Origin of the sequence: Campylobacter sp. CFSAN093224 (assembly GCF_012897395.1) — a bacterium.
Taxonomy (GTDB): domain Bacteria; phylum Campylobacterota; class Campylobacteria; order Campylobacterales; family Campylobacteraceae; genus Campylobacter_D; species Campylobacter_D jejuni.
In genome coordinates this window covers 115344-171569 of record NZ_CP040607.1, presented here as the reverse complement: position 1 = coordinate 171569, position 56226 = coordinate 115344, and the positions used below count along the sequence as shown (strand labels likewise).

General features: G+C 29.8%; 66 protein-coding genes, 1 tRNA gene and 1 pseudogene (2 of these 68 running past the window's edge). 34 read left to right on the top strand and 34 right to left on the bottom strand.

The window, feature by feature from the left end:
- The 3 genes in view from FBF11_RS00860 to FBF11_RS00850 are tightly spaced (at most 41 nt apart) and all read left to right on the top strand, a layout consistent with a single transcriptional unit that may run on beyond the window.
- Positions 1–1564, top strand: partial view of an iron ABC transporter permease gene (locus FBF11_RS00860; RefSeq protein WP_002852018.1) — the 3' portion only. It extends 53 nt beyond the left edge of the window; the window shows 1564 of its 1617 coding nt (coding positions 54–1617); the start codon falls outside the window, past its left edge; the stop codon is at positions 1562–1564.
- On the top strand, positions 1548–2456 hold the full coding sequence (locus FBF11_RS00855) for an ABC transporter ATP-binding protein (protein WP_010891842.1): 909 nt from the start codon (positions 1548–1550) through the stop codon (positions 2454–2456). Before FBF11_RS00860 ends, FBF11_RS00855 begins: the two co-directional genes overlap by 17 nt.
- 41 nt (positions 2457–2497) lie before the next feature.
- Entirely contained in the window at positions 2498–3703 is a 1206-nt protein-coding gene (locus tag FBF11_RS00850) for a saccharopine dehydrogenase family protein (RefSeq protein ID WP_002852026.1), read from the top strand.
- 12 nt (positions 3704–3715) lie between these two features.
- Here FBF11_RS00850 and FBF11_RS08420 read toward each other — a convergent pair whose 3' ends face one another.
- The 3 genes from FBF11_RS08420 to sodB form a co-directional block, all read right to left on the bottom strand.
- Positions 3716–4078 carry a hypothetical protein gene (locus FBF11_RS08420; protein ID WP_002851711.1) on the bottom strand — a complete coding sequence of 121 codons (363 nt, stop codon included), beginning with the start codon at positions 4076–4078 and terminating at the stop codon, positions 3716–3718.
- Positions 4079–4187: 109 nt separating this feature from the next.
- Complete coding sequence (locus FBF11_RS08415) at positions 4188–4406, bottom strand: hypothetical protein (protein ID WP_002857297.1); 219 nt, start codon at positions 4404–4406, stop codon at positions 4188–4190.
- Between the two features lie 68 nt (positions 4407–4474).
- Positions 4475–5137, bottom strand: a complete 663-nt coding sequence (gene sodB, locus FBF11_RS00840) for a superoxide dismutase [Fe] (protein ID WP_002851662.1) — start codon at positions 5135–5137, stop codon at positions 4475–4477.
- Positions 5138–5404: 267 nt separating this feature from the next.
- Here sodB and FBF11_RS00835 point away from each other — a divergent pair, with 267 nt between their 5' ends.
- A complete protein-coding gene (locus FBF11_RS00835; RefSeq protein ID WP_002851904.1) occupies positions 5405–5587 on the top strand; it encodes a hypothetical protein in 183 nt (60 codons plus the stop codon).
- A 135-nt stretch (positions 5588–5722) separates the two neighbouring features.
- Here the strand turns inward: FBF11_RS00835 and FBF11_RS00830 are convergent.
- Positions 5723–5797 (bottom strand) — tRNA-Glu (locus FBF11_RS00830).
- A 147-nt stretch (positions 5798–5944) separates the two neighbouring features.
- Here FBF11_RS00830 and FBF11_RS00825 point away from each other — a divergent pair.
- Positions 5945–6508, top strand: coding sequence for a manganese efflux pump MntP family protein (locus FBF11_RS00825; RefSeq protein ID WP_002851996.1), 564 nt, complete (start codon positions 5945–5947; stop codon positions 6506–6508).
- On the opposite strand, the gene miaA is transcribed toward FBF11_RS00825, so the two are convergent.
- Entirely contained in the window at positions 6494–7363 is an 870-nt protein-coding gene (miaA, locus tag FBF11_RS00820; protein WP_002851982.1) for a tRNA (adenosine(37)-N6)-dimethylallyltransferase MiaA, read from the bottom strand. The two genes, FBF11_RS00825 and miaA, sit on opposite strands and share 15 nt — an antisense overlap.
- A gap of 70 nt (positions 7364–7433) precedes the next feature.
- Here miaA and mqnP point away from each other — a divergent pair, with 70 nt between their 5' ends.
- From mqnP to trxB, 19 genes are all read left to right on the top strand, one after another.
- The gene (gene mqnP / locus FBF11_RS00815; RefSeq protein ID WP_002851905.1) at positions 7434–8318 is read left to right on the top strand and encodes a menaquinone biosynthesis prenyltransferase MqnP; all 885 of its coding nucleotides are present in this window, start codon (positions 7434–7436) and stop codon (positions 8316–8318) included.
- Positions 8309–8806: a hypothetical protein gene (locus tag FBF11_RS00810; RefSeq protein ID WP_002851641.1), complete on the top strand. Its 498-nt coding sequence runs from the start codon at positions 8309–8311 to the stop codon at positions 8804–8806. Before mqnP ends, FBF11_RS00810 begins: the two co-directional genes overlap by 10 nt.
- Positions 8803–9318 (top strand): hypothetical protein, encoded by a 516-nt coding sequence (locus FBF11_RS00805; RefSeq protein WP_002851715.1) that lies wholly within the window; start codon positions 8803–8805, stop codon positions 9316–9318. Before FBF11_RS00810 ends, FBF11_RS00805 begins: the two co-directional genes overlap by 4 nt.
- A gap of 12 nt (positions 9319–9330) precedes the next feature.
- A complete protein-coding gene (moaA, locus tag FBF11_RS00800; protein ID WP_002868437.1) occupies positions 9331–10293 on the top strand; it encodes a GTP 3',8-cyclase MoaA in 963 nt (320 codons plus the stop codon).
- Positions 10294–10295: 2 nt separating this feature from the next.
- Positions 10296–11039 carry a 7-carboxy-7-deazaguanine synthase QueE gene (locus FBF11_RS00795; protein ID WP_057096845.1) on the top strand — a complete coding sequence of 248 codons (744 nt, stop codon included), beginning with the start codon at positions 10296–10298 and terminating at the stop codon, positions 11037–11039.
- Positions 11036–11617 carry a 6-carboxytetrahydropterin synthase gene (locus FBF11_RS00790; protein WP_002858675.1) on the top strand — a complete coding sequence of 194 codons (582 nt, stop codon included), beginning with the start codon at positions 11036–11038 and terminating at the stop codon, positions 11615–11617. Before FBF11_RS00795 ends, FBF11_RS00790 begins: the two co-directional genes overlap by 4 nt.
- Complete coding sequence (locus FBF11_RS00785; RefSeq protein WP_002851842.1) at positions 11617–12042, top strand: cytochrome c; 426 nt, start codon at positions 11617–11619, stop codon at positions 12040–12042. Before FBF11_RS00790 ends, FBF11_RS00785 begins: the two co-directional genes overlap by 1 nt.
- Positions 12042–12449, top strand: a complete 408-nt coding sequence (locus FBF11_RS00780; RefSeq protein ID WP_002851635.1) for a membrane protein — start codon at positions 12042–12044, stop codon at positions 12447–12449. Before FBF11_RS00785 ends, FBF11_RS00780 begins: the two co-directional genes overlap by 1 nt.
- Before the next feature lies 1 nt (position 12450).
- Positions 12451–13107 (top strand): 16S rRNA (uracil(1498)-N(3))-methyltransferase, encoded by a 657-nt coding sequence (locus FBF11_RS00775; protein WP_002851903.1) that lies wholly within the window; start codon positions 12451–12453, stop codon positions 13105–13107.
- Between the two features lie 78 nt (positions 13108–13185).
- Positions 13186–13386 carry a 50S ribosomal protein L31 gene (rpmE, locus tag FBF11_RS00770; RefSeq protein WP_002851603.1) on the top strand — a complete coding sequence of 67 codons (201 nt, stop codon included), beginning with the start codon at positions 13186–13188 and terminating at the stop codon, positions 13384–13386.
- Positions 13387–13388: 2 nt separating this feature from the next.
- Entirely contained in the window at positions 13389–14213 is an 825-nt protein-coding gene (gene rsmI / locus FBF11_RS00765) for a 16S rRNA (cytidine(1402)-2'-O)-methyltransferase (RefSeq protein ID WP_002869759.1), read from the top strand.
- Between the two features lie 13 nt (positions 14214–14226).
- Positions 14227–14910 carry a 23S rRNA (guanosine(2251)-2'-O)-methyltransferase RlmB gene (rlmB, locus tag FBF11_RS00760; RefSeq protein ID WP_002851944.1) on the top strand — a complete coding sequence of 228 codons (684 nt, stop codon included), beginning with the start codon at positions 14227–14229 and terminating at the stop codon, positions 14908–14910.
- Complete coding sequence (locus FBF11_RS00755; RefSeq protein WP_002868439.1) at positions 14903–15841, top strand: membrane protein; 939 nt, start codon at positions 14903–14905, stop codon at positions 15839–15841. Before rlmB ends, FBF11_RS00755 begins: the two co-directional genes overlap by 8 nt.
- Positions 15835–16641, top strand: a complete 807-nt coding sequence (locus FBF11_RS00750) for a hypothetical protein (protein WP_057042232.1) — start codon at positions 15835–15837, stop codon at positions 16639–16641. The genes FBF11_RS00755 and FBF11_RS00750 overlap by 7 nt, the downstream gene beginning before the upstream one ends.
- Before the next feature lie 11 nt (positions 16642–16652).
- Complete coding sequence (locus FBF11_RS00745) at positions 16653–17855, top strand: LL-diaminopimelate aminotransferase (protein ID WP_002851675.1); 1203 nt, start codon at positions 16653–16655, stop codon at positions 17853–17855.
- Between the two features lie 3 nt (positions 17856–17858).
- Positions 17859–19106 carry a homoserine dehydrogenase gene (locus FBF11_RS00740; RefSeq protein WP_002851705.1) on the top strand — a complete coding sequence of 416 codons (1248 nt, stop codon included), beginning with the start codon at positions 17859–17861 and terminating at the stop codon, positions 19104–19106.
- Positions 19106–19444 carry a YraN family protein gene (locus FBF11_RS00735; protein WP_002851874.1) on the top strand — a complete coding sequence of 113 codons (339 nt, stop codon included), beginning with the start codon at positions 19106–19108 and terminating at the stop codon, positions 19442–19444. The genes FBF11_RS00740 and FBF11_RS00735 overlap by 1 nt, the downstream gene beginning before the upstream one ends.
- A gap of 56 nt (positions 19445–19500) precedes the next feature.
- Positions 19501–19815 (top strand): thioredoxin, encoded by a 315-nt coding sequence (gene trxA, locus FBF11_RS00730; RefSeq protein WP_002851800.1) that lies wholly within the window; start codon positions 19501–19503, stop codon positions 19813–19815.
- Between the two features lie 133 nt (positions 19816–19948).
- Complete coding sequence (gene trxB, locus FBF11_RS00725) at positions 19949–20887, top strand: thioredoxin-disulfide reductase (RefSeq protein ID WP_002851648.1); 939 nt, start codon at positions 19949–19951, stop codon at positions 20885–20887.
- A 37-nt stretch (positions 20888–20924) separates the two neighbouring features.
- Here trxB and FBF11_RS00720 read toward each other — a convergent pair whose 3' ends face one another.
- Positions 20925–22706: a PhoX family phosphatase gene (locus FBF11_RS00720; RefSeq protein WP_002851929.1), complete on the bottom strand. Its 1782-nt coding sequence runs from the start codon at positions 22704–22706 to the stop codon at positions 20925–20927.
- A gap of 134 nt (positions 22707–22840) precedes the next feature.
- Positions 22841–24820, bottom strand: coding sequence for a methyl-accepting chemotaxis protein (locus FBF11_RS00715; RefSeq protein WP_002851724.1), 1980 nt, complete (start codon positions 24818–24820; stop codon positions 22841–22843).
- Between the two features lie 198 nt (positions 24821–25018).
- On the opposite strand from FBF11_RS00715, the gene FBF11_RS00710 reads away from it, so the two are divergent.
- Genes FBF11_RS00710 through FBF11_RS00700 form a run of 3 tightly spaced genes read left to right on the top strand, consistent with a single transcriptional unit; the run spans position 25019 to position 27572 of the window.
- A complete protein-coding gene (locus FBF11_RS00710) occupies positions 25019–25909 on the top strand; it encodes a zinc ABC transporter substrate-binding protein (protein ID WP_002868389.1) in 891 nt (296 codons plus the stop codon).
- A 12-nt stretch (positions 25910–25921) separates the two neighbouring features.
- Positions 25922–26776, top strand: a complete 855-nt coding sequence (locus FBF11_RS00705; RefSeq protein ID WP_002865867.1) for a metal ABC transporter ATP-binding protein — start codon at positions 25922–25924, stop codon at positions 26774–26776.
- Positions 26769–27572, top strand: a complete 804-nt coding sequence (locus tag FBF11_RS00700; protein WP_002857348.1) for a metal ABC transporter permease — start codon at positions 26769–26771, stop codon at positions 27570–27572. Before FBF11_RS00705 ends, FBF11_RS00700 begins: the two co-directional genes overlap by 8 nt.
- Here the strand turns inward: FBF11_RS00700 and FBF11_RS00695 are convergent.
- The 11 genes from FBF11_RS00695 to FBF11_RS00645 all read right to left on the bottom strand — a co-directional run bounded on the left by FBF11_RS00695 (position 27561) and on the right by FBF11_RS00645 (position 38863).
- The gene (locus tag FBF11_RS00695) at positions 27561–28892 is read right to left on the bottom strand and encodes an McrC family protein (RefSeq protein WP_002858668.1); all 1332 of its coding nucleotides are present in this window, start codon (positions 28890–28892) and stop codon (positions 27561–27563) included. The genes FBF11_RS00700 and FBF11_RS00695 overlap by 12 nt on opposite strands.
- Positions 28885–30660 (bottom strand): AAA family ATPase, encoded by a 1776-nt coding sequence (locus tag FBF11_RS00690; protein WP_002874272.1) that lies wholly within the window; start codon positions 30658–30660, stop codon positions 28885–28887. Before FBF11_RS00690 ends, FBF11_RS00695 begins: the two co-directional genes overlap by 8 nt.
- 56 nt (positions 30661–30716) lie before the next feature.
- Complete coding sequence (gene rimP / locus FBF11_RS00685; RefSeq protein ID WP_002851969.1) at positions 30717–31139, bottom strand: ribosome maturation factor RimP; 423 nt, start codon at positions 31137–31139, stop codon at positions 30717–30719.
- Positions 31129–31491: a 30S ribosome-binding factor RbfA gene (gene rbfA, locus FBF11_RS00680; protein WP_002778650.1), complete on the bottom strand. Its 363-nt coding sequence runs from the start codon at positions 31489–31491 to the stop codon at positions 31129–31131. Before rbfA ends, rimP begins: the two co-directional genes overlap by 11 nt.
- Positions 31488–34103 carry a translation initiation factor IF-2 gene (infB, locus tag FBF11_RS00675; protein WP_002851655.1) on the bottom strand — a complete coding sequence of 872 codons (2616 nt, stop codon included), beginning with the start codon at positions 34101–34103 and terminating at the stop codon, positions 31488–31490. Before infB ends, rbfA begins: the two co-directional genes overlap by 4 nt.
- Positions 34090–34347, bottom strand: a complete 258-nt coding sequence (locus tag FBF11_RS00670) for a YlxR family protein (RefSeq protein ID WP_002859353.1) — start codon at positions 34345–34347, stop codon at positions 34090–34092. The genes infB and FBF11_RS00670 overlap by 14 nt, the downstream gene beginning before the upstream one ends.
- 24 nt (positions 34348–34371) lie before the next feature.
- Positions 34372–35250, bottom strand: coding sequence for a homoserine kinase (thrB, locus tag FBF11_RS00665; RefSeq protein ID WP_002851909.1), 879 nt, complete (start codon positions 35248–35250; stop codon positions 34372–34374).
- Positions 35251–35258: 8 nt separating this feature from the next.
- Positions 35259–35660: a tRNA (adenosine(37)-N6)-threonylcarbamoyltransferase complex dimerization subunit type 1 TsaB gene (locus FBF11_RS00660; protein ID WP_002851789.1), complete on the bottom strand. Its 402-nt coding sequence runs from the start codon at positions 35658–35660 to the stop codon at positions 35259–35261.
- Positions 35661–35698: 38 nt separating this feature from the next.
- Entirely contained in the window at positions 35699–36583 is an 885-nt protein-coding gene (gene lpxC / locus FBF11_RS00655; RefSeq protein ID WP_002851689.1) for a UDP-3-O-acyl-N-acetylglucosamine deacetylase, read from the bottom strand.
- Complete coding sequence (locus tag FBF11_RS00650; RefSeq protein ID WP_002858680.1) at positions 36583–37956, bottom strand: M23 family metallopeptidase; 1374 nt, start codon at positions 37954–37956, stop codon at positions 36583–36585. The genes lpxC and FBF11_RS00650 overlap by 1 nt, the downstream gene beginning before the upstream one ends.
- A gap of 79 nt (positions 37957–38035) precedes the next feature.
- Entirely contained in the window at positions 38036–38863 is an 828-nt protein-coding gene (locus tag FBF11_RS00645) for a prephenate dehydrogenase (RefSeq protein WP_002851653.1), read from the bottom strand.
- A 76-nt stretch (positions 38864–38939) separates the two neighbouring features.
- Between FBF11_RS00645 and bamA the strand changes: the two genes are divergently transcribed.
- From bamA to FBF11_RS00610, 7 genes are read left to right on the top strand one after another with little or no spacing between them, the layout of a single operon-like run.
- The gene (bamA, locus tag FBF11_RS00640) at positions 38940–41159 is read left to right on the top strand and encodes an outer membrane protein assembly factor BamA (protein WP_002851708.1); all 2220 of its coding nucleotides are present in this window, start codon (positions 38940–38942) and stop codon (positions 41157–41159) included.
- Complete coding sequence (locus FBF11_RS00635; RefSeq protein WP_002851687.1) at positions 41159–41881, top strand: inositol monophosphatase family protein; 723 nt, start codon at positions 41159–41161, stop codon at positions 41879–41881. The genes bamA and FBF11_RS00635 overlap by 1 nt, the downstream gene beginning before the upstream one ends.
- 8 nt (positions 41882–41889) lie before the next feature.
- Positions 41890–42732, top strand: a complete 843-nt coding sequence (accD, locus tag FBF11_RS00630; RefSeq protein ID WP_002851791.1) for an acetyl-CoA carboxylase, carboxyltransferase subunit beta — start codon at positions 41890–41892, stop codon at positions 42730–42732.
- 1 nt (position 42733) lies between these two features.
- Positions 42734–43183 (top strand): 23S rRNA (pseudouridine(1915)-N(3))-methyltransferase RlmH, encoded by a 450-nt coding sequence (locus FBF11_RS00625; protein WP_002851666.1) that lies wholly within the window; start codon positions 42734–42736, stop codon positions 43181–43183.
- Between the two features lie 11 nt (positions 43184–43194).
- Complete coding sequence (gene dksA / locus FBF11_RS00620; protein ID WP_002851949.1) at positions 43195–43557, top strand: molecular chaperone DnaK suppressor DksA; 363 nt, start codon at positions 43195–43197, stop codon at positions 43555–43557.
- Positions 43547–44533 (top strand): hypothetical protein, encoded by a 987-nt coding sequence (locus FBF11_RS00615; protein WP_002851806.1) that lies wholly within the window; start codon positions 43547–43549, stop codon positions 44531–44533. Before dksA ends, FBF11_RS00615 begins: the two co-directional genes overlap by 11 nt.
- Entirely contained in the window at positions 44530–45456 is a 927-nt protein-coding gene (locus tag FBF11_RS00610; RefSeq protein WP_002854309.1) for a tRNA-dihydrouridine synthase, read from the top strand. The genes FBF11_RS00615 and FBF11_RS00610 overlap by 4 nt, the downstream gene beginning before the upstream one ends.
- 24 nt (positions 45457–45480) lie before the next feature.
- On the opposite strand, the pseudogene FBF11_RS00605 reads toward FBF11_RS00610, so the two are convergent.
- The 16 genes and pseudogenes from FBF11_RS00605 to atpD form a co-directional block, all read right to left on the bottom strand.
- A pseudogene (locus FBF11_RS00605) lies at positions 45481–46169 on the bottom strand (hypothetical protein).
- 123 nt (positions 46170–46292) lie between these two features.
- On the bottom strand, positions 46293–46700 hold the full coding sequence (gene ybeY / locus FBF11_RS00600; protein WP_002851664.1) for an rRNA maturation RNase YbeY: 408 nt from the start codon (positions 46698–46700) through the stop codon (positions 46293–46295).
- Positions 46697–47311 carry a recombination protein RecO gene (gene recO, locus FBF11_RS00595; RefSeq protein ID WP_002854216.1) on the bottom strand — a complete coding sequence of 205 codons (615 nt, stop codon included), beginning with the start codon at positions 47309–47311 and terminating at the stop codon, positions 46697–46699. Before recO ends, ybeY begins: the two co-directional genes overlap by 4 nt.
- Positions 47311–47832, bottom strand: coding sequence for a cysteine hydrolase family protein (locus tag FBF11_RS00590; protein WP_002785057.1), 522 nt, complete (start codon positions 47830–47832; stop codon positions 47311–47313). The genes recO and FBF11_RS00590 overlap by 1 nt, the downstream gene beginning before the upstream one ends.
- A complete protein-coding gene (locus tag FBF11_RS00585) occupies positions 47829–48590 on the bottom strand; it encodes a tRNA 2-thiocytidine(32) synthetase TtcA (RefSeq protein ID WP_002854431.1) in 762 nt (253 codons plus the stop codon). Before FBF11_RS00585 ends, FBF11_RS00590 begins: the two co-directional genes overlap by 4 nt.
- Positions 48587–49276, bottom strand: coding sequence for an aminodeoxyfutalosine nucleosidase (gene pfs, locus FBF11_RS00580; RefSeq protein WP_002859787.1), 690 nt, complete (start codon positions 49274–49276; stop codon positions 48587–48589). The genes FBF11_RS00585 and pfs overlap by 4 nt, the downstream gene beginning before the upstream one ends.
- On the bottom strand, positions 49273–50145 hold the full coding sequence (locus tag FBF11_RS00575; RefSeq protein ID WP_229251105.1) for an ACP S-malonyltransferase: 873 nt from the start codon (positions 50143–50145) through the stop codon (positions 49273–49275). Before FBF11_RS00575 ends, pfs begins: the two co-directional genes overlap by 4 nt.
- Positions 50146–50192: 47 nt before the next feature.
- Entirely contained in the window at positions 50193–50762 is a 570-nt protein-coding gene (locus FBF11_RS00570; RefSeq protein ID WP_002851661.1) for a peptidylprolyl isomerase, read from the bottom strand.
- Positions 50763–50776: 14 nt separating this feature from the next.
- Entirely contained in the window at positions 50777–51724 is a 948-nt protein-coding gene (locus tag FBF11_RS00565) for a tetratricopeptide repeat protein (RefSeq protein WP_057097008.1), read from the bottom strand.
- A 3-nt stretch (positions 51725–51727) separates the two neighbouring features.
- Positions 51728–52225 (bottom strand): peptidoglycan-associated lipoprotein Pal, encoded by a 498-nt coding sequence (gene pal, locus FBF11_RS00560; RefSeq protein WP_002851617.1) that lies wholly within the window; start codon positions 52223–52225, stop codon positions 51728–51730.
- Positions 52226–52301: 76 nt separating this feature from the next.
- On the bottom strand, positions 52302–53510 hold the full coding sequence (gene tolB, locus FBF11_RS00555) for a Tol-Pal system protein TolB (protein ID WP_002858647.1): 1209 nt from the start codon (positions 53508–53510) through the stop codon (positions 52302–52304).
- A gap of 9 nt (positions 53511–53519) precedes the next feature.
- A complete protein-coding gene (locus FBF11_RS00550) occupies positions 53520–54299 on the bottom strand; it encodes a TonB C-terminal domain-containing protein (RefSeq protein ID WP_002859784.1) in 780 nt (259 codons plus the stop codon).
- Positions 54300–54301: 2 nt separating this feature from the next.
- Positions 54302–54691: an ExbD/TolR family protein gene (locus tag FBF11_RS00545; protein ID WP_002858790.1), complete on the bottom strand. Its 390-nt coding sequence runs from the start codon at positions 54689–54691 to the stop codon at positions 54302–54304.
- Positions 54692–54699: 8 nt separating this feature from the next.
- The gene (locus FBF11_RS00540) at positions 54700–55254 is read right to left on the bottom strand and encodes a MotA/TolQ/ExbB proton channel family protein (protein ID WP_002854361.1); all 555 of its coding nucleotides are present in this window, start codon (positions 55252–55254) and stop codon (positions 54700–54702) included.
- Complete coding sequence (atpC, locus tag FBF11_RS00535; protein ID WP_002851752.1) at positions 55254–55643, bottom strand: ATP synthase F1 subunit epsilon; 390 nt, start codon at positions 55641–55643, stop codon at positions 55254–55256. The genes FBF11_RS00540 and atpC overlap by 1 nt, the downstream gene beginning before the upstream one ends.
- Positions 55644–55646: 3 nt before the next feature.
- Positions 55647–56226: the end of a F0F1 ATP synthase subunit beta gene (gene atpD, locus FBF11_RS00530; protein WP_002852005.1), read on the bottom strand. It continues 818 nt past the right edge of the window; 580 of the gene's 1398 nt are visible here — the last part of the coding sequence; the start codon falls outside the window, past its right edge; it ends in the stop codon at positions 55647–55649.

The following is a 56226-nucleotide window of genomic DNA, read 5'->3' as shown; positions in this document are numbered from 1 at the left end:
TCTTGCTTTACCTATTTTTGGTATTTTTGCTGAACTTTTTTATATTTTATTTCAAAATTTTAATACAAGTGATTTAACCCAATTTTCATCTATTAAAGAAAATTTGAGTCATTTTTTTGATTATTTATTTTTAAAATTCATCAAAGATACTTTTATAATTAGCATGGGAGTATTGTGTTTAAGCTTGATTTTGGGTGTGAGTTCTGCTTATTTGATTGCAAATTATGATTTTTATTTCTGTAAAATTTTAGAAAAATTACTCATTTTACCCTTAGCCATACCTGCTTATATTTTAGCCTTTGTTTATGTGGGAATTATGGATTTTCAAGGATTTTTTCACGAAAATTTTGGCTTTAGGATAGATTTTTTCAATCATTATGGTGTTATTTTTGTTTTGGCTATTTCTTTATATCCTTATATTTATTTATTTGCTAAAACAGCTTTTAAAAGTGAAGCTAAAGAGGCTTATGAAGTAGCTAAAATCATGAAATATTCTGAATTTAGAATTTTTACACGCGTGGCACTTTTGAGTGCAAGACCTGCCATTTTTTCTGGAGCTTTATTGGTTTTAATGGAAACTTTGAGTGATTATGGTGCAAGTGCTTATTTGGGAGTGGATACTTTTTCGGCTGGAATTTTTAAACTCTGGTATGATTTGAATGATTCTTATTCTTCTAGTGTTTTATCGGGTATTTTAATGCTTTTTGTATTTTTGATTATGTATGTGGATTATTATTATAAAAATAAACATCATTATAGTTTTAATCAAAATTTAGCTCTTTTTATCAAAAAAAGAAAATTAAATCCTATTAAACAAATTCTATCCTGTATTTATTGTTTTATGATTGCTTTTGTAGGTTTTATTTTACCTTTTATTTGGCTAGTTTATTGGGGGCTAAAAGATCATAAGCTTTTTGAATCGCAATTTTATATTATCAGTTTTCAAACTATAATCTTAGCTTTAATCACTGCTTTAATTACCACTTTTTTAGCTTATTTTTTGATGTTTAGCTCTAGAATAGTTAAAAATCATTTTTTTAATTTATTTATTTTAAAAATAAGTTCTTTGGGTTATTCTATACCTGCTGCTGCTTTAGGGATTAGCATTATAGTGCTTTTTGTATTTTTGGATAAATTTTTTCACATGAGTTTATTGGGAAATTCTTTACTTGTTCTTGTTTTTGCTTATATAATTCGTTTTTTAGCGAGTGCAATTTATTCTTTAGAGGGAGGATATAATAAAATTCATCTAAATATTGATGAAGCAAGTTTAAATTTAAGAACGAGTTATTTTATTTTATTTTTTAAAATTCACACACCTTTAATGAAACATTTTTTATTTTTGGCTTTTATTATTGTTTTTATTGATACGATTAAAGAACTTCCTTTAAGTAGAATTTTAGCGCCTTTTGGCTTTGAAACTTTAAGTGTTAAAGCTTTCTGGTTTGCAAGTGATGAAAGAATTTATGATGCAGCTTTGCCTTCCTTGTTTATCGTTTTTCTTTCTTTAATGGTTGTTGTTTGGATGGATAAAATCACAAGGAAAGATGATGTTAGAAATTAAAAATTTATCTAAAAATTTTGGAAAAATACAAGCTTTAGAAAATATCAATCTTCATGTCAAAGAAGGAGAATTTTTAAGCATTTTAGGAGGTAGTGGAAGCGGAAAAAGCACGCTTTTAAGGATTATTGCTAAGCTTGAACAAGCTAGTTCTTATGATTTGTTTTCTTGCAAAGGTGAAGTGGCTTTGATGTTTCAAAATTATGCTTTATTTCCTCATTTAAATGTTGAGAAAAACATACTTTTTGCACTTTATGATAAAAAAGATAAAAATCAAATTTTAAATCATTTGCTTAAAACTTTTGAAATTGAAGATTTAAGATATAAAAAAATCGATGAAATTTCAGGAGGACAAGCGCAAAGAGTGGCTTTTGCTAGAGCTATGGCAAGAGGATGTAAGCTTTTGCTTTTAGATGAACCTTTTTCTAATTTGGATCAAAATTTAAAACAGGATTTAAGAAGAGAATTGAAAAAAATGATAGAAAATCAAGGCATTACGGCTATTATGGTAACTCATGATATTGAAGATGCTTATTGTATGTCTGATCAAATCGCTTTTTTAGAAAAAGGAAAAATTTTAGCTCATGCAAATCCTAAAGAGCTTTATTTTAAACCTGATTTTAAAAGTGCACAAATTTTACCTGATTTAAATATCATAGAAGAAAAACTTGATTTAGAAGATGAATTTTTTGCTTGGATAGCTTCAAAAAATTATATTTTTGGTTATGCAGAGCTTAAAATAGGAAATCGCTTTGAGGCTAAAATTTTACAAAAAGAATTTTTAGGGGCTTTTTGTAGGCTAAAATTACTTTATAAAAATATAATTTTTTTTATTTTGGTGAGCTCAAGTTATGATTTAGAAGAGAAAATAAGTTTTGATATTATCAATTTTTAGTTTAAATTTGATAAAATCAAAAAAATTTTTGAAGGATAGGAATGAAAAATCTTTTAATCATAGGCGCAGGTGGGGTAAGTCGTGTGGCTACTGTAAAATGCGCAATGAATTCTGATACTTTTAGTAAAATCACTTTAGCTAGTAGAACAAAAAGCAAATGTGATGAAATCGCTGCTTTTATCAAAGAGCGTTTAGGGGTTCAAATTGAAACGGCGCAAATTGATGCTGATGATAGCAATGCAGTTGTAGAACTTATCAAGAAAACAGAAGCACAAATTTTACTCAATGTGGCTTTGCCTTATCAAGATTTGAGTTTAATGGATGCTTGTATAAAAGCAGGGATTGATTATATAGATACGGCAAATTATGAACATCCTGATTTAGCTAAATTTGAATACAAAGAGCAATGGGCGAGAAATGATGAGTTTAAACAAGCAGGAATTTTAGGACTTTTAGGAAGTGGATTTGATCCTGGTGTAACTAATGTTTTTTGTGCTTATGCACAGCAAAATTTATTTGATGAAATTTCTTATATAGATATTTTAGATTGCAATGCAGGTGATCATGGCTATGCTTTTGCGACGAATTTTAACCCTGAAATCAATCTGCGTGAGGTTTCTGCTAAAGGGCGTTATTGGGAAAATGGCAAGTGGATAGAAACGCAGCCTATGGAAATAAAAATGGAGTGGGATTATCCAGAAGTAGGAGTGAAAGATAGCTATTTGCTTTATCATGAAGAACTTGAAAGCTTGGTAAAAAATATCAAAGGTTTAAAAAGAATACGCTTTTTTATGACTTTTGGACAAAGTTATTTAACTCACATGAAATGTCTTGAAAATGTTGGAATGCTAGGGATTAAACCTGTGATACACCAAGGTAAAGAAATCATTCCTATAGAATTTTTAAAAACCTTGCTTCCTGATCCTGCAAGTTTAGGACCACGCACTAAAGGTTATACCAATATAGGTTGCGTGATTCGTGGTAAAAAAGATGGAAAAGACAAACAAGTTTATATTTATAATGTTTGCAATCATGAAGAATGTTACAAAGAAACTGGCGCGCAAGCTGTGAGCTATACTACAGGTGTTCCTGCTATGATAGGTACGAAATTAATCGCTAAAGGAATTTGGCAAGGAAAAGGCGTGTTTAATATGGAAGAATTTGACGCTAAGCCTTTTATGGAAGAGCTGAATTCTCAAGGACTTCCTTGGAAGATTATCGAAATGACTCCAAGCTTAGGAGAGTAAGTGCTAGAGCACTTACTTTTGTCCTATATAAATAAAGTGCTCCACACTGCCTTCAAAATTATACAGATTAATTAATTCATAATCTCCCCAAAATAAAGGTTTAAAAGGTTTAAAATCTTCTTTTAATTCTTCTATGTCTTTAGTAAAGCGTATATATGAAGAACCACTCAATCTACCACTTGGACATCCTTTTACTTCACGCAAGCTATTATCCATAAGTTCTCCTCTTTCATACATACTATAGCCTTTATCGCTCATCATGGTTGCAAATATAATAGCTCCTTCATTGCATAGTTCATAAAATTCTTGCACAGCTTCTTTAAAAGCTTGTTTTGTAAGATAATATAAGCTTTGATTTGCAAATATAAAATCCATTTTTGTATTGAAGAGTTTTTTAAAGCTAGAATTAGGAGATATGATGTGAAAATTTTTAGAATCTAAGCAAGGATCTTTTTCCCAAACTTTTTTTAAACTAGGAACTATATCAATGCCATAAGGCTCTATACCCCCCCCCGGTTATATTTTTAAAATACTTAGAATGCACTCCATTTCCACAACCAAAATCAAGTAATTTTCCACTTGTTTTGCTTAGTTTGTATTTTAAGATTCTCTCGTAAAATCTTATAACATGACCATCAGGATATTGAAGTCCATAACCTTCTTTGTCATATTTTTGAGTATATGCAGATAAAGAATTATCCATTTTTGCCCCTTTTTGTGTAGAATGTTGACTTAATGTCAAAATCCATTCTAGCACAAAAAGGATTAAAGTTATTTTACAGGGTGAAGTTCATTTGCATAAAAGCTAACTGATCCCATGCCTTCTTTTAAAGCCCATTCGTAAGCTTTTGCAACAAATTCCCAGTTAATATGAGCATAGAATTTTTCTAAATAAGCAGGGCGTGCATTGCGATGATCTACATAATAAGCATGTTCCCAAACATCTACAACAAGTAAAGGAACTTTATCTTCAGTAATTGGTGTAGCTGCGTTTGAAGTACCTACAAATTCTAGTTTTTGATTTTTAGTATTATAAACTAACCAAAACCATCCTGAACCAAAAACTCCTGTAGCGCCTTTGATAAATTCAGCTTTGAAATTTTCTAAAGATCCAAATTCTTTTTCTAGTGCCGCTTGTAAATTAGCATCTATACTTTGACATGAACCGCCACAGCCACAGCCTGTACTTGGCTTAATGCAATCAAAATAAAAATCATGATTATAAACTTGAGCTGCGTTATTAAATACGCCCCCATTTGAAGTTTTGATAATACTTACAAGATCTTTACCTGCAAATTCAGTATCTTTAATAAGATTATTTAGATTTGTAACATAAGTATTGTGATGTTTTCCATGATGATAGCTAAAAGTTTCAGCACTCAAAAAATCACCAAAAGCATTGGTATCATAAGGTAATTTTCTTAATTCAAACATAATTTCTCCTTTATTTTTAGTTTGATATTGAAAATATTACCATAATAATATTAAAAAGAGTAAAAATATCTTAAAAGCTTAGTGGGTAAAATTTCTATTTATTTAATCTAAATAAAATAAGATACATTTATAATATATTTTAATAATAATTTAAATATATATAAAAAATTATATTTTTTTGAAATATTTTTACAAAAAATATCTATTTGTTGATTTTTAATAATTACAATTAATTTGCAACTAAAAATTATTCATAAGGAGGAAAATATGAAAAAAGTTGTACTAATCTCAGCATTACTAGGTGCTTTCGCAGCTAATGTTTTTGCAGCTAATACTCCAAGCGATGTAAATCAAACACATACAAAAGCTCATCATTCAAAAGCTAAAGCTGATAAAAAACATGAAGCTAAAACTCACAAAAAAACAAAAGAGCAAACACCAGCTCAATAATGCCCAGCCTTGATATAAGTCTATAATAGACTTATATCAAAAGCTATTCGTATTCTACAAAATAAATTATTAATATTTATTAAATTTCAATAGAAAAAATGAAAAAATTGTTATTTTAAAAGAAAAATTAAAAAGTGGTGACCCATACGAGACTCGAACTCGTGTTACCGCCGTGAAAGGGCGATGTCCTAACCGCTAGACGAATGGGCCACTTTTAAGGAGTAAAAAATAAAAATGAAATTGAATTATATATATTTATTTCTTAAAATTTAATTAAATATATCAAAATTATGTGATTTTTATCTTTGTTTGATTATAATTTCATCTTCAATTTTTTATAAAATTTTAGGATTTGTTATGGATTTTTATAGTCTTATTTTTTTATCCTGTGCTTTAGGAATGGATGCTTTTGCTGTATCACTATGCAAAGGTTTTAGTGTTAAAAAACTACATTTAAAACATTATCTTATTGTTGGAATTTATTTTGGTGGATTTCAAGCTTTGATGCCAACTATTGGTTATTTTATAGGCATAACTTTTGCATCTTTTATTGCGAGTATTGATCATTGGATAGCTTTTATTTTACTTTCTTTAATAGGATTAAAAATGATCAAAGAGTCATTGGAAAATGAAAATTGCGATAGTAATGCCAATCAATTTGGCTTTAAAACCATGCTAGCTTTAGCAATTGCTACGAGTATCGATGCACTAGCAGTTGGTGTGAGTTTTGCATTTTTAAATGTAAATTTATTATTAGCTATATTTTTAATAGGTATTATCACCTTCATTTTATGTATCATTGCTCTAAAAATAGGGAATAAATTTGGAATTTATCTTAAAAATAAAGCTGAACTTTTAGGCGGATTGGTTTTAATTATACTAGGAGTAAAAATTCTAATAGAACATTTATTTTTCGATTGAAAATTTCATTCTTAAAGTAGCTAAAGCTTTATCAAATTCCAAGGCTTTACTTTGAAATTTTTTATTAAAAGTTCTTTGTCTTTTGGCAAGTTGTGTAGTATGTATCGTGATTAAATTTTCAAGCTCTTTAAAGGAAATTTCTCCATCTAAATATTCTTTACACTCTTTCAAACCTATAGAATTTAATGCTTTAAGTTTATGATCAAATTTAGAAAAAAGAATTTTTGCTTCATCTAAAAGTCCATTATCAAGCATTTCTTTTGTTCTAGTTTTAATACGTTTTTTTAAAATTTCTTTATCCCACGCAAGCTCATAAATTTCTATATCTTTAAGCACCCCAGTTTTTTGTGTTCTTTTTAAAAATTCACTAGGAATTTCTCTTGTTTGTTCATAAATACCCAGCCATTTTTTTAATCTATAAGTATCATTTTTTTCTATTTTATAGTTTGGATCAATATTTAATAAAAGAGCATAAATTTCATCGTTATTTAAAGAACTCTTTGACTCTAAGGTTTTTTCACTTAAACCATCTATCATAGTTTTTAAATAAAATCCAGTTCCACCTACTATAATTAGAGGTAAATTTCTAGCTAAAGCAAATTCTTTTGCTTTTTGATATTCTCTTATGAATAACTCAACATTAAAATGTTCATTCACGCTCAATAAATTTACCCCAAAGTATTTTATACTCGCAAGATCATCTTGTGAAGGCTTGGCACTTGCTATATTAATCTCTTTATAAACACAAAGACTATCAAGACTTAAAACAACAGCATTAAATTCTCTTGCTAAAGTATTGGCTATGTATGTTTTTCCACTCGCGGTTGTTCCTATTAATGCTATTTCAAAAAACATTTTAATATTTATCCTAAAATTTATAAAAATTTTAGTAAAATCATAGCAAAAAATATTTTAAAGTAGAAAAATGAACACATTCTGGATAAAATTTAAAGATATTTTAGAACTTGTAGTATTTAAGCATTCTATTTTTGCTTTGCCTTTTTTATTTTCCTCTATGATTGTAGCATCAAAACTTGCAAATGACACTGCTTGGTTTGGTTTTAAGGCGTTGATTTTAGGCATTATTTGTGCAGTAAGTGCAAGAAATTTTGCCATGGCTACAAATCGTTTAATGGATGAAGATATAGATAAGGATAATCCTCGTTGTGCAAATCGCCCTAATGTCAGTGGAAAAATAGGTAGAAAAAGCGTATGGATTTTTATCATTATTAATGCACTTATTTTTATATCATGTTCTTATTTTATTAATACCTTGGCCTTTTATTTGTCTTTTCCTGTGCTTTTGGTATTGGCTATTTATTCAGCTTTTAAGCGCTTTAGTTCTTTAGCACATTTAGTTTTAGGATTTTGTTTAGGACTTGCGCCTATTGCAGGAAGTGTTATAATTATGGGTGAAATTCACATTTATAGCGTTATTTTATGTTTAGGTGTAACTTTTTGGACAGCTGGGTTTGATCTGCTTTATTCTTTACAAGATATGGAGTATGATAAAAAAATAGGACTTCACTCTATTCCTGCTAAATTTGGTTCAAAGGCTACTTTATTTATATCATCTTTTTGCCATATTTTAGCGGTATTATTTTGGCTTCTTTTTGTGTGGGAAGTTTGGGGTGTAGCACTTGGAAAAATAGCACTTATTGGGGTAATTATAAGCGGTATTATTTTAGCCTTGGAACATAAAATTGTTCATAAGAATTTTGCTCATATTGATAGAGCATTTTTTACTCTAAATGGTTATTTAAGTATTATCTTTTTTATTTTTATTTGGATTGATTTATTATGGAATTAGCACTTTTTAAAGCAGGATTTGAAGCTCATTTAGAATGTTGTGAAATAGAAAATAACCGTTTTCTTGGAGAATACCTAAAACTTGGAGCAATTTCTCAAATTTTAAAATGGAAAAAACTTGCTTTACGCATTGATTTTGACGAGGGTGAAAAAATTATTTTTGATCTTCTTTTAAGTCTAAAAGAAGATATTTTAAGACTTGAAAATTCTTTAGATAAAAATAAAGAACTTATACCACTTAAGCAAAAAGGGGTAATAGAATCTTTAAATTTTGAGTATCTAAATTTTTTGGATACTATTTTAGAAGAAGATAAAGAATATTATTTAAGATTTGATTTAAATAATCAAAAAATAGCTATTTTTATCAAAGCTCAAAGTCAAACATTGGCAAAAATTATCAAAATTAAGCCTGAAGACAAAATGGCTTTTGATGCTTTTGTTGTTGAAATCCAAAGAAATATGATAAGAAATAAGAAAGGCCAAGAATGAGTGATGATGTACTTTATTTAGTTTTTATAATTGTGCTTTTAATTGCAATGCTAGCCTACATGAATATCAAAGAAAGAGAAAATAATGCAAAAATAGCAAAACTTCAAAATGTGATAGAAGATATTACCAAAGAACTTCATTATTTTCGTAAAGAATTAGGAGTTAAAGATGATAGCGAAGAGGATGAAGACTATAAAACCTCTCTTTTAAAAGAAGAAATTATGATTGAACTTGATAAACAAATCAGTTCAAAAATCACTCCTGTTTTAAGAACACTAAAAACTATGGAACATATCATAGAAGATTTTCAAAATGAACAACAAAATCGTCTTTTAAATTTGGAACAAAAAGCACAAAGCATGGCTAAACTTACACCAAATTACGATACAGAAGAACAAAAAATAGAAAATCTTTTCAAAGAAGGAAAAAGCATAGAACAAATCGCTAAAGATTTACGCATTGGCACTGGAAATGTAGAACTTGTCTTAAAATTTAAGAAATTAATAAAATAGAATGGAAAATAAATGCTTATAGATCAATTCGGTAGAAAGATAAATTATCTTAGAATTTCAGTTACACAAAGATGTAACTTTCGCTGCCTTTATTGTATGCCAAAAATTCCTTTCGATTATCAGCCAAAAGAAAATTTATTAAGCTTTGAAGAACTTTTTTTATTTGTTAAAGCAGCTATAGACGAAGGAATTGAAAAAATCCGTATAACAGGTGGGGAACCTTTATTAAGAAAAGATTTAAGTATTTTTATAAAAATGATTAGCGATTATAAAAGCGATATTGACCTTGCTATAACTACAAATGGATTTTTACTAAAAGACTTTGCTAAAGACCTAAAAAATGCTGGACTTAAACGACTTAATATTTCACTTGATACCCTAGATCACAAAAAAGCAAAAACTCTTGCGCAAAAAGATGTATTAGATAGTGTTTTATCTGGAATTGATGAAGCTTTAAATCTAGATTTGAAAGTAAAACTTAATACTGTAGCTCTTAAAAATTTAAACGATGATGAACTGATATCTCTTTTGGAATTTGCAAAATCAAAAAAAGCTCAAATTCGCTTTATAGAATTTATGGAAAATACTCATGCTTATGGTAAATTACAAGGATTAAAAAGAGATGAAATTATACAAATTTTGAGTCAAAAATATCAAATTCAACTTATAAAAAAAGATGAAAAAGCACCTGTGAGTATTTACAAGGCAGATGATTATGAATTTGGAATTATAGATCCTCATAGCCATGAATTTTGCGATTCTTGCAATCGCATACGCTTAAGTGCTGAAGGCTTGTTAATACCTTGCCTTTATTTTGATGAAGCATTAAGCATAAAAGAAGCGGTTCGAAAAGGTGATATTAAAGCCGCTGTAGAAATATTACAAGAAGTATTAAGAAATAAACCAGAAAAAAATAAATGGAGTGTTGTTGATAATGAAACCTCATCTCGTGCTTTTTATCAAACTGGAGGTTAATTTTGCAACTTGTTGAAAGTTTCTTAAGCATTCAAGGAGAAGGCAAATATAATGGAAAATTAGCTATTTTTATGCGTTTTGCTGGTTGCAATTTCAACTGTTTAGGTTTTAATGTAAAAATATCAAAAAACGATAAAACTCTCATTGGATGTGACACGATAAGAGCTGTTTTCACAAAAGATTTTAAAGAAAGTTATGAAACTTTAAATGCTAATGAACTTTTAAAAAGAGTGATAAAATTAAAAAAAGACTTTGATCCTATAGTTGTTATCACAGGTGGAGAGCCATTAATCTATTATGAAAATCCTGAATTTATAGAATTTATCCAAATGTTATTAAAAAATAAATTCGAAATACACTTTGAAAGCAATGGAAGCATAGAAATTGATTTTGATAGATATCCTTTTTACAAAGAATGTATTTTTGCTTTAAGCGTTAAACTCCAAAATAGTGGGATAAAAAAAGATAAACGATTAAATTTTAAAGCTTTAAAAGCATTTAAAAATTACGCAAAAGATAGTTTTTATAAATTTGTTTTAGATGCCAATACTCTTGATAATTCATTTTTAGAAATCAATGAAATTCTAAAAGAAGCTCCAAATCAAATTTTTTGTATGCCTATGGGTGAAAATGAGCAAAACCTTAAAAAAAATGCTCAAAAAATTGCTGAATTTTGTATTAAGAATGGTTATAATTATTCTGATAGAATTCATATTCGTCTTTGGAACGATAAAGAGGGTGTATGATTATAAGAAAATTATTTGAATTTGAAAACGCACACATTGTTAGATTTTGTTCTTCTAAGCGTTGCAAAAGTAGCATTCATGGACATTCTTACAAAGTTGAAGTTTTACTTGAAAGCAAATATTTAGATAATGCTGGAATGGTCTATGATTTTGGACTTTTAAAAACCTATATACGCCAAATTATTGATAGTTTTGATCATGCTATCACTCTTTTTAAATATGATGACGCAAAATATTTAGAAGAAATGAAAAAATATTCAAGTCGTTGGATTTGCCTGCCTGTTAATGTAAGTGCTGAAAATTTTTGTCGTGTATTTTTCATACTTATAGATGCTTTATTAAAACAAACAAAAATGGTAAATGGAGAACAAGGAGTGACTTTACAAAGCATCATTGTTCATGAAACAAGAACAGGCTATGCACAAGGTTTTAGAGAAGATGCCTATAGTGAGCTAATGCCAAAAATTTCACTTCAAGACATAGAATTTTCCAATGGCATTAAAGCAGAATGGAATGATATAGATTTTTATAACAAATTAAAAAATGAAGAAATTTTTATAAATCCAAAGGAGATTTAATGCAAAAAGCTAAAATTTTAATTGCCTTAAGTTTTTTTTTATTAGTTTTATCTGCCTGTTCTAATGATGAAAAAAATATTTCCAAGACTCAAAATACAGATCAAGAAGTAGTCCAAATAGAACAAAACGATGAAAAAACAGAATTAAGTGACTCCAACCTGCCTTTACCTGTAGATGATGAAGCACAAAGTTCAAATGATGAACATGAAGTCAATCCTAGTATTATCAACTCTTTATATAAACAAAAATGCGCCACTTGTCATGGAGAAAAAGGGGAATTAAAACCTAAAAACAGCACGGCCATTAAAACCTTGAGCAATAAAATTTTTATACAAAAAATAAAAACGATAAAAGATAAAAACCATAGTTTTTTAAGTGATGAACAAATTCAAAATTTAGCTGATTTTATAAACAAAGGAAAATAATGGATCAAAGTTACGAATTCTTTTTAGCTTTACATCTTTATAGTCTTTATGCGAGCGGTTTTTTAATGCTTTTTTATCTTATACTAACACAAGGAAATTTTAAAACCGAATTCATTTTTATTCGCAGAATACGATTATTTTTACCAATTTATTATTTATTTTTAGCTTTGATTATTTTTACAGGTTGTTTGTTATCAGCAATGAAACAATTTCAAATGAATGTCAATATCTGGGTAATGATTTTTTCTTGGATCTTAATTTTTGCCTTAGCAATTTTTCACTTTGTTTGTTTTAAAAAAGCAAGAAGATTTAGAAAATATGCCACTTTTAGATGGATTAGTTGTTTGATTTTACCTTTTGAAATTTTTTTATTGTTTTTGCCTTTTTTAATAGAAAGATATCTATAAAATGCAATTTTTGTATAACAAGCAAGCTGGAGAAGAGTTTATACAACTTCAAGGTGAAAACTTTAACCATTTAAAAGTAAGAAGAGTAAAGGAAAATTCGGAGCTAAATCTTAGAAATTTACAAGATAATTTTCTTTACAACTATACAATCACAAATTTAACAAGAAATTCTTGCACTTTAAAATTTTTAAACAAAAAATCACAAAATATAAAACAAAGTGAATTAAACTTAGCCTTAGCCATTATAGATATTAAAATTTTAGAAAAAACTCTACCTTTCTTAAATGAACTTGGAGTAAAAAAGTTACATTTGGTTTTTACAAATTTTTCACAAAGAAATTTTAAAATCGATTTAGAAAGATTTGAAAAAATCATTATTTCTTCTTGTGAACAATGCGGTAGAAATACTAAAATGGATTTAATTATCCACCAAAGCACTCAAGAATTTGTTCAAAAATTTCCAAATGCAATTATGGTTGATTTTCAAGGAGAACAACAAAGTCATTTCGATGAAAAAGAATTATATTTTATAGGTCCTGAAGGTGGATTTAACAATGATGAGAGATTATTGTTTAACCGGAAAATCTCTCTTAAAAGCTCTAATATTCTAAAAAGTCAAACAGCTATTATAGCTATAGCTTCAAAAATTTTGCTTTAACTTTTCTTAAATTAATCTCTTTTTTATGTTAAATAATTTATAATAACGGCTTATTGTTTTAATTTTTAAGGAAAACTAATGAAAAAAGAAATTCACCCAGAATATGTAGAATGCAAAGTAAGTTGTGCTTGTGGAAATACTTTTACAACAAAGTCAAACAAAGCAGAATTAAGAGTAGATATTTGTTCAAATTGCCATCCTTTTTTTACAGGCAGTGAAAAAATTGTAGATGCTGCAGGTCGTGTAGAGAAATTTAAGAAAAAATACGCAATGCAATAATTATGCTTTATTTTATTCCTACTCCCATAGGAAATTTAAGCGATATTTCTTTTAGAGCCTTAGAACTTTTAAAGACTTGCGATCTTGTGTTTTGCGAAGATACAAGAGTAAGTAAGTCTTTGATTTCGTTATTAAATACCAAATTTCACACTGATATACATATTTCTAAATTTATAGCCTTACACTCCCATAATGAAAAAGAAGTTTTAGCAAGTATTGATTTAAAGATATTTGAAAAAAATGTAGCTTATTTAAGCGATGCAGGAATGCCAGGGATTAGTGATCCTGGCAAGGCTTTGGTAGAATTTGCACAAGAAAATAATATCACCTATGAAATTTTACCAGGTGCAAATGCAGCCTTAGTTGCTCTTGTAAGCTCAGCATTTTGTCAAAAAGAATTTATCTTTATTGGTTTTTTAGCAAATAAAGGCAAAGAAAGACAAAAAGATATAGAAAAAATTTTAAACTTTCCTTATCCAAGTATTATTTACGAATCCCCCAAGCGTATTTTATCTTTAGTAGAACAGATTATGATTCTAGACAGCCAAAGAGAAATTTTTTTGATTAAAGAAATCAGTAAAAAATTTGAAAAAAAATTTAAAGGCAATGCTAAAGAGCTTTCTGAAATTTTAAAAAAGTCTAATTTAAACGGTGAATGGGTTGTAGTACTGCAATCAAAAGAGCAAAATTTTTTGCAAAATACTCTTTGTGAAAAAGATATTATGGATTTAGAGCTGTCTTTAAAAGCAAAAGCAAAATTATTATCAAAGATCAATGGAAAAAATGCAAAAGAAATTTATCAAAAACTGCTTTTAAGTCAAGATTAGGTAAAATTTTAATATGATAGTTTATGGGAAGCAAATATTTTTTTATATTTTAGAATATCATAAAGACTGTATCAATGAGCTTTATTTAGCAAAAGAATGTGATAAAATTACTTTTTCCAAAATCGCAAAATCAGGTTTTAAAATCAAAAAACTTGATTTTAAAACTGCTCAAGCTTATGCGAAAGGTGGAAATCATCAAGGTTTTTTGCTAGATATTAAAGAAAGTTCTTTTGCAAATTTAAATGAGATCAAAAAAAATGATTTTATTGTTATGCTTTATGGAATTAGTGATGTAGGAAATATAGGGGCTATCACACGTACAGCTTATGCTTTAGGGGTTGGGGCTTTAATTTTTATTGGTGAAAAATTAGCCATGGAAGGAGTAATTCGCACAAGCAGCGGAGCGGCTCTTGATTTACCTATTGTGATAAGCAACGATGCTTTAAGTGTAATAAATGAACTAAAACAAGTAGGTTTTTATTTTTATGCGAGTGATGGCTCGGGAAAAGAAATTCACAGTGTAAAAATAAGCAATGGTAAAAAAGTTTTAGTTTTGGGTAGTGAGGGTTTTGGTTTAAGCTCTAAAATTGTAAAAAAATGCGATGAATGTGTGGGCATTGCGATGAAAAATAATTTTGATAGTCTTAATGTCAGCGCTGCTTTTGCAATACTTTGTGATAGGATGTTAAATGCTTAATTGGAAAAAAATACAAGAATTAAATTTAAAAGAAGTTGCAGCAAAAACGCAAATTGAACTTGATTTTCTTGAAGCTTTAGTAGAAAAGAATTTTGCTGTTTTAAGTCGTTTTAATGTTAAAGGTTTTGTTAAAATTTTGAGCAGAGAATACGAACTCGACTTTAGTGATTTTAACGAAGAGTATGAAGCTTATCTTAACGAAAACAATCCTACTCCACAAACAAAATCAAAAATGATAACCCCAAAACTAGATGCTTATAGTCAAAAATCCTTTAACACTTGGCCTTTTTTGATTGTTCTTATTGTTTTAGTGATTATAGGAAGTGGAATTTATTATTTTGATACACTTAAAACTTTTTTCAAAGATGAACAAAATAATACTAGTGCAACAGTTATAGATATCATAGGACAAGCACAAGAAAATTTAAAATCTTTAGGTGGAAACAATGTTGTTGTTATAGACAACAATAAAGCACAAGAAACAAATCAAACAGAGAGCGTTTTACCAAGCCAAAACATCTCATTACAAGAAAATGATAAAAACATAAGCATAGAAAATAATATCAGTGAAAATAACACAACCCTACTCGATGAAGAAAAAAATACCCAAATCCAAGAAGACACAAATACACCAAAAACTGATTCTTTAAAAGAAGCACATTTTAAAACCTCTACCAAGATTTGGATAGGTTTGATAGATTTAAAAAGCCTTAAAAAAACAAGCTTTGTTAAAGAAAAAGATTTTAATATTTCTTTAGATAAAGATCAGTTAATTTTAACAGGGGCTGCAGCTTTAACAATGTTTGATCAAGAAAATAAAGAACAAAAATTTCCTGCAGGAATTTCAAAACGTTTCTTGATTAAAGATGGAAAAATTACAAGTATTTCAGCTGCTGAATTTGTAAAATTAAATAAAGGTAAAGAATGGTAAAAAAAATTATTATTCTTACTTTTTGGGTTAATATATCTTTTGCAATCTCAAGTCTTGAATTAGCAAAAAATTTAGTAAACAATCCTAGTAAAAATTCTCAACTAGAATTATTATTTTCAAATAATTCTTACATAGATAATAATGGAAATTGTGATATTGCAAAAATATCTCAAATATTAAAAACCAATTCTTTAATTGCCTTAACACTATCAAATCCTCAAAGTCTAAGACTAAATTTTAAAGCAAAAGCTGATGAAGTTATGTTTTTTAAAATTTTATCCGATGTTTTAACAGATGCTGGATATATATATTTTATCCCTACAGATTTGATTTTAAGAGAAGGAAATATTGACTATACCATACAAGTAGAATCTCAATATGTTTTAGATCCTGGAACGCTTTACAATCTCTTAAAAGAAAATTCTGTCTATATAAATAATATTAAGCGTATTGGGGTATATGACTATAAATATGATTTAAATTTTTCCAATGCTGTATTAAAAACCAATACAAATGTTAATTTAAATACTCCAAAATCATTAGAAAAGCCCCTTAAAGACTATGTGCTTGATTTAAAAAATGCTACAAATTTGATTATTGATGCAAATGATTTAGACAATTGGTTTCCTAAAATCTTCTTTTTAGATAAAAATCTGAATCTAATTAAAGCAGTAAAAAGCGAAAATAAAAATAATCATTTTTCAGAACTTATTCCAAATGGTGCTATATATGCTATTGTAAGCGATATGTATAGTTTAGATAATATACGCAGGGGTTTAAAAATCACACTTAAAAAATAAAGGATTAAGAAATGTTTGATGAAATCCGTTTTAATACCATAGAAAGACTTCCAAATTATGTTTTCGCAGAAGTAAATGCGATAAAAATGGCAGCAAGACGTGCTGGAGAGGATATCATCGACTTTTCAATGGGAAATCCCAATGGTAAAACTCCACAACACATTATAGATAAACTTTGTGAAAGTGCTAACAAAGATAAAACCTCGGGATATTCTACATCCATGGGGATTTATAAACTTCGCTTAGCAATTTGTAATTGGTATAAAAGAAAATATAATGTCAACCTAGATCCTGAAAATGAAGTTGTAGCTACTATGGGTTCAAAAGAGGGTTTTGTAAATCTTGCAAGAGCGATTATAAATCCTGGAGATGTTGCTATTGTGCCAACTCCTGCTTATCCTATACATACTCAAGCTTTTATTATAGCAGGAGGTAATGTAGCAAAAATGCCTTTAGCTTATAATGAAAAATTTGAGCTTGATGAAAATCAATTTTTTGAAAATTTACATAAAACTTTAAATGAAAGCATCCCGTGTCCAAAATATGTCGTTGTTAATTTCCCGCATAATCCAACAACAGTAACTTGTGAGAAAAGTTTTTATGAAAGATTGATAGCAACGGCAAAAAAAGAAAGATTTTATATTATTTCAGATATTGCTTATGCAGATTTAACTTATGATGACTATAAAACTCCTTCTATTTTGGAAATTGAAGGCGCAAAAGATGTAGCGGTAGAAACTTACACTCTTTCAAAATCTTACAATATGGCAGGCTGGCGCGTGGGTTTTGTAGTAGGAAATAAACGCTTAGTCAGTGCGCTTAAAAAAATAAAATCTTGGTTTGATTATGGTATGTACACACCTATTCAAGTAGCAGCTACCATAGCTTTAGATGGAGATCAAACTTGTGTAGATGAAATCCGTGCAACTTATGATAAAAGAATGCACATTTTACTTGAAGCTTTTGAAAATGCAGGCTGGAAACTTCAAAAACCAAGAGCAAGTATGTTTGTTTGGGCAAAACTCCCTGAAAGCAAAAGACATTTAAAAAGTTTAGAATTTTCAAAGCAACTTTTACAGCGTGCTAGTGTTGCAGTAAGTCCTGGGGTAGGTTTTGGCGAAGCAGGTGATGAGTATGTAAGAATTGCTTTAATTGAAAATGAAAATCGCATACGCCAAGCTGCACGTAATATCAAAAAATATTTAAAAGAGTAAGTTATGAAAGTAGCGATTCTTGGTTATGGCACTGTTGGAAGTGCGGTGGTTAAATTTCTTTTAGAAAATGATAAACTCATTCGTGCAAGATGTGGGCAAAGCATAACTCCTGTGATCGCTCTTGCTAGAAGTCCTAAAAAAAATGCTTTAATTCCAATTACTCATAGCGTTGCAGAAATTTTAAATGCTGATGTAGATGTTTTTGTAGAATTAATGGGTGGGGTGGATGAAGCTTTTAAAATAGTGAGTGAAATTTTAAAAAAGAAAAAAGCTGTTGTTACTGCAAATAAAGCTATGCTTGCTTATCATCGTTATGAACTTGAAAATTTGGCTAAAAATTTAGCTTTTGGTTATGAAGCAAGTGTGGCTGGAGGAATTCCTATTATCAAGGTTTTAAAAGAAGGTTTAAGTGCAAATAATATTTTGGCTATAAAAGGGATTTTAAATGGTACGAGTAATTATATTTTAAGTTCTATGAGTCAAAAAAATATGAGTTTTAAACAAGCTTTGCAAATAGCTCAAAATTTAGGTTATGCAGAGGCTGATCCAACTTTTGACATAGAAGGGCAAGATGCAGCACATAAACTGCTTGTTTTATCAAGTATCGCTTATAATCTTAAAGCTAAACCTGAAGATATTTTGATCGAGGGTATTAGTGAAATTGCACCTGAAGATATGTATTTTGCTAATGAGTTTGAATTTACCATAAAACTTTTAGGTATAGCTAAGGTGCGTGAAAATAAAGTAGAATTAAGGGTGCATCCTACTATGATAGATAAAGAAAAAATGCTTGCAAAAGTTGATGGAGTGATGAATGCTATAAGCATTAATGGAGATTTGTTGGGTGAAAGTTTGTATTATGGAGCAGGAGCAGGAGGAGAGGCCACTGCAAGTGCTGTGATTTCAGATCTTATGGATATAGCAAGAGATCAGGTAAAAGCACCAATGCTTGGTTTTGTGAATACTTTAGAATACAAGCTTTTAAGCAAAGATGAAATTTATACAAAATATTATTTAAGGGTGAAAGTTGAAGATAAAATAGGGATTTTATCTAAAATCACACAATTGATGAGTGAAAATAATATTTCTATCGATAGTTTTTTACAAAAACCTAAAAAAAATGATGAAAATTACAGTACTTTGTTTTTTACTACACATTTAACTTATGAAAAAAGCATACAAAATTTGCTTGAAATTTTACGCAAACAAGATTTTATAAAAACCAAGCCTTTTATGATGCGTATAGAATAATGGGTGTAAAAGCTTATTTAGATGGAATTTTAGGGGAAGATAAGGCTTGTAAATTTTTAAAAAAACAAGGCTTTGAAATTTTAAAAAGAAATTTCCATTCTAAATTTGGAGAAATCGATATAATAGCCAAAAAAGATGAAATTTTACATTTTATAGAGGTTAAATTTACTCAAAATGATTATGAAGTTTCCGAGCGTTTGGATAGAAAAAAACTTGAAAAAATTTTAAAAACTATAGAATTTTATCATCTTAAAAATGGAATTTCATCGGATTTTCAGATTGATCTGATTTGCATTAAAAATGATGTGATACAATTTTGCGAAAATATAAGTTTTTAAGCTGATATTTAAAAAAATAAAATACAATTAGACAAAAATTAAAGAAAGGAAAAATTATGGGAAAATATATTGAATTAACAAGTGATAATTTTGCTCAAGCAAAAGAAGGTGTAGCTTTAGTTGATTTTTGGGCTCCATGGTGCGGACCTTGTAGAATGCTTGCTCCAGTTATTGATGAACTTTCAAATGACTTCGATGGTAAAGCTAAAATTTGCAAAGTAAATACAGATGAACAAGGTGATTTAGCAGCTGAATTTGGTGTTCGCTCTATTCCTACGCTTATTTTCTTTAAAAATGGTGAAGTTGTAGATCAACTCGTTGGTGCACAATCTAAACAAGCAATTAGCGATAAATTAAACTCTTTACTATAAACTAAAGGCTAGTATAACTAGCCTTCTTCTTAAAAATTTCAAATTTATACTAAATAATAATTTTTATTAACTACTATTAAGAATAATTTTTATATCATTATTAATAATAAAATTCAATATAAAGGAAATATAAATGTTAGATGTAGCAATCATAGGTGGAGGTCCTGCTGGACTTAGTGCCGGACTTTATGCAACTAGAGGTGGCCTTAAAAATGTAGTAATGTTTGAAAAAGGTATGCCTGGTGGACAAATTACCTCAAGTTCTGAGATAGAAAATTATCCAGGTGTAGCCCAAGTTATGGATGGAATTTCTTTTATGGCTCCTTGGAGTGAACAATGTATGCGTTTTGGTTTAAAACATGAAATGGTTGGAGTAGAACAAATTTTAAAAAATAGTGATGGAAGTTTTACCATCAAATTAGAAGGTGGTAAAACAGAACTTGCTAAAGCTGTGATAGTTTGTACAGGCTCAGCTCCAAAAAAAGCAGGTTTTAAGGGCGAAGATGAATTTTTTGGAAAAGGTGTAAGCACTTGTGCAACTTGTGATGGATTTTTTTATAAAAATAAAGAAGTTGCAGTTTTAGGTGGTGGAGATACGGCTTTAGAAGAAGCTTTATATCTAGCAAATATTTGTTCTAAGATTTATCTTATCCACCGCAGAGATGAGTTTAGAGCAGCTCCATCTACAGTAGAAAAAGTTAAGAAAAACGAAAAAATAGAACTCATTACTAGCGCAAGTGTAGATGAAGTATATGGCGATAAAATGGGTGTTGCTGGAGTAAAAGTAAAATTAAAAGATGGTAGTATTAGAGATTTAAATGTTCCAGGAATTTTTACTTTTGTTGGTCTTAACGTAAGAAATGAAATTTTAAAACAAGACGATAGTAAGTTTTTATGCAATATGGAAGAAGGTGGGCAAGTAAGTGTTGATCTTAAAATGCAAACTAGCGTTGCTGGACTTTTTGCCGCAGGGGACCTTAGAAAAGATGCGCCTAAGCAAGTTATTTGTGCTGCAGGTGATGGAGCTGTAGCTGCATTAAGTGCTATGGCTTATATAGAAAGCTTGCATTAAGATTTTATAAAGTTGCTAAAAGCAACTTTATTTTTATTTAGCTTCCTATCACTCCACCATCAAGTTTTCTTATCATCATTACACTTGATCTTGGTGTTTTTCCATAAGGAAAAGTACTACCTTTCAAACCTTCTCCTGGATGTTGTATGCCTACAAACATTGTAGTATAATCCTCACTAAAAGCAATCCCTGTTAATTCACAAGCAATAGGCCCTGTTAAAAAGCGTCTAATTTCCCCTGTTTTTGGATTTGCTGCTAGCATGCAGTTATTTCCCATACTTTCGTATTCATCTTTATTAGAATAAGATCCATCTGTTTGTATCCAAAGTCTTCCATCTCTATCAAATTTAAGTCCATCAGGAGAATTAAATTTATTTTCACTTGTAATATTATTTGAGCCTTTATATAAGCCTTGTTGGTTATCAGGATTTCCAGCAAGAGCAAAAATTTCCCAAGTAAAATCATCGTCTTTATGAGAATTTTTTGGCATCCATTTTAAAATTTGTCCATAAACATTTTTAGTCCTTGGATTTGCTGCATTAGGTTCTTGGCGATTTTTGTTGTTCGTTAGTGTTGCAAATACTTCTTTAGAACCACTTTGTTTATGGCTTGCTATCCATTCACATCTATCCATAGGAGTTGCACCTACAATACTTGCAGCAAGACGCGTATTGATGAGTACTTGAGCTTGAGACTTAAAACCATTTTTTTCATTTAAGCTGTTTTTGCCATATTCTAAAGCTATCCATTTTCCCTGTCCTTTAAAATCTCCCACATTGCCGTTAAACTGTCCTACATACAAAATACCTTCATCTAAAATTTTACTTGTATCAGCACCTTTTTTGTATTTATGTTTGCTAACAAATTTATAAATAAATTCATTCATCTCATCATCACCCATATAAACTATAACAGAACCATCTTTTTCTACGATAATTTCTGCATTTTCATGTTTAAAACGCCCTAAAGAAGTTCTTTTAACAGGTGTGCTTTGTGCATCAAAAGGATTGATTTCCACTATCCAACCAAAACGATTGGCTTCATCCATATTTTTAGCTAAATCAAATCTTTCATCAAATTTTTCCCATCCATAAAGACTAGTTTTGTTAAATCCATAGCGTTTAAGAGAGTCATTAAATTCTAGATTTTCATCTAAACTTCCAAAAAAATCATCAAAATTTTCTTCACAGGTGATATAAGTTCCCCAAGGTGTTTGTCCATTTGCACAATTTGCAAAAGTTCCATGAACAAATTTTTCATTTTTTAAAACTTCTTTTTTAGCTGCTCCACTTACTTGCATTTTAGTGTTTGCATCGATTCTGCGGTTATACTTAGAGTCTAAAACCACAGTCCAATCATCACCTTTTTTTTCGATTTCTAAGATACTCACACCCACACTGGCTTGCTCATATAAAATATCTTCTTTGCTTAAATTTTTACCATGATGATTAAACATGATTTCAGGATTTATATATTCATTATTAACGGCTAAAATTCCTCTGTTTTTTGAAAGTGGAAAAAAACTCATACCATCATTGTCATCTCCAAAAACCAAATGAGCATTTTTAACTGCATTCATGTCGATGATTTTATTTTCATCATAAGGTTTTGCTTTACTAAAAAGTGGATCACCCCAAGAAATTAAAACCTTTGCTTCATAACCTTGTGGTACTATAACTTTATCTTGTGTGCTTGCACTAACAGCTTTAAAACCTAGCAAATCCTTATCCTTAAGCATAGCAGCACTTAAATTTGAACTTGCAAAAAAAGCCACCATAGAACCTAAAGCTGAACCTTTTAAAAACAATCTTCTTTCCATTTGTTTTTACCCCATATTGAAATTTAAAACAATGGAAGTATAAAAATATTTGGAAACTTTTTAGAAACTTTGATGAAAAATTTAAATTGAAGAAAAAATTTATACCTAGTTTTTCACTAGGTATAAATGACTAATTAAAACCTCTTCTTCTTAACATCTTCTAAGATATTATTAGCTATATCACTTACTGTACTAGAAATAATAGCTGATTCATTAGCAATTTCAACATTATCTTTAGTAGTTTGATCAATTTGAGCTACGCTATCATTGATTTGAGTGATACCTGCAGTTTGTTCTTTAATACTTTCTGCCATATCATTGATAGATTGAACAAGTAAATTAGTATTAGCTTCAATTTCTGATAAAGACTTTTGAGTTCTTTCAGCTAACTTTCTAACTTCATCAGCTACCACTGCAAAGCCTCTACCATGTTCTCCAGCACGAGCTGCTTCAATAGCTGCATTTAAAGCTAGAAGATTGATTTGATCTGCAATATCACCTATAATACCTGTAACATTTTTAATCTCTTCAGATTGAGTGATAACATCACTAGTTTTAACTGAAACATTTTGCATAGAAGAAGTGATCTCTTCTAAAGCTGCTGCAGTTTCTTCTAAAGATTGAGCTTGAGAATTTGAAGAAGTGGTTAAGCTTTGAACAGCAGTTTGTAATTTTCCACTTTCATTAGCTAAAGCATTAGCAAAGTCTGAACTTTGTTTTAGCATTTTAACTATTTCATCACCTAAAGCATTAGTAGTTAATTCTACACTACCGCTAGCATTTTCTAATTTATTTCTAAAGTCTAAGCTTTTGTATTCTTCAAAAATTTTATGAATAGCATTCATATCAGAACCTACTCTAGCTTGTAAAACATCAAGAAGTTTATTTAGAACATTTTTAAGTTCAATAAGCTGTGGGTTTCTTGGATTAGCAGTAATTCTTGCTGTTAAATTACCACCTTCTACAACTGATACGGTTTGAACTGATTCTTTAACGGCTTGATTGTCTTGTTCTAAGCCTCTTTTAGTAGCAAGAATGTTTTCATTGATAGCATTTGAGATTTGTCCAAATTCATCATTGCTTTTTACTTCTATAGTAGAAACATTTTTTGTTTTATAGTTGATAAAATCAAAGAATGAAGTTAAACCTGTTTGGATAGCTGCAAGTGGGGAGAGGTATTTTGATACGATGAAATAAAGGAGGATGACGCTAATAATACTTGTAAAAATAACAATCGCAGTTTGTATAAATGCAATTTTATAAACTGGAGCTTCTATTTGTTCTATTGGCTCTCCAACGCAAGCAGTATAAATTCCAGAAACCTTTGTGCATACAGCAAATCTTTCATTACCATCTTTTGGTCTAGTATACTCAAAAGGTTCAAGATCCTCTTTAGTTTTAGCAAGATTTGCAATTGCACTAATATCATAACCTTTTTGTAAAAGAGCTTTGTCTGTAGAAACAAATACTTTATTTTCTTCATCAAATACAAAAGTTCTACCTGGTAAATTTTCAAATTCAGCTTGCAAATCTGCCGCAAGAATATCTACAGCCAAAACCCCTATAAATTTACCATCTTTATAAAGCGGAATAGAATATGTAAAGCAAGGTAAATTTGTAGTTACATCAATATAAGATGGGGTAATATAAAGTTTATTTGTTTTAACTGCTTCTATATAATACTCTCTTGTTCTAGCATCATAATTATCAGCTTTTCCATAAGTTCCAAAATCTAAATTTTTAGCATCAGAGTCTGGATCGCTTACAACAAGTTCGCCATTTGGTTGAGCAATATAAACTGCTAAGAATCTTCCAGCATCTCTAAAATTCTTTAAATCTTTTCCAACATAATGCATTAAAGCATCTTGGTTATCCAACTGTTCTACAGGATGCTTTAAAATACTTTTAGCTAAACTTTCAAGAGCTAAAGAATTTCTTGCCTTAAAAGACTCCATAGAATTTTTCGCTGTTTTAACATAGTTTGTTTCAGCTTTTACAACTTCATGAAAAATTGCTTGCTTTACAAACATAAATGTTACAACACCTAAAATTATCAAACACACTACTGCGATTAAATTTGCAATCAATGAAACCTTCAATTTTACGCTTTTCATAATTTAAGCGCTCCTTTCTAATATTATTTTATAGAGATATCTACATAAAGTTTTAGAATTATAAATTAAAAAATCTAGATTTTTACTTAAATATAAAAGTAATAAAAAATTTTATTTAAATAAATATCGCTTCGAAAATTCTATGTATTAAGCTTAATATCGTTATAATTTAAAAAATTTATATCGAAAGGAAATATTTTGAAAAAAATTATATTATTTATCTTATCTTTAGGGATATTTTATACTTTCACACAAGCTAAAAATTTAGAGCAAGAACAAAATACTAGTAGCAATTTAGTTAGTGTCAGTATAGCACCTCAAGCATTTTTTGTTAAAAAAATAGCTGCAAATACTCTAGATATCAATGTTATTTTGCCCCCAAATAGCAATGAGCATAATTTTGAATTTAAACCAAGTACTATGAAAAAACTTGAAAAAAGTGATATTTATTTCACTATAGGCTTAGAATTTGAAAAAGTTTTTACGGATAAATTTAAACAAAATTTTCCAAAACTTCAAGTTGTAAATATGCAAAAAAACATAGCTTTGATTCAAACTCATGATACACACGAACACTCTCATGAGCATGAACACCACGAACATGAGCATTTTGATCCTCATACTTGGCTAGATCCTATTTTAGTCCAAACTATGGCTTTAAATATTTATGACACCTTAATTCAAAAATATCCACAAAATGAAAATTTATATAAAGAAAATTTAGATAAATTTTTAGCAGAATTAGATAGTTTAAATTTACAAATTGCCTCAAAATTAGAAAAATTAAAAAATAGAGAATTTGTAGTTTATCATCCTTCTTGGACATATTTTGCAAAACGCTATAATCTTACGCAAATTCCTGTAGAAATTTTAGGCAAGGAACCAAAAAGCAAAGATTTGCAAAAACTTATCACTCTAATGAAAAATAAAAATTTAAAAGTCATTTTTGTTCAAAATGGTTTCCCTGAAAATGCAGCAAAAACACTTGCTAAAGAATGTGATGCAAAAATTTACAAAATAGATCATTTATCTTATGATTGGGAAAATGAGCTTTTAAAAACTGCTGATGCCTTTTCTCATAATTTATAATCAGGTTTTTTGATGCTTTTTTTTGAAATTTCTAATCTAAACTACGCTTATAATAATGAAATCATCTTAAAAAACATCAATCTTAGCTATGACAATAAAGACTTTCTCTCTATCATAGGTCCAAATGGCGCAGGAAAATCAACACTCGTAAAACTTATCTTAGGACTTTTAAAATCCAAAAATGAAATCCATTTCAAAGCTCTTCAAAAAAAAGAAATAGGCTATGTTCCTCAACACACTCTAGCCAATCCTAATTTTTGTCCAAGAGTACTTGAAATCGTTCTTATGGGACTTGTAAGTAAAAAAATTTTTGGTTTTTATGGGAAAAAAGATAAAGAAAAAGCTATGCAAGCTTTAAAAAGTGTAGGAATGGAAAAATTTTGGAACAAAACCATTGATTCTCTAAGTGGAGGACAAAGGCAACGTGTTTTTATCGCAAGAGCCTTAGCTAGTGAATGCAAAATGCTTATTTTAGATGAACCTACCGCAAGCGTTGATAACAAGTCTGCTATACAAATTTTTGAACTTCTAAGCTCTTTGCACCAAAAAGGCATGGGAATTTTACTCATTTGTCACGATATCAACCTTGTATTAGCTTATAGCGATAAAATTGCACATTTAAACAAAGAACTTTTCTTGCATACTAACACTAAAGAAAAAGAAAAAAGTTCATTTTTAAAACATTTATACGAAAATCACTCTCATTTTTGTGATGTAGAAATGAGTTTAAATACTTGTTTTTGCGATGAAAAAAATTGCGATAGCAAAAAACTATGCGAACAAGAATTTACAAGAAGAAATTTGAAAAAAACAGAATTTAAAAAAGAAAATTTTTGTTTAAAATTTTCAAAGGAAAATAATGCTTGAAATTTTAAATTTCACCTTTTTTCAAAACGCTTTACTAGGAGCGATTTTAGTCAGTATAGCTTGTGGGATCATAGGTACTTTGGTGATGATAAATCGCCTTTTTTCTATGGCTGGAGGTATAACACATGGGGCTTTTGGTGGTATAGGTATAGCTTTTTATTTCTCTTTGCCTATTTTATTAAGCACGGGAATATTTACTTTATTTTTGGCTTTTTTAGTAGCTTTTTTAGCTAAACGCTATGAACACAGAAGTGATAGTATTATCGCTGTAATCTGGGCTTTTGGAATGGCTGTTGGGATTATTTTAATCGATTTAAGCCCTAGTTATAACACAGATTTAATGGCTTATCTTTTTGGGAGCATTTTAGCTGTAGGGACGCAAGATTTATGGCTTATGGCTTTGGTTGATAGCGTGGTGGTGCTTTTGATCTTTTTATTTTATAGACAATTTGAAGCATTAAGCTTTGATGCGGAATTTGCAAAAGTTCGTGGTATCAATACAAGTTTTTTTCATTATCTTTTAATCGCCCTTATGGCTTTTTGTATAGTTATTTCTATACGCCTTGTAGGGCTTATTTTGGTTATGGCTTTACTTAGTATCCCAAGCTTTATTGCTGAAAATTTCACCAAAAAACTTGGCTTTATCATGGTTTTAGCAAGTTTTTTAAGTATGATTTTTTGTGTTTTAGGACTTATACTTAGCTATTATCTTAACCTCTCAAGCGGTGCTTGTATCATAGCTGTAGCTTGTTTTGGTTTTTTAATGCATTTGATAGGCAAATTTTTAAAAAGGTAAAGGTGCAAAACACACTTGCACTTTTATATCTTTTTGCCCTTGTTCTTTAAAATACAAATGTTCGCTTGCCTTAAAAACAAAAAATTTTTCTGCGATTTTTCTTTGTAAATCTTGAGTTTTTTCACATAAAGGATACACAAGTTTAATATCATAAATTTTAAATTTGCAAGCATAAGCAAACATTTGATACAAATCGCTTTGTTCTATACCCTGTTTTTTCTCATCTTCACTATCATTTGGAATTTTCCATTTGGTATCTAGGATCATTTTATTTTCTATATATAAATCAGGCTTTAACATGAAACAATTTTCATCATTTTTTGAGATTAAATACTTTCCATTGTTTTGAACTTTAATATCTTGAGCTGGATTTACTTTTTTTAGCATATAAGCTACATAATCTTCAAAAATTTTCTCCATAGGAAAAAGCAAAGCAAAAGCTTCATTTTTACCATGATAAGGCATAAAACTTTCATTTTTTAAGAAAATTTTACACCACAAAAGCAAGTTTTCATAATAATCAAAATGTCTTGAAATTTTATAACTAAAATCTTTTTCATAATTTTTAGAAAATTCTACCTCATCGAGAATTTGCATAGATTTTATAAGTCTAAATTTATTCAAACTTGTTTTTGATTTTAAAAAATTTAGCGTTGATTTTATCAAACGATTGGGTGCTATATCTAAAACAAACTCATCATTGCTTGTAAAAAATCTTTCTTTGTGTATCAAATTTCGCTTGATATGCTCGTTAAATAGTAATTTTCCCTTTAAAAAAGCCCTATTTTCTTCGCAACTTAGATAAGATCTCATCAAGCCTTTTTTATATACGCTATCAAATTCATCTAAAAACATAGTGATAAACACTTCAAATAAAGGAATTTTAGAACTTTGCAAAGATGAAATTTGCGATTTTTTAAAGGGGGAGTTTTTTAAGGTTTTTAGCATATTTATCAAAAGATTTTTAGGATTAAATTTAAAATCTTTTTCATAAAAATCATTATTTTTAGAAATATTGTCTAATTCATAACATCTTCTTAGTTTTTCTTTGTCATGATTTGAAGAACTATCTTCTTTTTTATAACTATCTAAATTCGTGCATTTTGGCAAAATCTCCAAAACCCCGCTTTTAGTCTGTATAATGCCGACATAATTTTTAGCTTTTAAGGAATTTTTGTTTTTAAAGCCTAGAAGATTTTCATTATTTTTTGCAAAGTCTTCTAGCTCTTTATAAAACCCTTCGGCCTTTTCTTTGAAAATTTCTTTTAAATCTTCTTTAGAAAAAGCTTGGTATTCGATGATGGAAAAAATACTATTCATTTTCGTTTTTTAATTTATTTGCTATTTCATCATTATAAATTGCTTGATATATTTCTATTTTATCCCAAATTTTATCATCAAATGAAGCAATATTATAAATACTTCTCTCGCTATTAACACTATCTAGATTTTTTATTTTTTGAAGATATTTATCGTCTTTTTTATCTTCAAAAATCATACCATTATCATTTAAAACCGCATTAATCAAAGCATAATCATTATAAAAATACTCTTGCAAAAGCGGGATAATTTTGTTTTGAAAAACTTTTTTTAACTTTGAGATACTTAAAACATACCAATCTTCTTCATATTCATCTGGCTTAATCCAATTATTTTTATTAAATTTAACAGCTTCACTCATAAAAAATGCATGCCCTATAGTTTTTTCTCTATCTAATAAAAATTCAATTCTTTTATTTATACTTATTAAAATATTTTGAAGTATCTCTGCATAACCCTCTGTTTTAGCATCATCTCCTAAATAATCTTCGTCTTCATTTGGATTTTCTACATCTTTACAAATAAAAACATTATTAAGTAAATCAGAATTAGGCATCATCTCAACAAATTCAAATCTTCTTCTTAAAGCTGTATCAAGAGAAGTTATGCTTCTATCGGCTGTATTCATAGTGCCTATGATATAAACATTTTTAGGCACTCCGAATTTTTCACCACTATAAGGCAAAGTTAATTCTAATGCTTCTTCATTTCCTAATCTCTTACTAGGCTCTATCAAGGTTATAAGCTCACCAAAAATCTTACTTACATTACCACGATTGATTTCATCTATAATGATTATATAAGGTAAATTTATTTTTTCATCTTTTTCTTTATAATCTTTTAAACCTTGTGATTTCAAATAGTTTAAGATAGCTTTAACATATGCTGAATTATATATTTCATCTATATTAGAAGTTTTATATAATTTTTCTATATTATCTATACTTACTGGATAGTCTTTATGATTTTTGCTCATATCATCAAATTTAATTCTAAATGTTTTTCCACCTCTATATTGAATAGAATATTTTGTATTTGGCAATTGAAAATATTTTTCAGGATTATTGGCATCTTCTTTTGTTTTTTCTTTCAAGTCATTTATATAAAAATTAAAACTTTCTATGTCATCTCTATTCTCCAAAGCTTTCTTGCAAAGCTCTTTAAAAATTCCATCTTTAACCTTATAATTAATTTGCGAATTTTCATCACTATTTAAACTAGGCTTTATACCTTCTACAAATTCTTCATATCCGTAGCTTTGATGAAAAGTAGTAAATACTATTTGTCCATTTTTTACATACTCATCAAATTTAGCTTTTTTCTCATCTCTACTTTCTAAATTTTCACCCAAGATTTCCAAAGCCTTATCTATAGTATGATAAGTTTTTCCTGTCCCTGGAGACCCATAAAGAATTTGGTTTAAGGATATATTATTATTTATATTATCCTTTATAATTTTAAAATCATCTTTAGAAAATGTATTTTTTGGTATAGCAAAAAATTTGCAATTTTTATAATATCTATAAAATATTTCTCCATCTTTACTCATAGTTTTTAAATAATTAAGAATAGAAGAAGTCCATTTATCACCTTGACTTTTTGTGTGAAATTCATCTATAAATTTACCTTCTTGATAAACATACACACTCATACCGCCATTTTTTACAACTGCTTCTTTAAATTCATCTTCATCTTTTGGAAAATAATAATACACATTACCATTTTGATCTGCCTTACTTATTTTCCAATCACATTTATTTTCTAGCATTGCATGCCTTTTGATTTTTTGTTTTTATTTTAATTATATAAAAAAAATCTAAATTTTTACCATTGTATGAAGGTTCTAGCTTTTTTTATATCATTAAAATTTATAGTAGTTTTTTCTTTATTTTCTAAATTTTCTAAAGTGATATTTTCATCATCTACAGCAATGATTTTTGCTTCGATTTTTTCTTTTTCATTGGTTGTGATCTTCGCAAGTTCACCTATACTTTTTGCAAAATGTTCTATCTTACTCAGTTTTCTTTCAAGTCCTGGTGAAGATACTTCTAAAAAATACTCCCCATTTACAGGTGGTTCTACATCAAAAATAGGCGATAAAATTTCACTAAGCTTTGCACAATCATCAAGATTTACCCCGCCTTCTTTTTGCACATAAATTCTATAAATTTTTTTACCATTTTCACTTACTAGCTCATCATCATAAAAGCTAAGTTCTGCTTCTTTGCAAAGGGCTTCAAGATTCATTTTTATCCTTTTTTATTTTTTCAAAAAGTGCGTCCATATGGTTTTGATACTCAAGCCTATCATCAAATTTAAAATGAAAATTCGGACACCTATACCAGCCCTGCTCGCTCATGCAATAATTTTGCAAAGCTCTACTTGCCTTTTTTAAAGAAGATAAAATTTTTTCTTGCTCATGAACATTAAAAAACATTTTATCAAGATACACAAAAGCATCGTATCTGCCTTTTTTACACTCTACATCCACTACACACAAATTTTTCAAATTTTCATCATCTAAATTTGCTAAAGCTTCAGGGATCAGCTCTTTTAAGATACTTTCAGTGCGTAGTTTTTTAATCTCACTTGGGTTCATAGACTTGCTTGTTCCTCTACTTCTTTATAGCTTTCTATATAATCACCCACTCTCATATCATCGCACCCTTCTATACCTACGCCACATTCATAGCCTTTTGCCACTTCTTTAGCATCATCTTTAAAGCGTTTAAGTGAGCTTACATTTCCCTCATAAACCACAACTCCATCACGGATAAGGCGAATTTTAGCCCCACGGTTAATCACCCCTTCGGTTACCATACAACCTGCAATTTGTCCGATTTTTGGCACATTGATCACTTGTCTAATCTCTGCTTGTCCTAATTGCTCTTCAGAAATAATCGGACTCATCATACCACCAAGCAAGGCTTTTACATCATCTAAAAGATTATAAATCACATTATAAGTTTTAATTTCTACGCCTTTATCTTTAGAACGCTCTTTAACTTCCCCTGTTGGGCGTATGTTAAAACCTAGTACTATAGAGTTTTCACTCGCACTTGCAAGCTCTATATCACTTTGCGTGATTCCTCCTACTCCACTATGAATGATATTCACTTTAATCTCATCATTTCTAAGTTTTTCTAAACTTGCCTTTAAGGCTTCTAAAGATCCTTGCACATCAGCTTTTAAAATAACAGGCAAGGCTTTTAGATTACCTTCTTTGATCTTAGCTCCAAGCTCATCAATGCTAACTTTAGTGGATTTGCTAAGTTCTTTTTGGCGATTGTATTCGTGGCGTTTATTAGCATATTCTCTTGCTTCTTTATCGGTTTTTACTGCGATTAAAATTTCACCTGCATCTGCTACTTCACTAAGCCCTACGATAACCCCACATTCGCCTGGTTTAATTTCTTTTAAGGCTTTACCTTGATCATCGCTCATCGCACGCACTTTTCCATAAGCCTCGCCTGCAACCACGGTACTTCCTACAGTAAGTGTTCCATTTTGCACGATGATAGTAGCCACCGCACCACGCCCTTTTTGCACAGAACTTTCTATAATGCTTGCTTTAGCAAAACTTTTTGGATTGGCTTTAAGTTCTAAAATATCAGCTTGTAAAAGCACGATTTCAAGCAAATCTTCAATCCCCATTCCTGTTTTAGCCGAAACCCCTACAAATTCATAAGATCCGCCCCATTCTACTGGCATGATTTCCATTTCTGCGAGTTGAGTTTTTACCATATCGGGATTTGCTGCTTCTTTATCCATTTTATTAATAGCAATAATAATAGGCACACCTGCTGCTTTAGCATGATTTATCGCTTCTTTAGTTTGTGGTTTTACCCCATCATCTGCGGCTACAACGATGATTACAATATCAGTGATACTTGCACCCCTTGCACGCATAGCAGTAAAAGCTTCGTGACCTGGAGTATCAATAAAAGTAATTTTACGTCCATTTTTTTCTACCATATAAGCACCCACGTGCTGAGTAATACCCCCTGCTTCACCACTTGCAACGCGTGATTTTCTAATATAATCTAACAAAGAAGTTTTACCATGATCAACATGCCCCATGATGGTAATCACAGGTGCTCTAGTCACTAAATCTTTTTCATCAGTCTCTTCTTCATAGTCTTTTACATAATCAAACTCATCAGCCTCGTTAATGATATTGATCTCTATACCAAATTCAGCAGCCAAAATTTCAATCGCATCTTCATCTAAGAAATCATTTTTTGTTGTCATCATTCCAAGCATGAAAAGTTTTGAAATCACTTCACTAGTGCTTTTTCCTATCTTATCAGCGAATTCATACACACGAATTTCTTTAGAAATAGCAACGCTACCTACTTCTTCTACTTCCTTTTTTTCAATCTTTTTAGATGGTTTTTTACGACTTCTTCTTTGAATTCCACCTTCAAGCCCAAAACCCGCAGAATTTCCAACAGCTTGTCTTATAAAATTAGGTTGTTTTTTATTGATATTTTGTGGTTTTTCTTGTTCTTTTACACTAAAATCAGGTAATACTACCTCATCTTCATCATCTAAAGAAATATCACCAAAATCATGTTCATCTAAAAAATTCATTTTTTCGGTACTTTCTTTTTTACTCGCAACAAAAGATTTTTTTTCTTTTTTCTTTTTCTTTAAACTCTCATCAGCATTTGAAAACATAGTTTTTAAACTTAAGCGCTCTTCATTATTGATAGATATATCATTTGAATTTTTTACTTCTTCTTTTTTAACTTGAATTTCTTCTTCGTCTTTTTTCTTTTTAACAATAACAAGTCCGCGTCTTTTGGCTAAAGTTGCACTAGCAAGGCTTTGTGGCTTATGAGCATCAATAATTTCTTGTTTTTCTTCCTCTTTTGCATTTTCTTTTTCAATTTTTAATTCTTCTTTTTTAACTTCTTGTTTAAGCTTTTCTTCTTTTTTAGGTTCTTTTTTTTCAGATTCATTTAGCTTTTCTTGTTCTTTTATATTTTCTTTTTTAGGCTTTTTTGCCGTAGGAGTTTTGATATTTTTCTTAAAAGCTTCTGGAATTTCTCTTGTTTGTATATACTCATAAATAGCTGCCGCAATCTCAGGTTCTACAGCATTTGATGCTGTTTTAATTCCAAGTCCTAATTCATTTGCCTTTTCAATAATTTCCTTACTATCATAACCTAATTCTTTTGCGATTTCATGAATTCTAATCTTTGCCATTTAAAAATATCTCCTTAAGTCCTTGCTGAGTAATTTTAGTATTTAAATTTTTACATATTTTAGAAAATGCTTTTTGTAAGACTTTATCTTCTCTCTCAATACAATTTTGACATAAATATCCGCTTCTTCCATGTTCTGCTTTAGGCACAATATCTCCTAAAACAACTTTAAATCTAAATAACATATTTTGCTCAAAGCGGTTTTTACACACTATGCACATTCTAATTGGTATATGTTTTTTCAAAATTATATCTTTTTTTTATATTTTTTAGCAAATTTCAAAGCCATTATCATCAAATTCTAAATATTGCACACGAAAATCTTTAAATTTTGTTTGTATTTTCTTTGCCAAAGCTAAAGCGTCATCTTTAAAAGCTAAAGAAAAAAAGCTCGATCCCGAACCTGAAAGTGTGCTCATTAAAGCTTTATTTTCTAAGGCAAATTTTTGCACTTCAAAAAGCTCGGGTAAGTTTTTCATACGATTGATTTCATGGAGCTTATCTTGACTTGCAAATTTTAAAAATTCATATTTTTTCTCCAAAAAACAAGCGGTTAAAAATGAAGCATGAGAAAGGTTGAAAACCGCATCATTAAAACTTAAATTTTTGGCCAAAGCTTGGCGTGATTGTTCCGTGCTCATTGCCAAATTTGGGATCACAACCACAGCAGCTAAATCTTTATCAATCTCTTTTTTGATACTATAAACTTTATTTTTTTCAACCAAAGAACACACAAAACCACCAAGAGTAGCTGGAGCGATATTATCTGGATGGTTTTCATAAATTAAAGCTTCATCTAAAATACGTTCTTTTTCTACCTTAAATCCACTCATATAATAAGCACTGGCAATAGCTCCAACAATCACAGCTGAAGAGCTTCCTAATCCTCTTGAAAGAGGAATGTTATTTTGAAAAATAAAACGAAAATTATCTTTTTTTCCGCTTAGTTTTTCATAAATTTCATAAAAAATATTTACAAATATATTGTTTTTTTTAAGAAAAATATTATCACTTCCCTCGCCTCCAATACTAATGCTAAAAACACCTGATTTTTGGATTTGAGTTTCATTAAAAAGCTTTAAACTAAGTCCTAAACAATCAAAACCTGGCCCTAAATTCGCACTCGTAGCTGGAACTAAAATTTTCAAATTTCATCCTAAATTGCATCTAAAAAATAAAAGGGAAGATTATCATTATTTAGTTTAAGCTCTTGTAAATTTTTTGGTAAAAAAAACTCTGCTGGGATATTTTGCTCTAAACAAATTTCACCTTCCTTATATACAAAACAAAAATTTTTATTTGCACTTATGGGTTTATAGCCATTTAATTCAAAAGCACTCACCGCAAATAAAGGAATATTTTTTACTATACTTAAAGTACTCAAACTTACATAAGAAATTTTAATCCCCATATAAGAACCTGGACCATTAGCATAGATTAAACTTGTAAAATCATACTCTTTAAGCAATTCATCTAAAATTTTTGGTAAAAATTCGCTTGCTTTTTCTTCACTTTTATAAGTTTTTATAAGTTTATCATCTTGATAAATTCCGATCATTAAAGGCTTAGATAAAGTATTAAGTAAAAGAGAAGTTTTTATGCAAATACCTTTTCATAAGCTTTTTGGGTTGTTTTTTCAAGGCTTACAATTTCATAAGCATCTTTATCTTTTAAAACTTCTTTAGTAAGTAAATGATTTAAATGATGGCTCCCAGCATATGAAGTATAATCCCCAAAAACACGATATCCAAGTAAGGTTAAATCTCCAATTGCATCTAAAATTTTATGTCTTACAAACTCATCTTTGAAACGCAAACCTTCAGGATTTAAAATACGATTTTCATCTACCACTATAGTATTTTCTAAACTTCCACCTAGTGCTAAATTCATACTCCTAAGAGCTTGAACATCTTTTAAAAAACCAAAAGTTCTAGCTCTTGCTATGTTTTCTATATAATTTTTTTTGCTGAATTCAAAATTGTAACTTTGTTCACCTATAACAGCATTGTCAAATTTAATTGTGTAATTAATACGGGGTTCTTTAGTAGGAGTTAAACGCACAAATTTATTACCATCTCTTACTTCTATAGGCTTTTTAATTACCATAATTTTTTTAGGCGCATCAAGTTCTTTTACCCCTGCTTCATCAAGCATCATACAAAAACTAATACTTGATCCATCCATAACAGGAGCTTCATTTGCATTTAAAACTATGCGTACATTATCGATTCCATAAGCATTAATCGCACTCATTAAATGCTCTATTGTAGAAATAAACCCTCTTTCATCTCCTAAAACAGTTGCCATTTGAGTATTGATCACATTTTCAGGACTTGCCTTATAGCTTGCATTAAGATCACTTCTAAAAAATACTATACCACTATTTGCTTCTAAAGGCTCTAAAGTAATTTCTATGGGTTCACCCTTATGAAGTCCTATACCTACGCCTTTGACAGTTTTTGCTAAAGTTAATTGTTTCATTAATTTTTTCCTAAAATTATCTTTTTACCATCATTTAAAACATTGTAAATATTATTTTCTATCCATTTTTTATCTTGCCATTGTTCAGGACGCGTTTCAACCCCTTGAACCAAAACTCCAAAATGCAAATGATCGCCTAAGGCTAAACCACTTGTTCCTGTTTTGCCTATAATGCTTTGTTTATTAATCATTTCATCTAAATCAACATTTTTAGAAGAACAGTGCCCATAAAGACTATATACTCCAAAACCATGATAAACAATTAAATTTAAACCATAAATTCCATTTTCAGCAGCAAAAACAACCTTGCCTGCGTTATTACTTATGATAGGAGCTTGTGCTACGCTTGCTAGATCAAGCCCCATATGATAAGAATCACTCACAAATTGCCCATTATAAGAATAATACCTATGATCAGCAAAATCCGCTACTTTCATACCATTTTTAAGAGGTAAAAATAAATTCAAATCAAAATTATCAATTTTTTCCTCAGGTACTTTTGAAGTGATTTCATGGATAAGTTTTTCATTGCTATTTCTTAAAGTTTCATTGACAAACTTAAATTTTTCATAACGATTGAGATTATTATCTTTTGGAGCGTACTGATTTGCTAAATTCTCAATCTTTCCATCTAAAAATTTATCCGTTAGATTGATATTTGAAACACGATATTTACGATTAACAAAATAATACCTTATACGTTCTTTTGAAATATTGCCCGCTTTATCCGTAGCGATAACAAATGCACGAAATTCCTCATCTCTTGCATCCCAAGCAATCAAAGCCGCATAATATCCTTCTTTTACATAAGGTGTGGCTTTAAAGATTTTACCTTTATTTGTTTCTATATACACCTTATCTAAATTAGCATCATCAGCCTTAAAAACAACTGCCCCAGCACCACCTTGCTCGATTTGGTAAGAATTGCTTATGATATTGATTTTTGGAGCCGTATTATCTACTAATACCGCAATTTGTTTTCTTGCTTCATTGCCACTAAAAAAATTCCAAAAACTAGAATCTTTAGCTATCACCTCCAAAACAAAAGATTTTACATTTTCTTTGTAACCAAATTTTGGCAAAGCAACTTGTAAGGTAATATCTTTTAAATTAGAAATCTTTTCATCTGCTATAACCATTGCACTAGTATTGTCGTCTTTATGCAATATAATTTGTACGTTTTTGATAGAACTTTCATCATCTTTAATATGCACTAAAATAGGTTTTTTAAGATCAGTATATACAACATCTGGCATTAAAATTTGAGGAGGATTTTTTTCAAAAATACTTAATCTTGAAATAAAAAAAATCAAAATTGCTATTAAAACTAAAATTAAAACAGATAAATAAGTTTTGCCTTTTCTTTTTGCCATAACCTTCCTTAAAAATTTTCAATGTTTTTGTTGCTTTTAATATAAATTCTATTATATTTTCAGTAAATATCTAGCAAATTTATAAAATTTCTCTTAGGGTATTAGCCTGTTTCATCCATTCTCTTAATTCATCGTTTTTGTCTAATTGTATCATTTGTTTACATCTCTCTAATTCTTGTTGAAAAAAATCAATAGAACTTAATAAGTTATCTTTATTTTGTAAAAAAATACTTTCCCACATTTGTGGCGATGATTTGGCAATTCTGCTCATACCTTTAAAAGATCCTCCGGCTAAATGAACAATATTTCTTTTATCTTCTTCCTTCATTACAAAATTTGCCAAAGAAAAACTTATAACATGAGGCAAATGAGAAATAATAGCAGCATGATGATCATGGGCTTTACTATCCATAAAAACAATTTTCATCCCTAAATGAGAAAAAATTTCTACCGCTCTTTTTTGATGTAAATCATCAGCTATTTCACTATCACAAAGAACACAAACTGCATCTTTATAAAGCTCTTTAAAAGCTGCTTTTGGACCTGAATTTTCAGTTCCTGTCATAGGATGAGCAAAAAGAGTTTGTTTGATTAAATTCTTAGGCAAACTTTCTATAATTTTTCTTTTTGTACTTCCAAGCTCTATAATTGTTACATTAGAAGGCAAATCAACTAACTTTTGCAAAATTTCTATAATAGCATCAACAGGAGTTGCGACAAAAATCATATCACATAAAGCTAAATCTTTAAATTCTATAAGCTCATGAATAAGACCTAATTGCAGGGCATCTTTTTCATTTTCTTTGCTTAAATCCATACCATAAACACAAGAAATAAGCTTATTTTCTTTCAAACAAAGCCCTAAAGATCCACCCATAAGCCCAAGCCCTATAATTGCTATTTTCATACTTTCTACCTTAGTTTTTTTGTTAAATTTTTTTTGCTATTATACAGCTTTTAATAAAGCTTTAGGTAAAAAATCAATGAAAAAACATCTTATTAGTATTTGTGCTTTAGTTGCTATGGCCAATGCAGCAACCATTAAAGATATTAAATTTATCGGATTAAATCATTTATCGAACACAAGCGCTATAAATATCGCGGGGCTTAAAATAGGCGAGGAAATAAATCCTGCAAAAATCAACACTGCTATTCTTAATCTTTATAAACAAAATTATTTCGAAAATATTGCAGTAGAAAACAACAATGGAATTTTGGAAATTATAGTTACTGAAAAACCAACTATAGCAAAGGTTACTATCACAGGTATAGCTTCAAATGATAGAAAACAAGTTGAAAGTATTTTAGGGATTAAAAGAGGTACACTACTTGATGAAGGAAATATAAAAGAAGCTATTGAACGCATTAAAGCTTATTATGAAGCAAAAAGTTATTTTGATACTATTGTAGAATACAAAAAAAAGACTTTAGAAAATACTGATGGACTAGAGCTTGAATTTATAGTAAATCGTGGTGAAAATATCATTATTGATAATGTTCATTTAAGTGGAGCAAAGAAATTTTCATATTCTGATATAGAACCTGCTGTTGTTAACAAAGAAAAAGAATTTATGGGATGGATGTGGGGACGCAATGATGGAAAATTAAAAGTTTTTGAACTTAGTAACGATAGTTCAAGAATTGCTGATGAATATATGAAAAAAGGATATTTAGATGTTCAAGTATCCTCCCCTTATCTTAAAACCTACACAGATACTTATCAAGCAAATTTGACTTATTTTATCAAAGAAGGAAAGCCTTATAAAATTAAAAGTATAAGCATAGAAAATCCTTTATTTGATGATAAGCAAAATGCACAAACCGTAAAAGATTTAAGATCAAGCGCTGGCAAAACTATCAATATCGAAGACATTAGAAAAGATGTTAAAACCATAGAAACACAAAGTGCTGATTTGGGTTATGCGTTTGTAGAAGTCTATCCTGATATTCAAAAAAATGATCAAACTCAAGAAGCCACCGTTGTATTTAAAGTAATCCCTCACGATAAAGTTTATATAAGAAATGTTATTATTTCAGGAAATTCACGCACCGTAGATCGCGTCATACGCCGAGAATTATATATAACAGAAGGTAATTTATACAATAGAACAGACTTAAGCGAGTCAAAAAATGCTTTAAAAAGAACTTCTTATTTTGACGATGTAAATATCAAAGAAGAAAAAGTTGATGATACACATATTGATTTGATTGTTGATGTTAAAGAAGCTTCTACAGGAGCTATTTCTGGAGGCATTGGCTATGGATCAAGCGATGGTATTTTGCTTAACGCTTCTTTATCGGATACAAATATCTTTGGTTCAGGAATAAAAAGCTCTGTAAGCGTAGATAAAAGCGATGATACTTTATCGGGAAGGATTAGTCTCGTAAATCCACGCGTTCTTGATAGTCAATATAGTCTGGGTGGAACACTTTATTCAAATGACTATGAATGGGATAATTATTCAGAAAAAAATTACGGCTTTGATATAACAATTGGACGCCAATTTGCAAGATACTATAATGTAAGCTTAACTTATAATCTTGAACAAAGCGATATATATCACTTAAGTCCAACTCTTTTAAGAACAGGATATGAACTTGGCAAAAGTATTAAAAGCTCTATAACTCCAGCAATCACCTTTAACGATACAGATGATTATTATCTGCCACGATCAGGTATTATTGCTTCAACTAGTTTAGAATACGCTGGACTTGGCGGAGATCAAGAATTTATTTCATCAAGCTCTAAATTTAACTTTTATCAAGGTTTGCAAGACTATATAGGATATGATCTTATTTATCGCTATAAAGCGAGTTTTTATAAAGTATGGGATGAAGGTTATTTACCAATTAACCAAAGAATTTATTTAGGTGGTATTAGATCGATACGCGGTTTTGAAAGCAGAACAGTAAGTCCTAAAAATCAATGGGGAGATGAAATAGGCGGAACCATAGCTTTTGCCAATTCCGTAGAACTTAGTTTTCCTTTGATTGATAGAATCAAACTTCGTGGTAGCGTGTTTTTTGATTATGGTATGATAGGGCGTAAAAATTTAGATGAAATAAAAAGAATGAGTACAGGTATAGGCATTGAATGGATTACACCTATTGGACCTTTACAACTTGTATTTGCCAAACCTCTTAATGATAAAAAAGGTGATGATACTAATAGTTTTGAATTTAATCTTGGAACACGCTTTTAATGAAAGAATTTTTAGATGCTTGCTTGAATGCAAATTTGCAAATACGCAAGTATCTAAACAATATCCCACAAAATGATCTTAAACTTTGCTCTAAATTAGGCTATGATAAAAATCAAGGCTATGAGCTTGACTTAAAATGTGAACAAATTTTCATAAAATATCTTAGTTGTTTTGGACAAATTTTTTCTGAAGAAAGCGGATTGATCGGAAAAGCTAGCCCAAAACAAATGATTCTTGATCCTTTGGATGGAAGTTCAAATTTTGTTTCTAAAATACCATTTTATGGAACTTCTATAGCTCTTATGGAAAAAGATCAGGCAAAAAGTGCTTTTGTTTGCAATCTTGTCAGTCAAGAAATTTTTGCTTTTAATAACAAACAAGCTTTTAAATCCAATCTTTCCGATCCAAAATACTCACCCTTAACACCTAATCTATTTTCTAAAATAGGTATAGTTGAAAAAATTTCACTTTATCCAGAACTTCTCGATTTTTTAACAAAAAATCAATTAAAATTTCGCTCTTTGGGTGCAACAGCCTTAAGTCTTGCTTATGCTTCGTATTTTAGTTTTGTATTAATTCTTGGAAAAACACGAATTTTTGATACAGCAGCTGCTTTAGCAATTCATCAAAATTTATATATAGAAAAAAATGAAAATTTCCTTCTCCTAAGCCAAGACAAAAAAATTTTTGATATAATCTTAGAATTTTTAAAAAATAATTAGGTGAATATATGAATTTTGCAGATATTTTTTCAAAAATAAGAAGACAACAACCTAGCGTTAAAGAAGCGCCAAATCACTGGGTAAAGTGCCAAAGTTGTCATGCTTTGATGTATTATAAAGAAATAGAATCTTGTTTTAATGTTTGTCCTAAATGCAATTATCACATGAGAATTTCAGCTGATGAACGTATTAAACTTTTAAGCGATGAAGGCAGTTTTATTGAGTATGATGCAAATTTAGAAGCTATAGATCCTTTAAAATTTGTTGATAGCAAATCCTATAAAAAACGCCTTAGCGAAGGTGAAAGTAAAACAGGTAGAAAAAGTTCTGTCATCAGTGGAGAATGTGAAATCAATGGTTTAAAAACCCAACTTGTTGTATTTGATTTTTCTTTTATGGGCGGATCTTTAGGTTCTGTTGAAGGAGAAAAAATTGTTAGAGCTATACAAAGAGCTATCACAAGCAAAACTTCTCTTGTCATCGTAAGTGCAAGCGGTGGAGCTAGAATGCAAGAAAGTACTTATTCTTTGATGCAAATGAGCAAAACTAGTGCTGCACTTAAACTTCTTAGCAAAGAAAAACTTCCTTATATTAGCATTTTAACCGATCCTACTATGGGTGGAGTAAGTGCTTCTTTTGCTTGGCTTGGAGATTTAATCATCGCTGAACCTGAAGCTTTAGTAGGTTTTGCTGGCGCAAGAGTTATTAAACAAACTATAGGAGCAGATTTACCTGAAGGTTTTCAAAAAGCAGAGTTCTTGTTAGAACATGGACTTATAGATGCCATAGTTGAAAGAGGAGAACAAAAACAATATCTTAGCGATGTACTAAAATTTTTTAGTGGAAAATAATTTGCAAGTTAATATCTTTTGTATTCAAAAAAGTGATGAATTTAAAACTTGTAGTGAGAAATACTCTAAACTCATCTCCAAATACGCCACTTTAAAAGAAATAAATGTTTTTAATAAAAAAATAGCCTTAGCTCAAAATTTAAATGCCATAGAAGCAAAAAAAAGCTATGAAGAAGCTTTTATGCCTTATAAAAAAGGCTATTGTATCGCTCTTGATGAAAAAGGGAAAGATCTTACAAGTATAGAATTTGCAAAACTCATCCAAGATAAAAATGAATTAAGTTTTTTTATAGGAGGTGCTTATGGTTTAAGAGAAGAATTTAATCAAAGTTTGGATTTTAGACTATCATTAAGCAAACTTACTTTAGCACATCAATTTGTTAAAACCTTACTTTTAGAACAAATTTATCGTGCATTTTGCATCAACAACAATCACCCTTATCACAAATAGAAAGTTTTAAAATGAAAAAAAATGAAATACAAAATTTCAAAAATATTTTAGAAGAAAGAAAAAAAGCCATCTTAGAAAATTTGCAAAGCAATTCAAATGAAATCGAAGCTCTTCACAATAGCGTCCCAAGCGATAGTGTAGATTTTTCTGTCATAGAAACAGGCTCTCAAATTGACTTTGCTATCAGCACCAATCTCAAAGAAGAACTTATAGAAATCGAAGATTCTTTAGATAAAATCAAAAACGGCACTTATGGAATTTGCGAATCTTGCGATGATGAAATCGACTCTCAAAGACTAAAAGTCAAACCTCACGCAAGATATTGTATCACTTGCCGTCAAATTGCAGAACAAGGAAAAAAACATGAAAATTAAACTCTTCTTACTTGCAAGTTTTATTTATATAGCACTTATTTTTGCCTTTGCTTGGCATCTAGAACTAGGAAGCTATACTCTAAATATCAGCACTTATACCTTTGAACTACCTATTATGATATGGCTTGTTATTCCTTTATTTATTTATATGATTTTAGCCGTTTTACACATAGCATTTTATGGATTTTTGCGTTATTTAAAATTTAAGCATTTTTTTAAAGATGCAGCTAAATTTGAAGCTTATACTCAAGATTTACTCCTTGAAAAAGATCTTAAAACCACTTTTCAAACAAAAGAATTTAGATCTGTAGCACAACTTTTTAAAACCATAAAAACACATGAAAAAATTCCACACTCAAATAAAATCAATGAAATTTTAGATCTTATTGATGGTTTAAATAAAAACGAATTTTTTAACCTTAGCAAATTTAAACTCGAAAATAACAATGTTTTATATTTGCAAAATGAAAAAAATCATCTCAAAAATGATGCAAATTATGCCTATAACAAACTTAAAAACCTTAATGAAATCAAAGATGAATTTGAAGAAATTGCTTTTAACACTCTTATAGAAAAAGCTAGTTATGAGCAAATTAAAAATGTAAAAATCCCTAAAAAGCCTTCTGAAGTTCTCACACTTATCAAGCGTTTCAAAGAAGGAAATTTAGAACTTAGTGTAGCAGAATATGAAGTTTTACTTTCACACAACATATTAAGCGAAAAAGACTATCTTAACGCAGCAAAACTAAGTACTAAACTTTTAAATCCTGATGCTATTTTAGGAATTTTTAACAAAATTAAAAATGAAAAAAGCGAAGCTTTAAGAGCATATTTATATCTTTTGGCTGAATTTGGACTTTTAGATGAGTTAAGAGAACAAATTCACAATGATGATAAAAAATTTAATGATTTTAAAGCCTTTTTAGCCTTGCGTGAAAAAAATATCAAAATCGATCTAAATCAACTCATACAATGATAGATTTTAGCAAAAAACCCCTGTTTTTAGCCCCTATGGCAGGTTTTTCAGATCTGCCTTTTCGTAATGTAGTAAAAAAATTTGGTGCTGATATTACCATAAGTGAAATGATAAGTTCTAATGCCTTAGTTTATGAAAGTTCTAAAACTTTACATATGCTAGAAAGAGCTGAATTAGAAAATCCCTATATAGTCCAAATTGCAGGTGGAGATAAAGAAGTGCTAAAAAAAGCAGTGCAAATGCTAAATGAAATGGATTTTGTAGATGGGATCGATTTTAATTGCGGTTGCCCTGTAAATAAAGTTGTTAAACAATGTGCTGGCAGTGCTTTGCTAGAAAATTTAGAGCTTTTTAAAAATCTTGTAGGAGTGATTAAAGAAAACAATAAAAAAAGCCTTACAAGTGTGAAATTTCGACTAGGATTTAATGAAAAATATCCTGAAAAAATGGCTAAAATTTGCGAAAGCTTGGGGGTGGATTTTGTAAGTATTCATGGACGCACAAGAAAACAGCTTTATAGCGGAAAAACCGATTATGAATCCATTGCCAATGCTAAAGCGAGCGTGAAAATTCCTGTGATTGCAAATGGCGATATTAACGCACAAAACGCTAAAGAAGTTTATAAAATCACAAAATGTGATGGACTCATGATAGGGCGTGCAAGCGTAGGAAATCCTTGGATATTTTATGAAATCAAAAGCGGTAAAAGTGTAGATGAAAAACTCAAAAAAGAAATCATACTCACTCATTTTGATGAAATGATAAAACACTACAAAGATCAAGGCGTAAGTATATTTCGCAAGCATTTACACGAGTATTCTAAAGGGCATAAAGACGCTTCAGCCTTTAGAGATACCGTTAATCGTATCGACAATGTCGAAGAAATGCGAAAAAAAATAGAAGAATTTTTTAGTTTAACTTGATTGATTTTTATAATTTAAAAAATCTTAAGCCTTAATATCTATAATTTTTGCTGAAGTGTTTTGAGAAAGAATTTTATTAAATTCCCCTGCATTATCATTGCTAAAATTCATACCAAAAAGAATTTCTAGCTCATCGCTTGTGCCAAATTTAGTTTCTAGTAGTTTTCTTAAAAGCTCATTTCTTGTATTATCATCTTTGTAGGTTTCGCTTTTACTTTCTACTTGTATAGGTTTGAAAGCTTTTTTGTCTTCTTCTGAAGTTTCTTGCAGTTTTTTCTGCGATGAATCAATATTGTTAAAATCAACAAAATATTTTTTTGAAGCTCAAGATATTTTTCTTTAAATTCATCTATACTTTTGCTTGTGTGAAAAATTTTAACATAAGCTTCATCATAACTCACGCCATCAATATGCATCCAACGAGGGTGTTTAGCATTTTCATCCATCCATTGAAATAAATTTTTAACTTCTGATTCTGGTAATTCATTGTTTCTAAGCTTATCTTCTATTGAACCCTCGACTAATTCTATTTTATCGCTGAATTTTTTAGAAATCTTATACAAATCTATCAAATCATTACCTAATTCTTCTCTTTGTTTTTTTGTAAGCTCGGGATTTCCATTTTCAATACTTTCATCTCTTATTTTGGTAAGTGTTTGCAAAGGATTGTTTCCAAAATATCTATTAAAAGAGCTTAGAGGAAATACTATCATCTTTATCACCTTGGAATAAATTTTATTCTAAAGTAAATCGGCAAAAATGATTTTTTTTAATATTTTTACTCATATATTTAAAATATAAAGCGCAAGTCTTCTAGCCCTTGAAAAAAATCTTACTTAATCTTCCAAAGTCCTTACAATCAAACTTTTAGGTAAATTAAAATGCTCTATAAGTTCTTTCTCTTTTTCTCTCATTTCTCCATTATCATTTTCATGATCAAAACCTAACAAATGAAGCATAGCGTGGATAAAAAGCAAGCTTATTTCTTCTTCATAGCTATGCCCTAACTCTTTAGCCTTTTCTTTTGCCAAATCCACATTGATCACAACAGAACCCAAAGGCAAACTCTCATCGATATTTTCAAGTGGAAAAGAAAGTACATCAGTGGTTTTATCTTGTTTTCTTTGCTCTAAGTTAATTTCTTGCATTTCTTTACTATCCACAAAGACAAGCTCCACATCTTTAGGACTTAAAAAACTTGCTATAGATTCTAAAAAATCACATTTTTCATCACTTAATATCATAAACCTTCCTTAATCAAATGATATAAATTTTCTATTTCTTCATCATCAAAAATCGCACAATTTTTACTACTATAAAATTGTTTTAGTTTTTTCTCTTCAAACTCAAATCCTAAAGTACATTGAGAATGCGAAGGTAAAAAAGCCCTTAGCAATGTAATGGAATTTTGAATTTTCTCATCACAGGCAAAACAAAAAAAATCTTTATGCAATCTTCCTTCAAATTCCAAAATTTTTAAATAAGCATCAACAATAACACGCTTTGGATTTTGTTTTTCAAACCTTTTCACACACTCATCAAGTAAATCAAAATAAAAACTATCAAGCTCTTCTACATCTTTTAAGTGCCTATATAAAAGACGGATAAATTCTTGCCAAATAAGCATTTTATCCCTTTGCATAATCCATAAAAATCCCAAATGCAATACATCTTTAAGTCTTGGTAAAAAACTAGGATTTTCTTCTAAAGCAAAGTCGATTTTATAGCCGCTTAAAATACTAGAATGTCTAAGTCCATAAAAACGATAAGCCTTAATAAGCATTTTAGGACTTAAAATATAAACAATCAAATCCTCATCTTTAACTTTTTGAGTATGAAGTATAAAGCCTTGCATTAAACAATTTCAATACCATAAGCCCTAAGTATATCAAAAGCGGATTTTTCTAAATTTTCATCAAAACTTGCACTTAAATTTTGGTGTAAAATTATCCTTGCATTAGGCTTAGCACCAAAAGCTAAAATAATATTACAAAACACACAAATATGAGAAACAAGCCCTGCAAAATGAAGTTCTTCATAATCACTTTTTTGTATGAAATTAGCTAATTCTAAGCTACCAAAAGTATTTTTATAAAAAATTTTATGAGCTTTTTGTAAAAAAGGTTCAAATTCCTTTGGCATTTGCCAACCCAAACTCTCTTTAATGCAATGTTTTACAGGTAAATTTAAACCTTCTTTGCTTTGTAGATAATGTTCATCATGCGTATCATAGGTTAAAAGCAAATGCGTGTTATTAAAATCGATTTGATTTAAGGCTTTAAGAATATTTTCTTTGATTTTTAAAGCCTTATCAAAACCTAAACTTCCATCAATAAAATCATTTTGATAATCCACTAAAACAAAAGCTTTTTTCATATTTTTGTCCTTTCTAGCCAAAAACTTTCTGTGTGTAAATTTGCAAAAGCAGTTTTTAAGCTTGTAAAAAACTTAGGATGATCTTTTTCTAAATTTGCTAAAAGCTGTTTAGCTTCTTCTCTAGCGTGTGGAAATTTTACATTTTTTTCGCTGAGTTTCATACCAGGACAAAATTCATTTCCTATCACGCTAAGTTCATTTTGCGTAGCATTATCCCTAAGCTGTCTTTCTCGCACAAAAATCAAAGGGCGTATCACAGTTATACCGCGTTTGCTTTGATAAATAGGCGCTAAGGTTCTTAAAGCTCCATTATGAATAAAATTCATAAAAAAGCTTTCTGCTGCATCATCTAAATGATGGGCTATAGCAAGCTTGTTAAAACCTTTTTCAAGAGCGTAAGTATATAAAGCTCCACGACGCATTCTCGAAAAATAACTACAAAAACTTGAATTTTCTCTTATGGTATCGCCTGAAACTTCATAAATATTTGAATCAAGCACACTATGTTTAATGCCGTGTTCTTCACAATGTGCATGAAGATGAGAATAATCCTCGCCCATACCATAACTCAAAGTTACCGCTTCAAGTTCAAATTTAAAAGGAGCGTGAGCTTGCATACGATTTAAAAGATGGGCTAAAGCCAAAGAATCTTTCCCGCCACTAAGCCCTAAAAGAACCCTATCTCCATCTTTAATAAGTCCAAATTTAGCATTAGCTTGTGCAACTTGGCGTATGAGTTTTTTGCTAAGATTTATCATAATTTCTCGCACATTTTAAGCACAAAATTGGCTGAAATTTTAGCTGAATTGATCACAAACTCATCAAAATCAAATTCAGCCTTTTCCCCTGCTTTATCACTCATAGCTCTTAAGATAAAACAAGGCACCTTTAAAGCATCACAAACCAAAGCCACACTTGCGCCTTCCATTTCACAAGCATCCGCATTGAAAATTTCTCTAATTTTTGCTTTTTTTGCTTCATCGCAAATAAACTCATCACCCGTTGCAATAATACCTGCACGCAGTTTGATATTTAATTCCTTAGCAACTTCTAAAGCAAGATTGTTTAATTTCTCATCGGTTTTGATAAAAATTTCATTACCTGGAACAAAACCCAAAGGATGTCCAAAAGCAGTAATATCAAGATCGTATTGAGCTAATTTTGTTGCATAAAGCAAATCGCCAATTTCAAGTTCAGGATTAAAAGCACCTGCAACTCCTGTAAAAAGCAAAGCTTGTGCGCCAAATTTTTCTATCATCACACTAGCACTAAGAGTAGAATTTACCTTGCCAATTTTAGAATACGCTAAAACAAGTTCATGGTTTTTATACTTTGCAAAATAATAAGTATTGTTAGCGTGTTCTATTTTCGTATAATCTTTAAGTGTTTCAAGTAAAGGAGTGATTTCTTCACTCATGGCTCCTAAAATTGCTATTTTCATCATACAACCTTTAAAAATTCATCAATATCATTCATATTTGTTAAAGCATAAGTTTCTTTTGAAGTGATTTTTTTATTCAAACCCTTAAGCACACTTGCGCCAAATTCTATGAAATAATCTACTTCATTTTCACATGCCTTAATGCTTTGTTTATAAAGCACAGGAGAGATAAGTTGCGCTTTTAAAAGCTCAATGGCTTCTTCTTTGCTTGTATAAATTTTGGCATTTGCATTAGAAATTACGGCTTTAAAATTTGGTTTTAACACCTTTTCAAGCTCCACACAAAGCTTAGCTGAAGCATTTTCCAAAAGAGGACAATGACTTGCCACGTTCATATTTAAAAGCATAGCTCTTTTAGCTCCTGCTTCTTTAAATACACTTTCATAACTTGCTAAATCAGGTTTTAAACCTGCTACAACGATTTGTCCATCGCAGTTATAATTTGCAGCGAAAATTTGCTTGTTTTCTTTTTGTGCTTTTTGACAAAGCTCTTCAACCTTTTCATCATCAAGCCCCAAAACCACCATCATACCTGCTTCAACTTTTGCACAATCTTCTTGCATGAAAAGCCCTCTTTTATTGACCAAAGAAAGAGCCTCTAAAAAATCAAAAGCACCATTGACAGCTAAGGCTGAAAATTCTCCCAAAGAATGCCCTAAAGCAAATTTCGAACTTAAATCAGGTTTTTTTTCAAGTAAAACACTATAAGCCATTAAGGAATTTAAAACGATGGCAGGTTGAGTAAATTCACTTTGATTGAGTTTTTCGTTTTCTTCAAAAAGCAAATGTTTAAAATCAATCTTACAAAAATCACTTGCGTTTTGAAGGAGTTCTTTGGCTTTTATAGAGTTTTCATAAAAATCTTTTCCCATGCCAAGACTTTGAGAGCCTTGACCTGGAAATATAAACGCAGCATTCATTAATGACAACCGCAACCGCCGCCACCACAGCAACCGCCGCCACCATGTCCATGTCCGTGATGATGATCGTGTCCATGTCCGCTTCCACAACCACAACTATGACTTCCTGCGATAATACCTGTAAGAATTTCATCTTCACTCGCAGCTCTAGCATCTACGATATTTAAAGAAAAAAGCAAATCACGACCTGCATAAGGGTGATTATAGTCAATTGTCACATCATTTTCACCAATTTCTTTTACAGTTACACGAACGGTTTCGCCATTTTCACCTTCGCCAAAAAGTTCCATACCTACTTTTAAATCAATACCTGCAAATTGCTCTTTTGGTAAAGTTTGAACCGCATTTTCATCGTATTCGCCTAAACCTTTTTCTTTTTTAATTACCACATCAGCATTGCTAGGGCAATCAAGCTTCATCACTTCTTCTTCTAAGCTTTCTAAAATCTGACCTTTGCCTAAAATAAAAGAAATAGGTTGAGAATATAAATTTGATTCTAAAACTTCATTTGTATTTGCATCTTTTAACTCATAAAACATTGAAACTACACTATTTTTTTCTATAGCCATTTTATCTCCTTAATTTATTTTCTATTAGGTGAAGCTTTTGCTTCGGGTGAATTTGGATAATTAGTTTTTAAAGCTTTATAAAAACCATTTGCTGTTTTTGTATCACCTGTTTTATCCAATGAAATGGCAGTATGATATAAAAGTTTTGGGAAATAATCTCCTTTTGTACTCAAAGAAGAACTTTTTTTATAATAAACAATAGCATTGTTATAATTTTTTTGTTTATACTCGATCTCCCCTAACCAAAAATTTGCTCTTGCAGGTTTATACTGCTTTGTTATGAGAAAATTTAATTTTGCTTTGGAATCTTCAAAAGCATTTTTATCAACATCTTTTATTGCTAATTCTAAAATTTCATTATTTTTTTTCTTTTTCCAAGATTCATCAATTTGTTTTGCTTTATCACCTTGGGTATTTTGAGTATTATTGTTTTCAATGGTACTATTTGAATCTGTAGTTGAAACAACAACACTAGGTGTAATAGTTTTAACGCTTAAATTTACATCATTTAATTCGTTTTTAGAAACATAATTTGCATTAATAGCATCTACTAAAGAACTAAGTTCGGCTAAAACTTTTTTTACTTGCTTATTATTAGTTTCTTGAATTTTTCTACTTTCTTCAACATAAGCCTTTAATTTTTGAATTTCACTAGTAAAATTATTTTCAATATTTTGATTATTCTCTTCAACTTGACTTAATCTAGAATTTGATTTAGCATATTGAGAATTTATACCTTCTAAAGTGCTTTGTAAACCCTCGATTCTTTCGTTAATTTCATTAATTCTAGCATTTGTTTGTATATTTTCATTATTTAAATTATCTAACTTTTCTTTAAATAATTTTTCATTTGAAGTTAAACCATAAGAAGAATTGCTTGTTATATCTCCTGCACCAAAAGCTGAGCTTTCTGCATAAAGTAAAGTAGCTCCAAGAAGAGCTACTGTGAATATTTTTTTCATTAATTATCTTGATAATTTAAATTCAGCACGTCTATTTTGCGCATCGCAAGCTTTAGTTTTTTCAGTGCACACAGGATTTGTTTCTCCATAGCTTTTAACAGCAATTCTATCAGCATTTACACCTTTAGCGATTAAAGCTTCTTTTACAGCTTTTGCTCTTTTTAAACCTAGAGCTTGGTTATATTCATCAGTTCCCCACTCATCGCAGTTTCCTTCAACAGTAATACTTACACCGCTTACTTCAGTGTTAAAGATATTAGCATTCGTGCTTACAACATTTTGCATATCAGGACGAATGTTGAATTTATCAAAATCAAAATATACTTTATTTAAAGTATCATTAAGTTGAGAAATTTTTGAATCAATATCCCAACCATCACTTCCACCTGAACCACGATTTGAATCAACACTACTATCACCGCTTACGCTAGTGCTTTTTGTGCTACAACCACTAATAACAACTGCAAGAGCTGCGATTGAAGTAAAAAGAATTTTTTTCATTTATGACCTTTCAAAGTTAATAAATTCTTATTATTATATCTAATTTTTAATTAATTTTAACCTAAAATTGAAATTTTTACCAATCAATTGATTGAATTTTTCCAACCCTAAGAGGAAAATAAAAAGTCTTATTTGCATTTACACGAATAACACCCAAAGCACTTTGCGCACCTAAATATTTGATAAATACTATACTTCCACCATCACTAGAAAATCTTGGAAATAAATTTTTTCCATTTGCTGTAAGTTGACGAATATAATCACTATTAATTGACATCAAATAAATATTAAAAACACCTGCTTGATTTGGTTCACGACTTGAATAAACCAAAAAATCTTTATAAGTCGAAACAGCCGAATTGTTTCTACCATGAAAAACAACTTGTTCAGCACTATTGCTATTTAAATCTTGCATAAAAATATTAGGATATCCTAAACGATCGCTTACAAATACCACTTTACTATCATCTGAGCCAATAAAATTTCCATTAACATCAATACCAGAATAATTAGTTAATTGTGTTAGATTTTTGGTATTTAAGTCATATAAATAAACATCAGGCTGATCTTTTGGAGCCATGGTAACAAGTAGTTTACTTCCATCTACATTCACATCACTTGCTACAACCATACCGCCACTTGATAAAATTTTACTAGCTTTATTGGTATTTAAATCATAACGGTATAAAGTTGGCTTATCATGATCATAAGCTGTATAATAAAATAGAGTTTGTTCTTTATTTCCCCATTTTGGAAATAAATTAAGTCCACCATCAACAATAACTTTTTGATAAGTTAAAGTATAATCAGCCATAATAATTTGACTTTTTTTAGAGCTAGAATTTCTCGCGATCAAAATTTTATGATCCATCCAATCAACAGGTGCAAGTCCTAACGCATTTACAGAAGCTTTGACACTTTTATGTGCCAAAAATGGATATTGCTCTAAACCATTTAAAGTATAAGTTTGCTCTGACTTATCAGAACCGCCAGCTTTTATTTTTACATTTAAACTCAAAGTGTTACCATTTTTATTTAAAGTGTATTCAAAAATATAATTACTTGTCTCAGTTGCATTAGCAACAACTTCAAAGTTTGAACTTACTTTCAAATCGTTCACAATGATATTATAAAAGCTTTTCTTTAAATTCTCATCACTTAAATTTGAATTGTCTTTAACAATAATCTTTGGTAAAACTACACCAGAATTAACAACATCAATCACTGGATCTTCTGCCCAAAGACTTCCTAAAAAGACTAAAAAAATTGCTACAATTTTTTTCATTTTTTTCTCCTAATCATTTTTAACTTTTACTTCATCTCTTAAATTCATGGTAATGCTTATATTTTTATTTTGCGGAGGATAAGTAATAAATTTACCTTTTTGACTTTCTAAAAATTCAGCCACTTTAGCATCATATAAAGGATTCCCACTTTTTTCAACTGAAGTATAGCCAAATTTTCCATTTTCATCAATAAAAATTTTTACCTTAACAGAAATTTTTTCACTATTTGGATAATACTGAGTCCATCTTTGAGTGATAATACGCACAACTTTCCCTAAAAATTCATCATAAATTCCAATCTTTTGCGCCTTTGTGCTTTCGCCTTGCGTTGAACTTTCTTCTTGAAGTAAACTATCATTAAGTTGTTTTACAAGTTCAGAAGCTTGAGGTTTTGGGGCACTAGAAATTCCTGATTTAGCACTTGATTGAATTTTTGTAGTCTTTTCTTCTTGTATTTCTTTAATATTTCCAAAAAGCTCATTAAAATTACTTGCCTTTTGGTCAATATCTTCAGTTTTAACTGTTTTATTTGTAGTCTGAGCAAAAAGCTTTTCTATATCAATTTGCTCTGTTGGTTTTTGTATTTCTTTAGGAGTGTTGCTTTGAGTAATAACTTGTTTTGATGGTTCAGCAAGTTCAATATCTACAAAACTATCTTTTATATCAGTATATTGTATAGCAGGTTCAACCTCGCTTACAAGTCTAAAAAAAACAAGAATTACTATACTAATATATATTGCTAAAGCAAGTAAAAACGAATTTAAATTACTCAAACCATAATTTTTCATGATTATTCAGTCTGTAAAGCAACTTTATTAAATCCTAAATTTTTTACACTTCTTAAGACTGAAATAACATCGTCATATTTTAAGCTTTTATCAGCGCGTATAAAAACCGGATCTTCGGTATTAAATTGTGCTTTTCTTTGAGCAAGATTGTCAGCAAAACTTATAAAATCGTATTTTTCTTGATTTAAAAAAATTTCTTTCTTTGCATTAATACTAATAATTAAACTCTTAACAGTTGGAGTGCTGGTATTTTTTTGACTACCTTGTGGAAGATTAATTTTTTCTTCATAAGTAATGCTTGGAGCTGTTACCATTAAAATCGCAAGCAATACAAGCATAATATCTACTAAAGGTGTGATATTAAGTTCAGGTTTTTCATCATCAAATGGCATTTTTAACCTTATTTACTCGAACTTATAACTTTAATCTCGCTATCAATAATGCTTAAAAGTTCAAAAGCTTTTCTTTTAATGATGAGATGAAATGTATAAGCAGGAATTGCTACTAAAATACCACAACCTGTAGCAACTAAAGCCTCGCTGATTTTAGGAGCTATGATACTTAAAGAATTTTGAGTTCCAAGCCCACCAAAAGTTTCAAGTATAGAAATAACTGTCCCAAAAAGACCTATAAAAGGTGAAGTTGAAGCAATAATACTAAGCCAAGTAAGTCCAGCAGAAGCGCGGCGACTTGCTAAATTTTTATAGATTTCTAAATGATTTGAAGTTGTATCATTACATTTTCTTAAAATCGAATCAGTACGACTTAAATCCTTCTCACCCAAGAGCAAAGTTTCTAAACTTTCTTTTTCTTTATTTCTCCATGTAGCCAAATAAGTCAATCTAGCAAACAAAATACTAAATGCTAAAATAAAATATAAAGAAAGCCATAATAAAACTATATAAGTAATAATACTTGAACTATTGAAAAAATGAAATATAGCTTCAAAATTCATTAATGCATCCTTGCATTATCAAGTTTTGAAAAAGTTGCTGCTAAAGCTGCATTATCAGAACTCATAGATTTAATCAAATCTTTTGCTTGAGCAAGATTTTTTTCAATCTCACTTTCATCACTTCCACAAACCCAAACCGCACCCTTTGCTAACACGCAAATCTTATCTTCATCTACCTTTGCATGTCCAGCATCAATAGCAATTAATTCATGGTTTAAATCAGCTTTTTCAATATCAATTACTCCAGATTTTAAAGAAGAAACCAAAGCAGCATGTCCTTTAAGCACGCCAAATTCTCCTTCACTACCCGGTAAAGTAACAGATTTTACTTCTCCTTGATAGATTACACCCAAAGGCGTAACTATCTCGAAATTAATCAAATCGTTCATAAATTAACCTTTTAATTTATCCGCTTTTGCAATAGCTTCATCTATATTTCCAACCATATAGAAAGCATTTTCTGGTAAATGATCATATTTACCTTCTAAAATTCCCTTAAATCCTGCTATTGTATCTTCAAGGCTTATATATTTTCCTGGGCTACCTGTGAAAACTTCTGCAACGAAAAATGGTTGTGATAAGAATTTTTCAATCTTTCTTGCTCTTTCAACTACAAGTTTATCCTCTTCGCTAAGCTCATCCATACCTAAAATGGCGATGATATCTTGTAAATCTTTGTATTTTTGAAGCACTGATTGAACACCACGAGCAACTTTATAATGTTCTTCTCCAATGATATTTGGGTCAAGCATTCTTGAAGTTGAGTCAAGTGGGTCAACTGCAGGATAAATACCCTTTTCAGCAATAGCTCTATTTAAAACCGTTGTAGCATCTAAGTGAGCAAAAACAGTTGCTGGAGCTGGGTCTGTTAAGTCATCAGCTGGAACGTAAACAGCTTGAACTGAAGTGATTGAGCCTTTTTTAGTTGAAGTAATTCTTTCTTGGAATTTACCCATTTCACTTGCTAAGGTT

Coding starts and splice junctions, on each gene's coding strand:
- FBF11_RS00610 (WP_002854309.1), top strand. CDS start 44,530: ATGATAGATTTTAGCAAAAAACCCCTGTTTTTAGCCCCTATGGCAGGT.
- infB (WP_002851655.1), bottom strand. CDS start 34,103: ATGGCAAAGATTAGAATTCATGAAATCGCAAAAGAATTAGGTTATGAT.
- FBF11_RS00775 (WP_002851903.1), top strand. CDS start 12,451: ATGCAATTTTTGTATAACAAGCAAGCTGGAGAAGAGTTTATACAACTT.
- FBF11_RS00645 (WP_002851653.1), bottom strand. CDS start 38,863: ATGAAAATAGCAATTATAGGGCTTGGGCTTATGGGTGGATCTTTAGGG.
- recO (WP_002854216.1), bottom strand. CDS start 47,311: ATGCAAGGCTTTATACTTCATACTCAAAAAGTTAAAGATGAGGATTTG.
- FBF11_RS00660 (WP_002851789.1), bottom strand. CDS start 35,660: ATGATCGGAATTTATCAAGATGATAAACTTATAAAAACTTATAAAAGT.
- trxA (WP_002851800.1), top strand. CDS start 19,501: ATGGGAAAATATATTGAATTAACAAGTGATAATTTTGCTCAAGCAAAA.
- FBF11_RS08415 (WP_002857297.1), bottom strand. CDS start 4,406: ATGGATAATTCTTTATCTGCATATACTCAAAAATATGACAAAGAAGGT.
- FBF11_RS00750 (WP_057042232.1), top strand. CDS start 15,835: ATGGTAAAAAAAATTATTATTCTTACTTTTTGGGTTAATATATCTTTT.
- accD (WP_002851791.1), top strand. CDS start 41,890: ATGAATTTTGCAGATATTTTTTCAAAAATAAGAAGACAACAACCTAGC.
- FBF11_RS00790 (WP_002858675.1), top strand. CDS start 11,036: ATGATTATAAGAAAATTATTTGAATTTGAAAACGCACACATTGTTAGA.
- FBF11_RS00550 (WP_002859784.1), bottom strand. CDS start 54,299: ATGAAAAATTATGGTTTGAGTAATTTAAATTCGTTTTTACTTGCTTTA.
- FBF11_RS00720 (WP_002851929.1), bottom strand. CDS start 22,706: ATGGAAAGAAGATTGTTTTTAAAAGGTTCAGCTTTAGGTTCTATGGTG.
- dksA (WP_002851949.1), top strand. CDS start 43,195: ATGAAAAAAAATGAAATACAAAATTTCAAAAATATTTTAGAAGAAAGA.
- atpC (WP_002851752.1), bottom strand. CDS start 55,643: ATGAACGATTTGATTAATTTCGAGATAGTTACGCCTTTGGGTGTAATC.
- lpxC (WP_002851689.1), bottom strand. CDS start 36,583: ATGAAACAATTAACTTTAGCAAAAACTGTCAAAGGCGTAGGTATAGGA.
- tolB (WP_002858647.1), bottom strand. CDS start 53,510: ATGAAAAAAATTGTAGCAATTTTTTTAGTCTTTTTAGGAAGTCTTTGG.
- miaA (WP_002851982.1), bottom strand. CDS start 7,363: ATGTTTTTTGAAATAGCATTAATAGGAACAACCGCGAGTGGAAAAACA.
- FBF11_RS00650 (WP_002858680.1), bottom strand. CDS start 37,956: ATGGCAAAAAGAAAAGGCAAAACTTATTTATCTGTTTTAATTTTAGTT.
- FBF11_RS00785 (WP_002851842.1), top strand. CDS start 11,617: ATGCAAAAAGCTAAAATTTTAATTGCCTTAAGTTTTTTTTTATTAGTT.
- rsmI (WP_002869759.1), top strand. CDS start 13,389: ATGCTTTATTTTATTCCTACTCCCATAGGAAATTTAAGCGATATTTCT.
- FBF11_RS00695 (WP_002858668.1), bottom strand. CDS start 28,892: ATGAATAGTATTTTTTCCATCATCGAATACCAAGCTTTTTCTAAAGAA.
- moaA (WP_002868437.1), top strand. CDS start 9,331: ATGCTTATAGATCAATTCGGTAGAAAGATAAATTATCTTAGAATTTCA.
- rpmE (WP_002851603.1), top strand. CDS start 13,186: ATGAAAAAAGAAATTCACCCAGAATATGTAGAATGCAAAGTAAGTTGT.
- FBF11_RS00570 (WP_002851661.1), bottom strand. CDS start 50,762: ATGGCTATAGAAAAAAATAGTGTAGTTTCAATGTTTTATGAGTTAAAA.
- FBF11_RS00715 (WP_002851724.1), bottom strand. CDS start 24,820: ATGAAAAGCGTAAAATTGAAGGTTTCATTGATTGCAAATTTAATCGCA.
- pal (WP_002851617.1), bottom strand. CDS start 52,225: ATGAAAAAAATTCTTTTTACTTCAATCGCAGCTCTTGCAGTTGTTATT.
- rlmB (WP_002851944.1), top strand. CDS start 14,227: ATGATAGTTTATGGGAAGCAAATATTTTTTTATATTTTAGAATATCAT.
- FBF11_RS00805 (WP_002851715.1), top strand. CDS start 8,803: ATGAGTGATGATGTACTTTATTTAGTTTTTATAATTGTGCTTTTAATT.
- FBF11_RS00540 (WP_002854361.1), bottom strand. CDS start 55,254: ATGAATTTTGAAGCTATATTTCATTTTTTCAATAGTTCAAGTATTATT.
- mqnP (WP_002851905.1), top strand. CDS start 7,434: ATGAACACATTCTGGATAAAATTTAAAGATATTTTAGAACTTGTAGTA.
- FBF11_RS00545 (WP_002858790.1), bottom strand. CDS start 54,691: ATGCCATTTGATGATGAAAAACCTGAACTTAATATCACACCTTTAGTA.
- FBF11_RS00780 (WP_002851635.1), top strand. CDS start 12,042: ATGGATCAAAGTTACGAATTCTTTTTAGCTTTACATCTTTATAGTCTT.
- ybeY (WP_002851664.1), bottom strand. CDS start 46,700: ATGATATTAAGTGATGAAAAATGTGATTTTTTAGAATCTATAGCAAGT.
- FBF11_RS00690 (WP_002874272.1), bottom strand. CDS start 30,660: ATGCTAGAAAATAAATGTGATTGGAAAATAAGTAAGGCAGATCAAAAT.
- FBF11_RS00590 (WP_002785057.1), bottom strand. CDS start 47,832: ATGAAAAAAGCTTTTGTTTTAGTGGATTATCAAAATGATTTTATTGAT.
- FBF11_RS00745 (WP_002851675.1), top strand. CDS start 16,653: ATGTTTGATGAAATCCGTTTTAATACCATAGAAAGACTTCCAAATTAT.
- sodB (WP_002851662.1), bottom strand. CDS start 5,137: ATGTTTGAATTAAGAAAATTACCTTATGATACCAATGCTTTTGGTGAT.
- bamA (WP_002851708.1), top strand. CDS start 38,940: ATGAAAAAACATCTTATTAGTATTTGTGCTTTAGTTGCTATGGCCAAT.
- FBF11_RS00825 (WP_002851996.1), top strand. CDS start 5,945: ATGGATTTTTATAGTCTTATTTTTTTATCCTGTGCTTTAGGAATGGAT.
- pfs (WP_002859787.1), bottom strand. CDS start 49,276: ATGATGAAAATAGCAATTTTAGGAGCCATGAGTGAAGAAATCACTCCT.
- rimP (WP_002851969.1), bottom strand. CDS start 31,139: ATGAATCTTGAAGCCCTTTGCAAAGAAGCAGAACTTAGCTTTTATGAT.
- FBF11_RS00740 (WP_002851705.1), top strand. CDS start 17,859: ATGAAAGTAGCGATTCTTGGTTATGGCACTGTTGGAAGTGCGGTGGTT.
- FBF11_RS08420 (WP_002851711.1), bottom strand. CDS start 4,078: ATGGATTTTATATTTGCAAATCAAAGCTTATATTATCTTACAAAACAA.
- FBF11_RS00635 (WP_002851687.1), top strand. CDS start 41,159: ATGAAAGAATTTTTAGATGCTTGCTTGAATGCAAATTTGCAAATACGC.
- FBF11_RS00575 (WP_229251105.1), bottom strand. CDS start 50,145: ATGGGAAAAGATTTTTATGAAAACTCTATAAAAGCCAAAGAACTCCTT.
- rbfA (WP_002778650.1), bottom strand. CDS start 31,491: ATGAACCCAAGTGAGATTAAAAAACTACGCACTGAAAGTATCTTAAAA.
- FBF11_RS00855 (WP_010891842.1), top strand. CDS start 1,548: ATGATGTTAGAAATTAAAAATTTATCTAAAAATTTTGGAAAAATACAA.
- FBF11_RS00850 (WP_002852026.1), top strand. CDS start 2,498: ATGAAAAATCTTTTAATCATAGGCGCAGGTGGGGTAAGTCGTGTGGCT.
- FBF11_RS00700 (WP_002857348.1), top strand. CDS start 26,769: ATGCTTGAAATTTTAAATTTCACCTTTTTTCAAAACGCTTTACTAGGA.
- FBF11_RS00585 (WP_002854431.1), bottom strand. CDS start 48,590: ATGATAAATCTTAGCAAAAAACTCATACGCCAAGTTGCACAAGCTAAT.
- FBF11_RS00755 (WP_002868439.1), top strand. CDS start 14,903: ATGCTTAATTGGAAAAAAATACAAGAATTAAATTTAAAAGAAGTTGCA.
- FBF11_RS00565 (WP_057097008.1), bottom strand. CDS start 51,724: ATGAAAAAAATATTCACAGTAGCTCTTCTTGGAGCTACTTTACTTTAT.
- FBF11_RS00735 (WP_002851874.1), top strand. CDS start 19,106: ATGGGTGTAAAAGCTTATTTAGATGGAATTTTAGGGGAAGATAAGGCT.
- FBF11_RS00705 (WP_002865867.1), top strand. CDS start 25,922: ATGCTTTTTTTTGAAATTTCTAATCTAAACTACGCTTATAATAATGAA.
- FBF11_RS00835 (WP_002851904.1), top strand. CDS start 5,405: ATGAAAAAAGTTGTACTAATCTCAGCATTACTAGGTGCTTTCGCAGCT.
- trxB (WP_002851648.1), top strand. CDS start 19,949: ATGTTAGATGTAGCAATCATAGGTGGAGGTCCTGCTGGACTTAGTGCC.
- FBF11_RS00615 (WP_002851806.1), top strand. CDS start 43,547: ATGAAAATTAAACTCTTCTTACTTGCAAGTTTTATTTATATAGCACTT.
- FBF11_RS00810 (WP_002851641.1), top strand. CDS start 8,309: ATGGAATTAGCACTTTTTAAAGCAGGATTTGAAGCTCATTTAGAATGT.